This window comes from Burkholderia sp. SIMBA_062, from assembly GCF_046534765.1.
GTDB lineage: Bacteria > Pseudomonadota > Gammaproteobacteria > Burkholderiales > Burkholderiaceae > Burkholderia > Burkholderia ambifaria.
The window spans coordinates 112,255-169,925 of the sequence record NZ_JAWRYD010000004.1; the positions used below are offsets into that span (position 1 = coordinate 112,255).

The 57,671-nt window shown below is 69.8% G+C and carries 38 protein-coding genes and 2 riboswitches (1 of these 40 running past the window's edge); of the genes, 9 read left to right on the top strand and 29 right to left on the bottom strand.

The window, feature by feature from the left end; all coding sequences use genetic code 11:
* The 8 genes from SB786_RS05505 to SB786_RS05540 form a co-directional block, all read right to left on the bottom strand.
* Positions 1–166 carry the 5' end (the start) of an RNA-guided endonuclease InsQ/TnpB family protein gene (locus SB786_RS05505; protein WP_410726603.1) on the bottom strand. 887 nt of this gene lie to the left of the window's left edge, so 166 of the gene's 1,053 nt are visible here — the first part of the coding sequence; it begins with the start codon at positions 164–166; its stop codon lies off the left edge, out of view.
* Between the two features lie 148 nt (positions 167–314).
* On the bottom strand, positions 315–887 hold the full coding sequence (locus tag SB786_RS05510; RefSeq protein ID WP_410726606.1) for a DUF1993 family protein: 573 nt from the start codon (positions 885–887) through the stop codon (positions 315–317).
* Between the two features lie 134 nt (positions 888–1,021).
* Positions 1,022–1,474 carry a YaiI/YqxD family protein gene (locus tag SB786_RS05515; RefSeq protein ID WP_410726607.1) on the bottom strand — a complete coding sequence of 151 codons (453 nt, stop codon included), beginning with the start codon at positions 1,472–1,474 and terminating at the stop codon, positions 1,022–1,024.
* An 83-nt stretch (positions 1,475–1,557) separates the two neighbouring features.
* Positions 1,558–2,166 (bottom strand): vWA domain-containing protein, encoded by a 609-nt coding sequence (locus tag SB786_RS05520; RefSeq protein WP_410726609.1) that lies wholly within the window; start codon positions 2,164–2,166, stop codon positions 1,558–1,560.
* A 68-nt stretch (positions 2,167–2,234) separates the two neighbouring features.
* A complete protein-coding gene (locus SB786_RS05525) occupies positions 2,235–3,332 on the bottom strand; it encodes an ATP-binding protein (RefSeq protein ID WP_410726611.1) in 1,098 nt (365 codons plus the stop codon).
* The gene (gene cobN, locus SB786_RS05530) at positions 3,329–7,138 is read right to left on the bottom strand and encodes a cobaltochelatase subunit CobN (protein WP_410726613.1); all 3,810 of its coding nucleotides are present in this window, start codon (positions 7,136–7,138) and stop codon (positions 3,329–3,331) included. The genes SB786_RS05525 and cobN overlap by 4 nt, the downstream gene beginning before the upstream one ends.
* Positions 7,139–7,144: 6 nt before the next feature.
* A complete protein-coding gene (gene cobW, locus SB786_RS05535) occupies positions 7,145–8,233 on the bottom strand; it encodes a cobalamin biosynthesis protein CobW (RefSeq protein ID WP_410726614.1) in 1,089 nt (362 codons plus the stop codon).
* 26 nt (positions 8,234–8,259) lie between these two features.
* Positions 8,260–9,318 carry a HoxN/HupN/NixA family nickel/cobalt transporter gene (locus SB786_RS05540; RefSeq protein WP_410726616.1) on the bottom strand — a complete coding sequence of 353 codons (1,059 nt, stop codon included), beginning with the start codon at positions 9,316–9,318 and terminating at the stop codon, positions 8,260–8,262.
* A gap of 186 nt (positions 9,319–9,504) precedes the next feature.
* Positions 9,505–9,766, bottom strand: a riboswitch (cobalamin riboswitch).
* A gap of 184 nt (positions 9,767–9,950) precedes the next feature.
* Between SB786_RS05540 and SB786_RS05545 the strand changes: the two genes are divergently transcribed.
* The 5 genes from SB786_RS05545 to SB786_RS05565 all read left to right on the top strand — a co-directional run bounded on the left by SB786_RS05545 (position 9,951) and on the right by SB786_RS05565 (position 15,763).
* Positions 9,951–12,089 carry a TonB-dependent receptor gene (locus SB786_RS05545; protein WP_410726617.1) on the top strand — a complete coding sequence of 713 codons (2,139 nt, stop codon included), beginning with the start codon at positions 9,951–9,953 and terminating at the stop codon, positions 12,087–12,089.
* A 227-nt stretch (positions 12,090–12,316) separates the two neighbouring features.
* Positions 12,317–12,482, top strand: a riboswitch (cobalamin riboswitch).
* 191 nt (positions 12,483–12,673) lie between these two features.
* Entirely contained in the window at positions 12,674–13,423 is a 750-nt protein-coding gene (gene cobA / locus SB786_RS05550) for a uroporphyrinogen-III C-methyltransferase (RefSeq protein WP_410726619.1), read from the top strand.
* Entirely contained in the window at positions 13,420–13,797 is a 378-nt protein-coding gene (locus SB786_RS05555; protein ID WP_410726620.1) for a cobalamin biosynthesis protein, read from the top strand. Before cobA ends, SB786_RS05555 begins: the two co-directional genes overlap by 4 nt.
* 34 nt (positions 13,798–13,831) lie before the next feature.
* Positions 13,832–14,434, top strand: a complete 603-nt coding sequence (cobO, locus tag SB786_RS05560) for a cob(I)yrinic acid a,c-diamide adenosyltransferase (protein ID WP_006755057.1) — start codon at positions 13,832–13,834, stop codon at positions 14,432–14,434.
* A gap of 3 nt (positions 14,435–14,437) precedes the next feature.
* Positions 14,438–15,763 carry a cobyrinate a,c-diamide synthase gene (locus tag SB786_RS05565; protein WP_410726622.1) on the top strand — a complete coding sequence of 442 codons (1,326 nt, stop codon included), beginning with the start codon at positions 14,438–14,440 and terminating at the stop codon, positions 15,761–15,763.
* Positions 15,764–15,793: 30 nt separating this feature from the next.
* Here SB786_RS05565 and SB786_RS05570 read toward each other — a convergent pair whose 3' ends face one another.
* A complete protein-coding gene (locus SB786_RS05570) occupies positions 15,794–16,957 on the bottom strand; it encodes a M20 aminoacylase family protein (RefSeq protein WP_410726624.1) in 1,164 nt (387 codons plus the stop codon).
* Between the two features lie 357 nt (positions 16,958–17,314).
* Between SB786_RS05570 and SB786_RS05575 the strand changes: the two genes are divergently transcribed.
* Complete coding sequence (locus SB786_RS05575; protein ID WP_410726800.1) at positions 17,315–18,385, top strand: type IV toxin-antitoxin system AbiEi family antitoxin; 1,071 nt, start codon at positions 17,315–17,317, stop codon at positions 18,383–18,385.
* Positions 18,354–19,259, top strand: coding sequence for a nucleotidyl transferase AbiEii/AbiGii toxin family protein (locus tag SB786_RS05580; protein ID WP_410726626.1), 906 nt, complete (start codon positions 18,354–18,356; stop codon positions 19,257–19,259). Before SB786_RS05575 ends, SB786_RS05580 begins: the two co-directional genes overlap by 32 nt.
* A 41-nt stretch (positions 19,260–19,300) precedes the next feature.
* Here SB786_RS05580 and SB786_RS05585 read toward each other — a convergent pair whose 3' ends face one another.
* The 9 genes from SB786_RS05585 to SB786_RS05625 all read right to left on the bottom strand — a co-directional run bounded on the left by SB786_RS05585 (position 19,301) and on the right by SB786_RS05625 (position 41,641).
* Positions 19,301–19,723, bottom strand: a complete 423-nt coding sequence (locus SB786_RS05585) for a PIN domain-containing protein (RefSeq protein ID WP_228907579.1) — start codon at positions 19,721–19,723, stop codon at positions 19,301–19,303.
* Positions 19,720–19,974, bottom strand: a complete 255-nt coding sequence (vapB, locus tag SB786_RS05590) for a type II toxin-antitoxin system VapB family antitoxin (protein WP_410726627.1) — start codon at positions 19,972–19,974, stop codon at positions 19,720–19,722. The genes SB786_RS05585 and vapB overlap by 4 nt, the downstream gene beginning before the upstream one ends.
* A 276-nt stretch (positions 19,975–20,250) precedes the next feature.
* Positions 20,251–21,267, bottom strand: coding sequence for a GNAT family N-acetyltransferase (locus SB786_RS05595; RefSeq protein WP_410726629.1), 1,017 nt, complete (start codon positions 21,265–21,267; stop codon positions 20,251–20,253).
* Positions 21,267–22,106, bottom strand: coding sequence for a formyltransferase family protein (locus tag SB786_RS05600; RefSeq protein ID WP_410726631.1), 840 nt, complete (start codon positions 22,104–22,106; stop codon positions 21,267–21,269). The genes SB786_RS05595 and SB786_RS05600 overlap by 1 nt, the downstream gene beginning before the upstream one ends.
* An 86-nt stretch (positions 22,107–22,192) precedes the next feature.
* Positions 22,193–24,481: a TonB-dependent siderophore receptor gene (locus SB786_RS05605; protein WP_410726633.1), complete on the bottom strand. Its 2,289-nt coding sequence runs from the start codon at positions 24,479–24,481 to the stop codon at positions 22,193–22,195.
* Between the two features lie 46 nt (positions 24,482–24,527).
* Positions 24,528–25,904, bottom strand: a complete 1,377-nt coding sequence (locus tag SB786_RS05610; protein WP_410726635.1) for a lysine N(6)-hydroxylase/L-ornithine N(5)-oxygenase family protein — start codon at positions 25,902–25,904, stop codon at positions 24,528–24,530.
* 34 nt (positions 25,905–25,938) lie between these two features.
* Positions 25,939–26,964 carry a GNAT family N-acetyltransferase gene (locus SB786_RS05615; RefSeq protein WP_175665177.1) on the bottom strand — a complete coding sequence of 342 codons (1,026 nt, stop codon included), beginning with the start codon at positions 26,962–26,964 and terminating at the stop codon, positions 25,939–25,941.
* On the bottom strand, positions 26,954–31,954 hold the full coding sequence (locus SB786_RS05620; RefSeq protein WP_410726637.1) for an amino acid adenylation domain-containing protein: 5,001 nt from the start codon (positions 31,952–31,954) through the stop codon (positions 26,954–26,956). Before SB786_RS05620 ends, SB786_RS05615 begins: the two co-directional genes overlap by 11 nt.
* A gap of 9 nt (positions 31,955–31,963) precedes the next feature.
* The gene (locus tag SB786_RS05625) at positions 31,964–41,641 is read right to left on the bottom strand and encodes an amino acid adenylation domain-containing protein (protein WP_410726639.1); all 9,678 of its coding nucleotides are present in this window, start codon (positions 41,639–41,641) and stop codon (positions 31,964–31,966) included.
* 272 nt (positions 41,642–41,913) lie between these two features.
* Between SB786_RS05625 and SB786_RS05630 the strand changes: the two genes are divergently transcribed.
* Complete coding sequence (locus SB786_RS05630) at positions 41,914–43,659, top strand: cyclic peptide export ABC transporter (RefSeq protein ID WP_410726641.1); 1,746 nt, start codon at positions 41,914–41,916, stop codon at positions 43,657–43,659.
* 259 nt (positions 43,660–43,918) lie between these two features.
* Here the strand turns inward: SB786_RS05630 and SB786_RS05635 are convergent, their stop codons facing one another.
* The 7 genes from SB786_RS05635 to SB786_RS05665 form a co-directional block, all read right to left on the bottom strand.
* Positions 43,919–44,956, bottom strand: coding sequence for an ABC transporter substrate-binding protein (locus SB786_RS05635; RefSeq protein WP_410726643.1), 1,038 nt, complete (start codon positions 44,954–44,956; stop codon positions 43,919–43,921).
* Positions 44,953–45,753, bottom strand: a complete 801-nt coding sequence (gene fhuF, locus SB786_RS05640) for a siderophore-iron reductase FhuF (RefSeq protein WP_410726645.1) — start codon at positions 45,751–45,753, stop codon at positions 44,953–44,955. The genes SB786_RS05635 and fhuF overlap by 4 nt, the downstream gene beginning before the upstream one ends.
* Positions 45,750–47,843 carry a Fe(3+)-hydroxamate ABC transporter permease FhuB gene (fhuB, locus tag SB786_RS05645; RefSeq protein ID WP_410726646.1) on the bottom strand — a complete coding sequence of 698 codons (2,094 nt, stop codon included), beginning with the start codon at positions 47,841–47,843 and terminating at the stop codon, positions 45,750–45,752. The genes fhuF and fhuB overlap by 4 nt, the downstream gene beginning before the upstream one ends.
* Positions 47,840–48,691 carry an ABC transporter ATP-binding protein gene (locus SB786_RS05650; RefSeq protein ID WP_410726648.1) on the bottom strand — a complete coding sequence of 284 codons (852 nt, stop codon included), beginning with the start codon at positions 48,689–48,691 and terminating at the stop codon, positions 47,840–47,842. Before SB786_RS05650 ends, fhuB begins: the two co-directional genes overlap by 4 nt.
* Complete coding sequence (locus SB786_RS05655; RefSeq protein WP_410726650.1) at positions 48,681–49,700, bottom strand: TauD/TfdA family dioxygenase; 1,020 nt, start codon at positions 49,698–49,700, stop codon at positions 48,681–48,683. The genes SB786_RS05650 and SB786_RS05655 overlap by 11 nt, the downstream gene beginning before the upstream one ends.
* Positions 49,701–49,745: 45 nt before the next feature.
* Positions 49,746–49,988 (bottom strand): MbtH family protein, encoded by a 243-nt coding sequence (locus tag SB786_RS05660; RefSeq protein ID WP_006753776.1) that lies wholly within the window; start codon positions 49,986–49,988, stop codon positions 49,746–49,748.
* A gap of 95 nt (positions 49,989–50,083) precedes the next feature.
* Positions 50,084–50,752, bottom strand: a complete 669-nt coding sequence (locus SB786_RS05665) for an RNA polymerase factor sigma-70 (protein WP_006760384.1) — start codon at positions 50,750–50,752, stop codon at positions 50,084–50,086.
* A 687-nt stretch (positions 50,753–51,439) separates the two neighbouring features.
* Here SB786_RS05665 and SB786_RS05670 point away from each other — a divergent pair.
* A complete protein-coding gene (locus SB786_RS05670; RefSeq protein WP_410726653.1) occupies positions 51,440–52,195 on the top strand; it encodes a fimbrial protein in 756 nt (251 codons plus the stop codon).
* Between the two features lie 42 nt (positions 52,196–52,237).
* On the opposite strand, the gene SB786_RS05675 is transcribed toward SB786_RS05670, so the two are convergent.
* The 4 genes from SB786_RS05675 to SB786_RS05690 all read right to left on the bottom strand — a co-directional run bounded on the left by SB786_RS05675 (position 52,238) and on the right by SB786_RS05690 (position 57,107).
* Positions 52,238–53,260, bottom strand: coding sequence for a fimbrial protein (locus tag SB786_RS05675; RefSeq protein WP_410726655.1), 1,023 nt, complete (start codon positions 53,258–53,260; stop codon positions 52,238–52,240).
* Positions 53,257–54,003 (bottom strand): molecular chaperone, encoded by a 747-nt coding sequence (locus tag SB786_RS05680; protein WP_410726657.1) that lies wholly within the window; start codon positions 54,001–54,003, stop codon positions 53,257–53,259. The genes SB786_RS05675 and SB786_RS05680 overlap by 4 nt, the downstream gene beginning before the upstream one ends.
* A 15-nt stretch (positions 54,004–54,018) precedes the next feature.
* The gene (locus tag SB786_RS05685) at positions 54,019–56,472 is read right to left on the bottom strand and encodes a fimbria/pilus outer membrane usher protein (RefSeq protein WP_410726801.1); all 2,454 of its coding nucleotides are present in this window, start codon (positions 56,470–56,472) and stop codon (positions 54,019–54,021) included.
* A 122-nt stretch (positions 56,473–56,594) separates the two neighbouring features.
* Positions 56,595–57,107, bottom strand: coding sequence for a fimbrial protein (locus tag SB786_RS05690; protein WP_410726659.1), 513 nt, complete (start codon positions 57,105–57,107; stop codon positions 56,595–56,597).
* Positions 57,108–57,671 lie beyond the last annotated feature (564 nt).

The window sequence follows — 57,671 nt, forward strand, 5'->3', positions numbered from 1 at the left end:
CCGTCGTCAGCACGTTCAAATCGAATCCCGTCGGCCACTTCTTGCTCCACTTGAGCGCGTGCTTCTGCGTGTCATTGCAGAAGTTCCAGACGTAGTTGAGCGCACGGCTCTGCTTGTTAAGCAGTCCGTTGAGCGACTTCACGCGGTAGCGGTAGACAAGGATCATGCCGGTGATCCTAACCCGTGCAAGAAGCTGCCTGTCAACCGCACGCCTTTCCTTCCCGCCATCAATGGCGGGGTTTCTCGGAGCAAATTCTGATGAAGAGCGCCCGCGTCATGCCGGCGCGCCGCGGCCGGCGCGTCCGGTCATCCGTTCAACCCTGCGGAATCGTGTCGGGCCGCACGTACGCCAGCATGTGCGGCACGTAGTCGGCCTTGCCGAGCTCGACGCCGTAATGGCGCAGGATCGCGTACGCGGCGATCGCGTGAAAGTAGAACTGCGGCAGCGCCCAGTCGCGCACGTACTGCTCGCCCGTCATGTCGAACGCGGTGCCGTTCGGCAGCTCGAGGGCGATTGGCCGTGCGGCGCCGCCATCAAGCGCGTCGGGCGCGAGTTCGCCGAGGAATGCGATCGTGCCGGAGAGGATCCCTTGCGCGTCGCTCATCGTGCCCGGCTGCGCGTCGGCGTGCCAGCCGGCTTCCCGCAGCGCGAGGAGTGCGTCCGGCAGCGGTTCGCCGCGCAGCCGGTAGACGGGCTCCATCGCCTGGAAGCACGAGAACCGCACCTGGGCGGCGAGCGGATACATGTCGGGCGCGAGCTTCAGCGTCAGCACCACATCGGGTGCGTGGCCGGCGGCCTGCCGGTGCGCCACGGCCTTGTCGAGCCACGCGGCTTGCGCGCGCAGCATCTGGGTCAACGTCGGAACGAGAAGTTGGGTTGGTGACATCCATGCTCTCCGGTGGTTCGTTCGCGCAGCGATATCGAGGTCGGCGCGAATCCGTATTCTGCCGCAGCCGGCGATTCGACGCGAAAGCGGTGACGCATCGCACGCCGCACGACCGGCGCCCGCGGCCCGGTGCGTCAGGGCTTGCCGTGGCGTGCCAGGAACCGGTCGAGCTGCGATGCGAACGCCTTGCCGTCGCGTGCGCTGAACGGGGACGGGCCGCCCGTGTCGACGCCCGAGCTGCGCAGTTGATCCATCATGGCGCGCGTCGACAGGCGCTCTTCGATGTTCTCGCGGCTGAACCAGTTGCCGCGCGGGTCGAGCGCATGCGCACCCTTGTCGAGGACGGCCGCGGCCAGCGGGATGTCGGCGGTGATCACGAGATCGCCGGCTTGCACGAGCTCGACGATCCGCGCATCGGCCACGTCGAAGCCGGCCGGCACCTGCAGCGCCTTGATGAACGGCGACGGCGGCGTGCGCAGGAACTGGTTCGCGACCAGCGTCACGCAGATCTCGGCACGACGCGCGGCGCGAAACAGCATGTCCTTGATGACGGCGGGACACGCGTCGGCATCGACGAGTACTTGCATGGCAGACGTTCCGGTGAGCAGAAACCGCGATCATAGCGCAGCGCCGGCGGTCGTCCCGCGCGGCGGCTGACCCGAGCAGCCGATCAGCCGATCGGCCCGGGGCACAGCGACGCGGCCGTCGTCCATTGCGCGCCCCATGCGTCGGCGAGCCGCCTGCCCTGCCCGATCCGCACGGCCGCGTCATCGAAATCGACGAACACGACGTGATCGGCAGCCGCCGGTTTCGGTGGCGTTTCGCGCGTGCGTCCATCGGACAGCACCCACAGCCAGCGCTGCTCGTCCGGCGTACGCCGTGCCGCGCGCGCGAGCAATTGCGCGGCGGCCGCGATGCCGTCCGCGAGCGGCGTGCCGCCGCCGCCGTCCACCGGCTCGAGCCAGCGCGCGTTCCACCAGCGCGGCACGGCCGGGCCGAAACGCCGTGCGGCGCCGTTGCCGCCGAAGCAGATCAGCGCGGTTTCCACACGGTCGCGCGCGGCCTGGTCGAAGTACGCGACGATCAACCCTTTCGCGAGCGCGAGCCGTTCGTGCGACAGCATCGACGCCGAACAGTCGAGCACGAAGCAATGGAGCGCGCGCGGGGCGCCGGCCTGTTTGCGAAAACGCAGATGGCCGGCGTGCAGCGGGCCGCCGCGCTTCGCGGCGAGCGTCCCCGGCCACGCAACGGCCGTGCCGGCGCGTGCCGCCCCCGGCACGCGCGCGGCAGCGCCTGGCTGCCATCGAGGACCGCGAACGGCGTTCGCGGCGGCGTCGGCTCGATGGCTCAGCGTTTTTTTAGCGGCAGCGGCACCACGCTTTTCACGTCGCGCAAGCCAGCCGGTTTGGGCGGCAGGTAGCCCCACTCGCCTTGCGACGCGGTCGCATCGTTGCGTGCTGCGCCCGGTCGGTCGTCGAGCTGCTGGCGCGTGTCGGGTGGAGAGCGATCGTCGCGGTCGCGCTCGCCGTCGTCGCCGTCGCCGCGCGATGGCGACGCGCCCGACGACGGCGGCGTGCCCGCATGACGCCGATGCCGCAGCACCGCGTCGGCCACGCGTTCGACATGCGACACCGTCACCGCGTCGGCGTGCTCCAGCGCCGCGAGCGCGCGCGCGGCGCGCAGCATCACGAGGTCGGCGCGCAGGCCGTCGACGGCCGCGTCGATGCACAGCGCGCTCACGCGTGCGTGAACCGCATCGTCGAAATCCAGCGCCGACAGCCGGGCCCGCGCCGCGTGAATCCCGTCGCGGAGTTCGCGCTGTGCGCTTGCGTGGCGCGCACGAAACGCGTCCGGATCGAGATCGAACGCGAGGCGCGCCTTCACGATCCGTTCGCGCTGCGCGGCGTCGAAGCAGTTCTCGAGCTCGACCATCAGCCCGAAGCGGTCGAGCAGTTGCGGGCGCAGTTCGCCTTCCTCGGGATTCATCGTGCCGACCAGCACGAAGCGCGCATCGTGCGCGTGCGACACGCCATCGCGCTCGACCACGTTCACGCCGCTCGCGGCGACGTCGAGCAGCGTATCGACGAGGCCGTCGGCGAGCAGGTTCACTTCGTCGACATACAGCACGCCGCGATGCGCGCGGGCGAGCAGGCCCGGCCGGAAGCGCACGCCGTTGGCGGCGAGCGCATGGGCGAGATCGAGCGTGCCGGTGATCTGCTCGTCGCTCGCCGACAGCGGCAGCGTGACGAATTCGCCTTCGGGCAGCAATTCCGCCAGCGCGCGCGCGGCGGTCGATTTCGCGGTGCCGCGCGGCCCGCTGACGAGCACGCCGCCGAGCGACGGGTCGATCGCGGCGAGCAGCAGCGCCTGCTGCAACGGTTGCTGCGCGATCAGCGCCGCGAACGGGAACACCGCGCGGGCGCGGGGCATCGTCGGATCGGTCATCGCCGTCCTCCTTCCTGGAGTTGTTCGCTGTCGAGCCAGACCGCTTCGATCCGGTCGCGATAGTCGCCCGGCTGCTGCCACAGCCCGCGCTGCATCGCTTCGACGAAGCGTTCGCAGATGCCGTGCAGCGCCTTCGGGTTGTGTCGTTCGAGGAACGCGCGCGTGTCGTCGTCGAACAGGTACGCGTCGGCGACGAGCGCGTACTGGTGGTCCGACAGCACGCGGGCGGTCGCGTCATAGCCGTACAGGTAGTCGACGGTCGCGGCCATTTCCGCCGCGCCCTTGTAGCCGTGACGCTTCACGCCGTCGAGCCATTTCGGGTTGACGACGCGCGAGCGGATCACGCGCGCGATCTCCTCGCGCAGCGTGCGCATCTTCGGCGCGACCGGGTTCGCATGGTCGCCGTGGTAGATGCTCGGCTGCTGCCCGGACAGGTGGCGCACGGCCGCCGTCATCCCGCCCTGGAACTGGTAGTAGTCGTTCGAGTCGAGGATGTCGTGTTCGCGGCTGTCCTGGTTCTGCACGACGACGTCGATCGTCGCGAGTCGCTCGCCGAACACGTCGGCGGCCGCGTCGCCCGCGCTGTTCTGCGCGTACGCATGGCCGCCCCACTGGCGGTACGCGTCGGCGAGGTCGGCGTCGGTCTGCCAGCGGCGCTGGTCGATCATGTCCTGCAGGCCCGCGCCGTAGCTGCCCGGCCGCGCGCCGAACACGCGCCAGCCGGCGCGGCGTCGCGCTTCGTCGGGCGCCACGCCCTGCTCGATCCATTTGGCGCGTTCGCGCTCGATGCGCGCGCGGATCGGGTTCAGGGCCTCGGGCTCGTCGAGCGCGGCAACCGCCTGCACGGCCGCGTCGAACAGGTGCATCAGGTTCGGGAACGCGTCGCGGAAGAAGCCCGACACGCGCAGCGTCACGTCGATGCGCGGCCGGTCGAAGATCTCGATCGGCAGAATCTCGAAGTCGGTCACGCGATGACTGCCGTGCGCCCATTTCGGCCGCACGCCGATGAGCGCGAACGCCTGCGCGATATCGTCGCCGCCGGTGCGCATCGTGGCCGTGCCCCAGACCGACAGCCCAATCGCGCGCGGATAGTCGCCGTGATCCTGCAGATGGCGTTCGATCAGCTGCTGCGCGGATTTCAGCCCGAGCGACCACGCGGCCTGCGTCGGCACCGCGCGCGTATCGACCGAATAGAAGTTGCGGCCCGTCGGCAGCACGTCGGGGCGGCCGCGCGACGGCGAGCCGCTCGGCCCCGGCGGCACGAAGCGGCCGTCGAGCCCGCGCAGCAGGTGGCGCAGTTCCTCGCCGCCGCACGCGTCGAGCGCGGGCAGCAGCGTCGCGCGCACGCGCTCGATCACGGCGAGCGTATGTGGCCATTCGCCGGGTGGCGGCATGCCGATGCCGGGATCATCCGAAATGGCCCCGCACAATCCGTCGAGCCAATGTTGCGCAAGCCGTTCGAGCCGCTCGCGCGTATCGCCCGCATGGCGCCACGGCGACGCGTCGAGCGCCTGCAGCACGGCCGGCCGCGGGCCCGTCCACGGTGCGGCCCAGTCGGCCGCGAGCGGATCGAAATCGTCGCCGAGCGCGAGATCGCGCGCGAGCGCGGCGATCAGCCCCGCGCGTTCGCCCTTGCCGTCGCCGACCGGAAAACGTGCGAGCGCGAGCAGTGTATCGCGCCGCTGACGGTCGACGGGCGACGCGCCGAACACGTGCAGCCCGTCGCGAATCTGCGCTTCCTTCAATTCGCACAGCCATGCGTCGACGCGCGTGAGCAGCGCGTCCTCGTCGCCGGCGTCGCGCGGCGGCGACACGCTCAGCTCGTCATGCAGCCGGTGTTCGGCGATCGTCGCGAGGATCGTCTTGCGCAGCAGCTTCGCGCGCCGCGCATCGACCATCAGCGCTTCGTAGTATTCGTCGACCTGCCGTTCGAGATCCTGCACCGGGCCGTAGTTTTCCGCGCGCGTGAGCGGCGGCATCAGGTGATCGATGATCACGGCCTGCGCGCGGCGCTTCGCCTGGCTGCCCTCGCCCGGATCGTTGACGATGAACGGATACAGGTGCGGCAGCGGCCCGAGCGTCAGGTCCGGCCAGCACGCGTCGGACAGCGCGACGCTCTTGCCCGGCAGCCATTCGAGGTTGCCGTGCTTGCCGAGGTGGATGACCGCGTCGATGCCGAACGCATCGCGCAGCCAGAAATAGAACGCGAGGTACGCGTGCGGCGGCACGAGGTCCGCGTCGTGGTAGCTCGCATAGTCGTTTTCGCCGCGCGAACGCGACGGCTGGATGCCGACGAACACGTTGCCCGCGCGCCAGCCGGCGATCGGGAAGCGCCCCTGGCGCAGCGTCGGATCCGCGTCGGGCGGCCCCCAGCGCGCGTTCAGCGCCTCGCGCACGGCGGCCGGCAGCCGCGCGAAATGCGCGACGTAGTCGGCCAGCGCGAAACTCTGGAACGCGGGGCGCAGTGCGCGCACGGCCGGGTCGTTGGTCACGCCTTCGGTGAGCCGCGCGATCAGCGCGTCGCCGTCGGCCGGCAGCTCGGCCACCGCATAGCCCGCGCCGCGCAGCGCCGCGAGCACGCGCAGCGCGGACGCCGGCGTATCGAGCCCGACGCCGTTGCCGATCCGCCCTTCGCTTTGCGGATAGTTCGCGAGAATCAGCGCGATGCGCTTGTCGGCGTTGTCGAGCGTGCGCAGCCGGCACCAGCCGCGCGCGAGCGCCGCGACGAACGCGATGCGTTCGGCGTCCGGCTGGTAGCGCACGACGTCGACTTCGGTGTGCGGACACCGATACGCGAGCCCCTTGAAGCTCACCGCGCGCGTGACGATGCGCCCGTCGACTTCAGGCAATGCGATGTGCATCGCGATGTCGCGCGCGTGCAGCCCCTGGTTGTCGGCCACCCAGGCGTCGCGGTTGCCGCCGGACAGGATCACCTGCAGCACCGGCGCGTCGCCGGCGAGTACGTCGGGCTCGGGGCTGTCGATCGCGCCGGCCGCGAAGGCCGTGGTGTTCAGCACGAGCGCGACGCCGTGCGTGTCGCAGAGCTGCGTGATGACTTCGCGGCTCACCGCGTCCTTCAGCGACGTGACCGCGATCGGCAGCGGATTGAGCCCTTCGCGCACGAGCGCATCGGCCAGCGCGTCGAACACGGCCGTGTTCGCGGCCTGCCAGTGCGCGCGATAGAACAGGATCGCAACCACGCTCGCGCCGGGCGTCCAGCGCGCGCGCCAGTCGTCGACGCTCGCCGGGTCGCGCGCCGGGTGATACAGCGCGGCGGCCGGCAGCGGGCGCGGCGGCTCGGGTTCGTCGCCGAAGCCGAGCGTATGGAAGGCGATGCTGCGCAACAGCGCTTCGGCGTTGTGCATCCCGCCGTCGCGCAGGTAGCGCCACCACAGCCGGCACAGCGCCGGCGCGACCGTGCTCTTTGCGACGAGGTTCGGGTCTTCCTGCAGGTCGCCCGAGAACATCGCGAGCTGCTGCCGGCGCTTCGACGCGAGCGACACGGCCTGTTCGATCCCGTACGGCCAGTACGCTTCGCCGCCGAGATGATCGATCACGACCGTCTTCGCATGACGCAGCACGTCGTCGACATAGAAATCGACCGACGCCGGCTGCCGCAGGAACGTGACGTTCGCGAGCCGCACGCTCGGAAAGCCGGCCGGCAGCTTCGGCACGACGCTGGCCAGCAGCGACAAGGTCGTATCGGCCGAACTCAGGATCACGATGTCGGCCGGCTGCTGGTCGATCCGGACGACGCCCTGTGTATCGTCGACGAAGCCGCCCGGCGTGGTGCGCAGCAGATGCATCGCGCGTTACGCCTGCTGCGTCTGTGCCGCGCACGCGGCATCGAACGCGCGCTGCAGCGCGGCTGCGTCGAGATCCTCGCCGATCAGCACGAAGCGGCTCGCGCGCGTTTCGCCGTCCTGCCAGCGACGGTCGAAATAGCTGTCGAAGCGGCGGCCGACACCCTGGATCACGAGCCGCATCGGCGCATCGGGCAGCGCCGCGAAGCCTTTCGCGCGGTAGATCGTGTGCGTCTCGACGACGCGCTGCAGCGCGGCGATCGTCGCTTCGCGCGAGCCCGCATCGCCCGACACCACCACCGAATCGAAATCGTCGTGATGGTGGTCGTGATCGCCGTCGTCGGCCGAGCCGTGATGGTCGTGCCGCAGGTGGATCGTTTCCTCCGACGCCGATTCGAGCCCGAGCAGCATCGCGAGATCCAGTTCGCCGCGCGTCGCGCGCACGATCTTCACCTGCGGCGGGATCTCCTCGCGGATCGCGGCTTCGACTTCGGCGAACTGCGCGTCGGCGACGAGGTCGGCCTTGTTCACGATCACGAGATCGGCGGACGACAACTGGTCGGCGAACAGTTCGTGCAGCGGCGATTCGTGGTCGAGGTTCGGATCGGCGCGGCGCTGCGCGTCGACGGCCTGCGGGTTCTCCGCGAACTGGCCGCTCGCGGCGGCCGGCCCGTCGACGACGGTCACGACCGCGTCGACCGTGAAGCTGTTGCGGATCGTCGGCCAGTTGAAGGCCTGCACGAGCGGCTTCGGCAGCGCGAGGCCCGACGTCTCGATCAGCACGTGGTCGATGTCGGCGCGGCGCTCGACGAGCGCTTCCATCACCGGATAGAACTCTTCCTGCACGGTGCAGCACAGGCAGCCGTTCGCGAGTTCGTACAGCTGGCCCGACGCTTCGCCCTGCGCGCCCTGCGCATCGTCGCAGCCGATCCCGCAGCCCTTGAGGATTTCGCCGTCGATGCCGAGTTCGCCGAATTCGTTGACGATCACCGCGATGCGGCGGCCTTCCGCGTGCTGCAGGATGTGGCGCATCAGCGTGGTCTTGCCGCTGCCGAGAAAGCCCGTGACGATCGTGACGGGAAGCTTGCGTAGGGTCATGGTAGGTCCTGTGGCGAATGAGGGAGTCAGGCCGAGAGCGTCACATCGATCTCGTCGTAGCGTTTGATGCGATAGATCGCGGCCGACACTATCCAGCACGCGAGGAACAGGCCGATCACGACGTAGCCGAGCATCCCGAAATGCGATGCGACCATCGTCGAGAAATTCCATACGGGGCCCTGCAGCGAGAGTTTGTCCGCGAGCAGCGCGAGCACCTCGATGCCGCCGATCAGCGCGGCGACCAGCACCGACACGAACGTGATCGTCATGTTGTAGTAGATCTTGCGAATCGGCCGCACGTACGCCCACCGGTACGCGCCCATCATCAGGATGCCGTCGGTCGTGTCGACGAGCGTCATGCCCGCGGTGAACAGCACCGGCAGCGCCATCACCGACCAGAACGACATGCCGCCCTGCACTTGCGTGGCCGAAATGCCGAACAGCGCGATCTCGGTCGCCGTATCGAAGCCGAAGCCGAACAGGAACCCGACCGGATACATGTGCCAGCTGCGCGACACGAGGCGGAACAACGGCCGGAACAACCGGGCCAGCACGCCGCGCTGGTTCATCAGCATGTCGAGATCGGCGTCGACGATCGGCTCGCCGCGGCGCGCCGCGCGAAACGTCCGGTACACGGAAATCAGGATCAGCAGGTTTGCGGCCGCGAGTACCAGCAGGAAGAACGCGGACACGCTGGTGCTGATCACGCCGCCCCAGGCCTTCATGCTCTCGAAGCGCGCGAGCGACGCGGCGGTCAGCGCGACCGCGACCGACATCACGATTACGACCGTCGAATGGCCAAGCGAGAAGAACAGGCCGGCGCCGAGCGGGCTGCGGCCTTCCTGCATCAGCTTGCGCGTGACGTTGTCGATCGCGGCGATATGATCGGCGTCGACCGCGTGGCGCAGCCCGAACACGTAGGCGAGCAGCGCGGTGCCCAGCAGCACGGGCTGGTCGCGAAACGCGACGAAGGCCCAGATCCACGCGCCGACGTTGAACGCGACGAGCAATGCGTAGATCGCGACGATTTTGCCGCGCAGCCCTGACGGACTGTCGTTGAAGAGACGGAAGAACGAGTCGAGCATGATGCTCCTGTGCGAACGGTCGACATGTGAATGCCAACACGGCCGCCGCCGGCCCTGCCCGCGCCGCCTGCCGCTCGCCGCCCCGGTCCGTGCGCGTGCATGCGACGGATGGTTGGCGCGGAAAGGGGGAAACGCTCGGGCGTCGGGCGTGCTGCGGCCGTGGACGATGCGCCGCCTCCCCGCGGCGCTGAACCCCAACGTTTCGGCCGGTATCCGGGCTGACGAACACGCCGCTTCGCCTTCCCGGATGCGCGGCATCCAGTGGCGGTCGTCCGCATGCGGCTGGCATGCGGCGAAGTGGCGCTGCGTCGCGCTGGGCGCGACGCGTTCGCTTACCGTTGCGGGGGCAGCACAGGTTGGCTCGACTGCGGCGCAGGCAGGCTCCCTGTTTCCCGTTTAACTGCGCACGCCGGAAGCGCGCGCGAGCACCGAAACGCGTGCGAGTGTAGGCGGCGGTGCGAGGAGCGTCAAGGCGACGAACGGCAACGGCGCGCGAATCGGTTCGGCGGCGGCGAATCGGTGTCGATGAGAATGATTGTCGTTTTCAATCAATCAGGATAAAATTCGCCCAAATCATTCGAAAGACGCGCAATGGCAATACGAGGCAGTCATTCAGTCGTCCTTAAATTCTCATGTTCAAACGCCATACGTCCGGCCAGCGGTTCCCCGCATGGGCCCTGTCCTTTTGTTCGCTCCTTTCCGCCGCCCCGGGCGCGGCTTGCGCCGCCGGTCCCGAACAGGAACTGCCTGCCGTCGAAATTCGCAGCCGCCGCCACCCGCATGACCCGCGTCCCGAGCACGTCAGCACGGCAACCCGCGCCGACGCCGATCCGCGCGACGTGCCGCAGACCATCGACACCGTGTCGGTGGAAGAGACGCTCTCCTATGGAGGCCGCACGCTCGCCGATGCGCTGGCCGGCGTGCCGGGCATCTCGAATGCATCGGATACCCGCTTCGACGCGTTCCGGATTCGCGGCTTTTCCGGTTCGGGCGACCTGTTGCTCGACGGCATGCGCGACGACGCGCAGTACGTGCGCAGTCTCGGCAACATCGAGCGCATCGAGGTGCTGAAAGGGCCGGCGGCCGTCCTGTACGGACGCGGCAGCGGCGGCGGCGTCATCAACCGGATCACCAAACAGCCGCTGGCCGAAGATTTCGGACACCTGTCGGCGGCGACCGGCAGCTACGGCCGCCTCGGCGCGGCGGTCGACGTCAACCGTGCGCTGTCGCGTGAATGGAGCGTGCGTCTCAATGCGGGCCGCGAGCACGACGGCAGTTTTCGCAATGCGGTCGACGGCACGCGCCAGTACGTCGCCCCGTCGATCAAATGGCAGGATGTTCGGCGAAGCTGGCTGATGCAGTTCGAATACGACAGCTACGAGCGCGTGCCCGATCGCGGGATGCCGGCGTCGGTCGCCGCGCTCGACAAGGCCGGCAAGCCGCTCGCGTTCTCGCTGCCGCCCGCGTCGCGGGAGAAATTCTTCGGCGCGGCAGGCCGCGATTCGATCCGCGACGCGAACCTGAACTGGCGCTCGGTGTTCAAGCAGCAGCTCGGCGACGCCTGGCAGGTGCAGCATACGCTGAGCGTGCTGGATCTGCGCAGTTCGTTCGACAACACGTACGTCACGCAGAGCTATCTCACGAAGCCGCGTGACTACCGGCGCGTGCAACGCACGCGCTATCTGCAGGACATGCGGCACCTCAACGTGCAGACGGATCTCGAACTGACCGGCGAGTTCGCGACCGGCCCCCTCGCCCATCACCTGCTGTTCGGGATCGAATACGGCTGGCAAAGACGCGCGCCGAAGCTGTGGCAGGCCGACGCGGCGCCCGTCTCGATCGTCGATCCGGACAGCAACGCCCTCGCCGGCTCGCCACCGCGGCCGTTTGCGATGAACCGCCATCGCGTCGACGATTACGCGGTCTATGTGCAGGACCGGATCGACTTCGGGCGGTCCTGGAAACTGCTGGGCGGCCTGCGCGGGGATCGCTTCGACGTCGACTCGACGAACCTGCTGGCCGGCCTGCGCGCGCGGCGCACGACGAACGCGTGGAGCCCGCGGGTCGGCGTCGTCTGGGCGCCGGTCGACGCGCATCACGTCTATGCGTCGTACAGCAAGAACTTCGCGCCGGTCGGCGGCGACCTGATCGGCATCACGCCCGGCGCGCGCGGCAATGCCAACGATCTTGGCCCGCAATACAGCAATCAATACGAGATCGGGGTGAAGAGCGACTGGATGGGCGGCACGCTGAGCACGACGCTGGCCGTGTTCCAGCTCGATCTTTTCAACCGTCGGGTCGCCGATCCGGTCCGGCCGGGATTCTTTGATCTCACCGGCCTCGAGCGCAACCGCGGCCTCGAACTGAGCGTCGCCGGCCGGCTCGCGGGAGACTGGCTCGTGCGCGGCGGCATCGGCTGGCAGAACGCGCGGGTGGTCGAGGCCGAACCGAAGTTCGCGGGCAAGCGGTCGGCCGGCGTGTCGTCGACCAGCGGCAATCTGTTCGTCGGCTATGCGCCACTTTTCGGCTTCTTCGCCGAACTCGGCGTGATCCACGAAGGCGCGCGTTACGCGGATCGCGACAACCTGCTCCGGCTGCCTGCGTATGTGCGCTGGGACGGCAAGGCCGGATACCGAACGCGCGACCTGGAACTGACGCTGGCGGTCGTCAACCTCACCGATCGCGATTATTACGCGAGCGCGACGAGCCTGTCTCAAATCATGCCCGGCGCGCCGCGGACGTTCACGCTGACAGCGGCATACAAGTTCTGAAGCGGCGGTCAGGCGGAGCAGACCGTCGCCGCTCATGCAACCGTCGACGCGCACGCGAAGCACGGGAAAAGCGTCGCGGCCGATTGCTGCGGAGCCGGGCCGGCGGCGTCGCATCGGGTTGCGGCGACAGTCGGCGCAGCCGTTCCGCCGGCCGTTCGTCCGGTACACGCCTGTGCTATCGTATGCGCCGCGTTCGGTGCTCGCGCGCGCTCCTCCGGCGCGCGCAGTTAAACGGGAAACAGGAGGCGGAAGTCCGCCCCGCCTGTGCTGTCCCCGCAACGGTACGCCGCCCGCGCGTCGCGGTTCCCCGCACGCGCCCAGGCCGCCCGCGATGCCACTGCCCTTCAGCGGGCGGGAAGGCTGCGGCCTGGCAAGCGGCCAGCCCGGATACCGGCCGACGCAAGGGGCGAGCCCGCCGCTCGCCGAACGCCCGGTCCGCGGGGGACGGATGGGGTGCGCTTTTTCGCCCGCGCTCGCGCGGGCTTCGCTCGATCCGTCATGCATTGCCTGTCCGCCGGCCGCCGATGTGCCGCTCGCTGTCCCCTTTCCACTGCCACGACACGGTGCGCGCCGTGCCGCGCCCGATGAGCCGCGCATGGCTCGTCGGCGCCGGCCCCGGCGACGCCGATCTGCTGACGCTGAAGGCCGTGCGCGCGATCGCCACGGCCGACGTGCTGCTCGTCGACGATCTCGTGAACCCCGACGTGCTGCGCCACGCGCGCGCCGACGCATTGATCGAGCACGTCGGCAAGCGCGGCGGCCATGCGTCGACGCCGCAGGAAACGATCGTCGCCGTGATGCTCGCGCATCTGCGCGCGGGCCGCAGCGTCGCGCGGCTCAAGGGCGGCGATCCGTTCGTGTTCGGCCGCGGCGGCGAAGAATTGCTGGCGCTCGGCGCGGCCGGGTTCCCGGTCGAGGTCGTGAACGGCATCACGGCCGGTATCGCGGCCCCGGCCGCGCTCGGCATTCCAGTTACGCATCGCGGCGACGCGCAGGGCGTGATCTTCGTCACGGGCCACGGCGCGGGCGCGGACGAACCCGACTGGCGCGCGCTGGCCGCGACCCGGATGACGATCGTGATCTACATGGGCATTCGCCGGCTCGACGCGATCGCGGCCGCGCTGCGTGATGGCGGCGTGGCGGGCGACACGCCGTGCGCGGCGATCGAGAACGCGACGCGTGACGGGCAGCGGCACGTGCTCGCGACGCTCGACACGATCGTCGAACGCGTGGGCGCGACCGGTATCGGCTCGCCCGCGATCGTCGTGATCGGCCGCGTCGCGGCGCTCGCCGACGATCCCGCGGTGCGCGCGGCGCTTGGCGGCCGCGCATGATGCGCGTCGCGCTCGGCGTCGGTTTCCGTGCGGGCGTGACGGCCGCGCAACTCGATGCCGCGATTCGCGCGGCGCTGGCCAGTCACCCGGGCGCCGAGCCGGCCGTCGTCGCGACGCTCGCCGACAAGGCGCGTGCCCGGCCGCTGCGCACGCTGTGCGCGCGGCGCGGCTGGCCGCTCGTCGCGTTCGACGCGGCGCAGCTCGCGCAGTGCCCCCAACCGGCATTGAGCGGCCCGTCGGCGGCCGCGCTGGCGCGTTTCGGCGTCGCGGGCGTGGCCGAGCCGTGCGCGCAACTCGCCGCGCCGCATGGCCGGCTGCTCGGCCCCAAATCCAGCCGGGACGGCGTGACGGTCGCGCTCGCCGGCCCGCTCTGAACCCTTTGTTTTGCTTTCGACAGGACGATTCCCGATGAAGACCGATGCCGAATCCCATCAGCGGATGGCCGAACGCCGCCGCGCCGGCCATGAAAAGAAGCAGGCTGCCGCCACCCAGGAAAAGGGCCTGCTGATCGTCAACACCGGCAACGGCAAGGGCAAGAGCACGGCCGCCTTCGGCATGGCCGTGCGCGTGCTCGGCCATGGCATGCGGCTCGGCGTCGTGCAGTTCATCAAGGGCGCGCTGCACACGTCCGAGCGCGACTTCCTCGGTGCGGTCGCGCAATGCGACTTCGTGACGATGGGCGACGGCTACACGTGGAATACGCAGAACCGCGACGCCGATGTCGCCACCGCGCGCAAGGGCTGGGACGAGGCGCGCCGGATGATCGAAAGCGGCGAGTACCGGATGGTGATCCTCGACGAGCTGAACACCGTGCTCAAGTACGAATACCTGCCGCTCGACGAAGTGCTCGCGACGCTCGTCGCGCGGCCGGATTCGGTGCACGTCGTCGTCACCGGGCGCCATGCGCCCGATGCACTGATCGAGGCGGCCGACCTCGTCACGGAAATGCGGCTCGTCAAGCATCCGTACAAGGAGCAAGGCGTGAAGGCGCAGCCCGGCGTGGAGTTCTGAGCGATGCCGGCCTGCCCCGCGCTGTTCGTCAGCGCGCCTGCGTCCGGCCAGGGCAAGACGTCGGTGACGGCCGGCCTTGCGCGGCTGCACCGCCGGCTCGGCCGGCGCGTGCGCGTGTTCAAGACCGGGCCGGATTTTCTCGATCCGATGCTGCTCGAACGGGCGAGCGGCGCGCCCGTGCACGCGCTCGACCTCGGGATGGTCGGTGAAGCCGGCTGCCGCGCGCTGCTCGCCGATGCCGCGCGCGACGCGGACCTGATCCTGATCGAAGGCGTGATGGGGCTGTTCGACGGCACGCCGAGCAGCGCCGATCTGGCGGCCGCGTTCGGCGTGCCGGTCGTCGCGGTGATTTCCGCGAAGGCGATGGCGCAGACGTTCGCGGCGATCGCGTTCGGGCTTGCGCGGTTCCGGCCGGAGGTGCCGTTTCACGGCGTGCTCGCGAACCGCGTCGGGTCGCCGCGACACGCGGAACTGTTGCAGCAGTCGCTGCCGGACGACTTGCGCTGGCTCGGGCACGTGCCGGCCGATGCGGGCATCGCGCTGCCGGAGCGGCATCTCGGCCTGCACCAGCCGGCCGACATCGGCGATCTCGACGCGCGGCTCGATCGTGCCGCCGACGTGCTCGCGCAGACGGCGCTCGCCGACTTGCCGCCCGCCGTCTCGTTCGCGGAACCGGCGGCCCGGGCCCCGCTGCCGCGCGCGCTCGCCGGCAAGCGAATCGCGATCGCGCGCGACGCGGCGTTCTCGTTCATTTATCCGGCCAATCTCGCGCTGCTCGACGCGCTCGGTGCGCAGTTGCGGTTCTTTTCGCCGCTTGCCGACGAGCCCGTGCCCGACGCGTGCGACGCGCTGTTCCTGCCGGGCGGCTATCCGGAACTGCATGCGGCGACGCTCGCGGCGAATGCCGTGGCCGCGCGGACGATTCGCGCGCACGCGGCGGCCGGCCGGCCGATCGTCGCGGAATGCGGGGGAATGGTCTATCTGTGCGAGTCGCTGACCGACGTGGAAGGCGCGACGACATCGATGCTCGGGCTGCTGTCAGGCCATGCGACGATGCAGCGCCGGTTCGCGGCGCTCGGCATGCAGCAGCTGGACACGCGCAGCGGGCCGATGCGCGGCCATACGTTTCATTATTCGCGGCTCGACACGCCGCTGGCGCCGGTGGCGAGCGCCGCCCGGCCCGACGGGGAACCCGGCAGCGGCGAAGCCGTGTATCGCACGGGTTCGATCGTCGCGACGTACATGCACATGTACTGGCCGTCGAATCCGGCTGCGGCGGCGGCGTTGTTCAGCGGGGATGGGTTGTCGTTCGGCACGTGCCGCAATTGAATCGAGACGGCCCCGCCCCCGCATTCATCGTCACACCAGAAACGTCTCGGCCAGCTTGACCCAGTACGACGCGCCGGTCGGCAGTACCGCGTCGTTGAAGTCGTAGCCGGGGTTGTGCACCATGCAGCCGCCCTCGCCGTCGCCATTGCCGATGATCAGGTAGCAGCCCGGCCGCTTCTCGAGCAGGAACGCGAAATCCTCGCTGCCGGTGAGCGGCACCATCTCGTCGATCAGGTTCGCTTCGCCCACCCACTCGCGCGCGACGCCGCGTGCGAACGTGGTCATCTGCGCGTCGTTGACGAGCACCGGGTAGCGGCGCTGGTAGTCGATCGTCGCGCTCGCGCCGAACACGGCCGCCTGCGCATGAACGACTTCCTTGATGCGCGCTTCGAGCAGGTCGCGCACCTCGGGCTTCAGCGCGCGCACGGACAGGCGCATCTGGGCGCGATCGGGAATCACGTTCGGCGCATCGCCCGCGTGGATCGCACCGACCGTGACGATCGCCATGTCGAGCGGCGACACGTTGCGCGACACGATCGTCTGCAGCGCGATGACGATCTGCGCGCACACGACGACCGAATCGATCGCCTTGTGCGGCACCGCGCCGTGGCCGCCGCGCCCCTGCACGTCGACGATCACGGTGTCCGACGATGCCATGAACGGCCCCGGCAGGAAGCCGAACTTGCCCGTCGGGAAGCCCGGCATGTTGTGCATCGCGAAGATCGCATCGCACGGGAACTGCTCGAACAGCCCGTCGTCGAGCATTTTCTTCGCGCCGCCGAGCCCTTCCTCGGCCGGCTGGAAAATCAGGTTCAGCGTGCCGGAAAAGCGCCGCTCGCGCGCCAGGTGCTTCGCGGCCGCGAGCAGCATCGCCGTGTGGCCGTCGTGGCCGCACGCGTGCATCTTGCCGGGTGTCGTGCTCTGGTACGGCAGGCCGGTCGACTCGTGGATCGGCAGTGCGTCCATGTCGGCGCGCAGGCCGAGGCGTTGCGTGCCGTTACCGACCTTCAACTGCGCGACCACGCCCGTGCCGCCGAGCCCGCGGTGCACCGTGTAGCCCCATGCGTGCAACTGCTCAGCCACAAGGTCGCTCGTCGCGAATTCCTCGAAGCCCAGTTCGGGGTGGGCATGAATGCGGTGCCGGATCTCGATCATTTCGTCAGCGAGGCCTGCGGGAATCACGCTGTGCGTCACGGTGTCGTCTCCTGGGGTCGGTGGGGAATGTGCTGGCAAGGATAGTCCGTCGAGCAGCAACCGGACAGACAGAAAGTCGTCGTGGAGGCAACCTGGAGTTGCTGGCCGATCATGGCGGCGGATGAGAAACCGCCCCTGCCGGTGGAAACCGGCCATTCGGGCGACTGCCGCGCATGAGCCGGATTCGCGACACTGCGTGTTCGGTCTCGATTTCTCAAGTGGGAGGGTGGGTTGATTGCCGTTGGCCATTCCGGAATAATTCCGTCGTATCAAAGGGTTGAGCGCTCCTGTTCATTTTTTGACGGATGTACATTTTTTGTGTACGCTGACAAAAAAGTGAACAAGCGATCCCTCCCGATGCCCGAGAACGCCACCCTGTCGATCGCGGAACAGCACGTGCTCGACGAAGCCTGCGCCGCGTTCGAACGCGCAACCCGACGCTTCAACGCACGGCCGGTGCGCGTGCCGGCCGCATCCCGCGCGCATGCCGACGCGATGATCCGCTTCCGCATTGGCGGGCAGACCTTCGAGATGCCGGCCGCGGTGACCGTCGGTGTCGAATCGGTGCAGGACGCCCGCGCGGCGCTGCATCGGCGCGGCGGCGCCCCGCTGCCCGGCGAGCGGCCACTGATGCTGGTCGCGCCGTACGTGTCGGCCGAGCTGGCCGCCCGCCTGACCGATCACGGCATCCCGTTTCTCGATACCGCCGGCAACACGAGCCTGATCCTGCCGGAGGCGACCGTGCTGATCTCCGGCCGGCCGAAACCTCCCCGCACGCCACGCCGGCAGGCGTCGCGCGCGACCACGCCCAAGGGGCTCGCGGTGATGTTCGCGCTCGCGACGCAGCCGGGCCTCGTCGCGCAACCGTACCGGGCGATCGCCGTCGCGTCGGGCGTCGCGCTCGGCACGGTCAATCTCGCGATGGACGACCTGCTTGCGCGCGGCCTCGTCGCGCAGCGGCGCAATGGCGAGCGCCTGATGCCCGACTGGCCGCGCTTCGTGCAGGAATGGGTTGCGCTGTATCCGAGCCGGCTGCGCGCGAAACTGCCGGCCCGGCGGTTTGCCGCCGTCGCGCCCGACTGGTGGCGCAACTTCGATTTCGCGGCATTCGATGCGCGGCTCGGCGGCGAACCGGCGGCCGGCCTGCTGACGCACGACCTCAAGCCAGCCGCGGTCACCGTCTATACGCACGGCGCCGTGTCGAACCGCCTGCTGCTCCAGGCGCGCCTGCGCCCGGACGAGCGCGGCGACGTCGAACTGCTCGAAGCGTTCTGGCCGCCGTCGCCGGCGCTCGACTGGCGCGAGCAGGACATGCCGCTCGTGCCGCCGCTGCTGATCTACGCGGATCTCGTCTCGTCCGGAGACAGCCGCAATCTTGCCGCCGCCGAACACATCCATGACCGATACCTCGCCCACCCGCCCGCTTGAAGTCGATGCGCGCCGGCCGCTCGAGCCGGCGGCGGCCGCGCTGCTGCGGGCGGTCGGCACGACCTGCGTGCAACTCGACACGGCATTCGTCGTCGCCGGCGCAACCGCGCGCGACATCCTGATGTGGCATGTCCACGGCATCCGGCCGGTGCGTGCGACGCGGGACATCGACGTCGCGGTATGCGCTGTGAGCTGGCCGTTTCACGAGCGGCTCGTCGATGCGCTCGTCGCGACCGGGCAATTCGCGCGTGCGCCGAAGCATCGGCAGAAACTGCTGTTCGACAGCGGGACGCGGGGATTTCGCACGGAGCTCGATCTCGTGCCGTTCGGGCCGCTCGAAGCACCGCCCGGCGAAATCGCGTGGCCGCCGCGCGGCGATTTCGTGCTGAACGTGCTGGGCTTTCAGGAGGCGGTCGATACGGCGCTGGCCGTGTCGATCGGCGCCGACATCGCGGTGCCGGTGGCGAGCCTGCCGGCGCTCGCGCTGCTGAAATTGCTCGCGTGGAAGGATCGGCGCGCGCGCCAGAACAGCGACGCGTACGACCTGTTGTTCCTGCTCACGCATTTTCACGACGCGGGCAATCGCGAGCGCATCTGGGACGTCGCGCCCGATCTGCTCGAACGGCACGGTTTCCAGCCGGAGCTGGCGGCGGCCGGGTTGCTCGCGCGCGATGCGAAGCGGATTGCTTCGCCGCAAACGCACGATGCGATCCGCACGCTGTTATTCGACGAAGCGGTTTACGCGACCCTCGCGCAGGACCTGCAGGCCCGCGCGTTCGCGCTGCTGCCGGGTGAATTCAACGATGACGCCGACCGGTATCTCGACGCGTTCCGCGGTGCTTTCCTCTCGGAGCCGCCCTTTCCTCGCGCGTGACGTGCTGGCGCGGACAGCACCGCCATCGCGCATTCGCCACCCTAGGCCGAGGCCGCCCAGTCTTCGAGAGACAACCCCGCGACACGGCTGAATTCGCGACTGTTGTTCGTTACAAGAACGGCACCGGCCGCGATCGCGTGACCGGCGATCGACGCGTCGTTCGCGCCGATCGGCGTGCCACGTGCGGCTAGATCGACGCGAATCGCGGCCGTTGCATCGACCGCCGCGGTATCCCACGACAGCACGCCGTCCAGCCGCGTGACAAAGGCCGTCACGAGTTCCGCATGCTTCGGCGAAGCCTTTCTGCCGACTGCGCCGAACCGCATTTCGGCATAGGTGATCGCCGACACGACGATCCGGTGCTGCGCATTGACGCACGACTGCAACCGGGACAACACCGCGGATGGCCGCTCGCGCATGATGAACGAACAGATGTTCGTATCGAGCATGTAGAGCGTAGTCACCGGTCCGACCCCGTCGGTGCATCGTCCAGGTCGAAACGACCGGGTTCGACGACCGCCGGGCGCTCGGCGAGGAAGTCGGCATCGGCCCGTGGTTCACTCGCGAACGACAGCCACGTCGGCCGCACCGGACGCAGCAGCAACGTGTCGCCCTCGCGGCGGATCTCGAGTTCCGTCACACCCTCGAACTCCATGTCCTTCGGGATGCGGATTGCCTGGTTACGGGCGTTCTTGAAAATGGAAACGGTGCGCATGAGCCACTCCACAGGAGTACGATGCGCCCATTCTAAGCATATGCTGGCATATGTCAATGTCAGGGAACGTGGATCGGGGATCGCGCCCGATGCCATCGTGGGTGTGCTTTCCATGTCGGCGGACCTGCTGTGATGAGGATACAAGCCATTCTTCCTCATGCCGACCGCCCGATCCATATCCCGAACGGTCGATGCCCGCGGCCCTTCAAGCCGCGCGAAACGTCGTCGCTCGCGAATCGACGCATCGACGCATCGACCCTTCGCGCCCCCGTCCCGTCACGGCAGCCGGAAAGTGTCGAAGAATGTCTCGCGCTCCATCACGGTGAGCGCCGCCCGCTTGTGCGGGAAGTCGAACTCCTTCAGCGTGTAGAACCCGAGCCGATGCATGTACGCGATATGCCGCACGTGATCGACGCGTGGCTCGCCGACGAGCCGCTGCGTGCGCGGTTCGTCGACGAACATGTAGTGCAGCACCCCGCTCCACCATGCATGCAGCTTGCCCGCGCTCTGGAAGCGCGAGTCGCCGATCAGCAGATGCAGCCCGCGATCGTAGTCGTGCGCGTCGTAGAACGGCGCGAGGCGGTCCTCCTTCGCCCAGTAGAACTCGAAATAGCCGAACGGCGTTTCGTCGAAATAGCCGATCATCGGATGCATGTGCGGATCGGCGAGCCTCTCCGCGAGATACGCGGCGTGCTCGTCGCGCGTGCCGCGCTGATCCCAGAAATGCGCGACGCGATCGAGGTTCATCCAGTCGCTGAACAACTGCGCATGTTCGTCGATGTCGACGGTACGCAGGCTGAACGTCATCCCGACCTGCGGCATGGTGCGCGCATAGATTTCGCCGGCCGGCGACGGCGGCCGCACCGGATGCCGGTGGCCGTTCGTGATCGCATAGCGCAGCGGCATCCCGCCCGACGCAGGCGCCTTCAGCCACGGCCGCGGGTTCTGCCAGAACGTCGCGCGCGATGCGCTCAGGCGCAACCGGTCGCCCGCGACCTGCGCGCCGTCAATCACGCCCTCGCGCACCGCGCGCGCGACGTACGACGCGACGGCCGCCGGCCCGGCGCCGCCGAGCGGCACCGACACCGTCGCCGCGTCGTGCCGCGTGTCCGTGTTGAACAGGGCGACGAATTCCGCGAGCAGCGCGGCCGGCGGATCGTCGGGCCGCCACGCGTCGAGCGTGCATTCGGCGGCGGCCGCCGCATGGCCGGGCGCGGCGCCGTCGAGCGCCGCGGCCACCTCGCCTTCGACGGCGTCCGCCGTGCCGGCCGGTTTCGTGAGCGTGTCTTCCATCACAGTGCTCCCGCGTCATGGCGATCGGCGAGGACGTGCAGCCCCCGCTCGAGCGCCGGAAACAGGCTGCGCTGGAAGTTGTTCCAGCGCAGTTCGAGAATCGTGTCGTCCGGCGCGATCGGCGTGTCGAGCACGTCGCAGATCACCTCGCCGGAATCGATGCCGTTGTCGACGTAGTGGAACGATGCGCCCGTCATCGTCACCGGATCGACGCGCGACGTCGTGCCGCTCGCCCAGTCGACCCGTTCGCCGCGCGCGCCGTGCAGCGCATCGAGCGTCGCCCACGCGCCGCGCCGCTGGTACGGCGAATCGTCGGCCGTGATGCCGGGATGGATGTTCGCGATGCGGCGGTGAAAGCGCGCGCCGGGACGCACCAGTTCGTCGAGGATCACGAGCAGCCCGTCGAGCACGACCACGTCGGCGTCGAGTTCGAGCAGGCGTTCGAGCAGGCGGCGCTCGAACGCCTGCTTGCCCGTCACGCGCTCGCGCGCGTCGCGCGGCAGCCGGCGGTACGTCGACGCGATCGTGCAGAACAGTTCGTCGACCGGCCGGCCCTGCACGGTCAGCCCGTCGGGCAGGATCCACGGGCGGCCCGGCGTGCGCGCGAACCCGTAGTCGGCGACCTTCGCGCGATCGGCGGGCGAGCCTTCGTCGTCGTCGACGATCACGCCCTTGAGCGTGTAGCGCTCGCCGAGCGGCGAGTCGTTCAGGCGCTCGACGAGGAATTCGAGCGGCGCCTTCATGTAGCGCGTGCCGCCCTGGTAAGCAACCGGCTGGCCGGCGCGATCGGCCGCGCCGTTGCGCAGCGACTGGATGTAGACGAGATTTTTCTTCGGCATGGAGGCGTCGTGGAAAAAGCGGACGACGGCACCGCGGCCCGCCCGCACCGGCCCGAAGGCCGGCCGGCGCGCCGCGGCGCGCGGCGTCACCAGTTGTATTTCGCGGTGGCGATCACCGTACGGTCGGTACCGAAAATGCACACGCTCGTCGACTGGCAACCGCTGATGTAGTGCCGGTTGAACAGGTTCGTCCCGTTCACGGCAAAGCGCCAGTTACGCGTGTCGTAGTGCACGCCCGCATCGAACAGCGTGTAGCTCGATACCGTCAGCGAGTTGTCCGCCGCACCGGCCGCCGCGCTCTGGTAGCGCACGCCGCCGCCGAGGCCGAAGCCCGTGAGCGGCCCCGTGTGCCACGTCCAGTCGGCCCACAGCGACGCGATCTGGCGCGGCCGCGGAATGTCGACCGGCCAGTTGTTCAGCAATGCGTCGTTGGCCTGCACGTTCTTCACGTCCTGATAGACATACGACGCGATCACCGACAGGTTCCGCGTGAGCCTGCCGGTCGCGCTCAGCTCGATCCCGCGCGAACGCACCTCGCCCGTCTGCACCGACTTCGTGTTGGTATTGTCCTGGCTCGGCAGCGCCGGCGTGAGCACGTTGGTCTGGTTGATCTGATAGATCGCCGCGTTCAGCATCAGGTTCTTGCCGGGCGGCTGCCAGCGCAGGCCGGCTTCGATCTGCTTGCCGCGCGTCGGCTGCGGCAGCCCGCCGCCGAGCAGGTTCACGCCGATCAGCGGGTTGAACGACGTCGCATAGCTGATGTACGGCGACAGCCCGTAGTCGCCCTGGTACGTGAGGCCGACGCGGCCGGTGAAGGCCGTCACGTCCGCCTTCGTCGACGTGCCGCCCTCGCGGTCGTCCATCCGCATGTTGACCCAGTCCTCGCGACCGCCGAGCGTCAGCGTCCAGCGGTTCCACTTGACCTGGTCCTGCACGTACAGCCCGAACGTGTTCATCGTCGTGTACGTGTTGGTGCGGTACGTGGTGTTCGGCGGCGAGAACACGGACAGCGTGACCGGCGTGTAGACCGGGTTGTAGATGTTCAGCGTCGGCGCGGCGGCCAGCCATTCGCTGTCGGTCGCGGTCTGCCGGTTGTACTGGAAGCCGAGCAGCAGCGTGTGCTCGAGCGGCCCGGTGCCGAAGCGGCCCTGCAGGTTGTTGTCGATGTCGAAGCGGCTGTAGTTCGTCTGGAACACGCCGGCCCAGCGGTTGATGTCGGTCGTGCTGCCGTCCGCGAGGCCGTTGCCGAACACCGAGCCGTTGTCGAGCGACAGGTGCATCCAGCGCACGTTCTGCCGGAACGTCCACATCGAGTTCAGGTTGCGCTCGAACTGATAGCCGAGCGACCACTGCTTCTTGCGGTAGTAGTTGAAATTCGGGTCGCCGCCGTAGACGTCCTTGTCGAGCTGCCCGTTCGGGTTCGGCAGCACCGTGCCTTGGGCCGGCAGGAAGTTCGACGAGATGTCGCCCCAGTCCTGCAGGTACGTGGCTGACAGCGTCAGCGACGTATCGGCGTCGGGGCGCCAGCGGAACGTCGGTGCGAGCGCGACGCGCTGGTCGTTGTTCGGGCCCGTCAGCGCGTTGCCGTCGCGCGCGACGCCGACGAACCGGTATGCATACTTGCCGTCCGCGTCGAGCTTGTCGCCGACGTCGATCATGAACTGCTTGCGCGCATAGTTGCCGAACTGCACGCCGGCTTCGCGCACGCGCTCGCCGTCGGCCGTCTTGGTCTGCACGTCGATGATCGCGCCCGGGTCGCCCGCGCCGTACAGCACCGACGTCGGCCCGCGCAGCACGGTGATGCTGTCGATCATGTACGGATCGACGCGCCAGCTCGACAGGTTCAGCGTGTTCGGCACCTGCAGGCCGTTCACGTATGCGGTCGGCGTGAAGCCGCGCAGCGCCGCGTACCAGTCTGAACGGTTGTCCGAGCCGTACGACGAGAAGCCCGGCACGTAGCGCAGCGCAGCGTTCACGTCGGTCGCGCCGGTCATCTCGATCTGCTGCGCGGTGACGACGTTGATCGTCTGCGGAATTTCATTGATCGACGTATCGGTCTTGGTGCCGGTTCGGCTGCGCTTCGCGACGAGACCGACCGTGCCGTCGCCTTCCGAGCCCGCGTTGACGTTGATCGCCGGCAGCGTGCCGTTCGCCGGGCCATTCGGCGTGCCGTTCGGCGCGCGGGTCGACGAACCGGTCGGCGCATTGGCCCCCGCACTCGCCGCCGCACCGTTGCGCGCACTGTCGGCCGACGCCGCCGCGCCTGCGTTCACGGCCGGTGCCGTCTGCGCGAATGCGTGCCCTGCCGCCATCCCGAACGTCACGCTCGCCGCGGCCGCGATCGCACGCAAACGCGTGCCTGTTGCCCACTCCATCTTTCTCTGCTCCACTTTTTTGATGCGGTCTCCGACCGCGCCTTTGTCAAAGAGCGAAAGCCATGCGGCCCGCGCTCGCCCCGTCTTGATGTCGTTGTTCATGCAATGCCCGGGCCGCGCCATCATCGTGGGCGGGCGCGATCCCTTCTTCGAGCGACGCGCAGATCTCGTCCGCGCGGCGTGCCAGCACCGACAGCAGCGTGTCGGACAGGCCGTGGCTGTCTTCGCAGCAGCCTTGCAGATAGATGCGCGGCGTGAAGTGCTCGGGCGTCGCGAGCAGGTAGTCGCGCGTGACGTCGCCGCGCGTGAGCGCATCGCCGAGGTGCGGCGCCAGCCCTTCGAGCAGCGCCGAATGCGTGTCGCGCCGATAGCCGGTCGCGAGCACGAGCGCGTCGAAGCACTCGACGCGCGTCGCGCCGTTCATCCGGTCGCGCAGCGTCAGCTCGATGCGGCCGTCGGCGGTGCGCACCGCGGCTTCGATCGCGCTGTTCGCGAGCAGCGCATGACGCGGCGTGCCGTCGATGCGCTGCAGGTACAGCATTTCGTAGATCTGCTCGATCAGCGGCCGGTCGACCACCGCGTAGTTGGTGTCGCGGTAGCGCTCGAGCAGCGCGCGGCGTGCATCGTGCGGCTGCGCGTAGACGACGTCGGTGAACTCGGGGCTGAAGATCTCGTTGACGAACGGACTGTCGTCGGCCGGCTTCAACGCGCCCGCGCGCATCACGAGGTTCGCGTCGACATGCGGGAAGCGGCGCGCGAGGTCGATGAACACTTCAGCCGCGCTCTGGCCCGCGCCGATCACCGCGACGCGGCGGCGTTCGCCGTCCGGCGCCGCGACCAGCCGGTCGATGTCGGTCAGGTACGACGACGAATGGATCACGCGGTCGCGGCCGAGCGCGGCGAACGCGTCCGGCACCGCCGGCGTGCCGCCGACGCCGACCGACAGCGCACGCGTCACGCGCTGGCGCTCGCGGCCGGCCGCGTCGCGCGACAGCACGCGCAGCGCATCGATGCGCGCGCCGTCGCCGCGCACGGGCTCGATCGCCATGACGGTCTCGCTGTAATGGACGTGCTCGTCGAACGCGTCGGCGACCCAGCTCAGGTAGTCGTGGAATTCGACGCGGGTCGGATAGAAGTTCTTCAGATTGACGAATTCGTTCAGCCGGCCGCGCTCGAACAGGTAGTTGATGAACGTGTAGCGGCTCTTCGGATCGCGCATCGTGACGAGATCCTTCAGAAACGAGATCTGCATCCGGCAGTCGTCGAGCAGCATGCCGCGGTGCCAGCCGAATTCCGGCTGCCGCTCGATGAAGCAATGGGCGAGCGGGCGCGCCGCGCGCCGCTCCTCCAGACGGATGGCCAGCGCCAGATTCGACGGCCCGAAGCCGACGCCGATCAGGTCGAATACGGTTTCTCTCTGCATGTCTCTCAGCTCCCTTGTCGGTGAAACCGGCCCGTCAGACGTGACGGCCGGAGAAGAAGGTCTCGCGCAGCGTGCGCATCCACAGCGGCTGTGCGTCGGCGAGCGCCAGGCGGCGCTGCCGCGCGAAGCCATGCCGCGCGAGGGTGTCGACGACCCGCGCGCGGCCGGCCGGGACCGCGCAGCCGACCGCTTCGGTGCGCGGGTCGTCGAGAAACAGGTAATGCACGACGGACGGCAGCCAACCGGCCACGCAGTGCGGGCCGCGCCAGCGCGACTCGCCGACCAGCATCCGCAGCCCGCGGTCGTAGTCGCGCGCGCCGACGTGCGGCGCGAGCGGGTCTTCCTTCAGCCAGAACGCCTCGACATACGCGAACGGTTCGCCGTCGAAGCAGCCGACGAGCGGCGTGACGTGCGGATCGGCGTCGGGCGCGGTGCCGTGGGCGCCCGGCTGCGTGCCCGGCCAGCCGTCGCGCACGCGCGGCTCGTCGAACCAGCGCGCGACGCGTGCGGCGTCCTCGCCCGGTTGCCAGCCGCGCAACGTGAAGCGCACGCCGAGCGCCGGCAGGTCGCGCGCATACACGTCGCCGCGCGGCGCAGGCGGCCGGCGCGGATGACGCCGGCCGTCGGTCAGCATCGGCAGCGTCGCGCACGGCAGCGGCGTGCCGACGCGCCACAGATCGGCCTGCTGCGCCCAGCCTTCGCGCATGCACAGGCCGCCGTCGGCGAGCACGCCGCTCGCGCGCAGCGCATCGAGCGCGACCGCCGGCCACGCGGCCGGGTCGAGCCGGATCGCCGCGCGGCGCACGTCGTCGGAAAACGCGGCGGCGAGCGCGGCCAGCAGCGCGCGGCGCTGGTCGGCCGGCGCCGCGCGATGGTTGTACGCGACGAGGCGCAGCGTGCCGTCGTCCGCGAGTTGCGCGCGCAGCAGCTGCGCGCCGATGCCGTCGCCCTGCGCGACGCGGATCTCCGCGTCGTCGCGCGCGGCGAACAGGCCGTCCGCGAACGCGAGACGGCAGGTGTCGGGCATCGTGAAGCCGTCCGGACGCACTTCAGCCAGCATCGCGCACCTCCTGCTCCGTTTCGGTCGCGGCCTCGATTCGCGCGGCGAGCGCCGCGAGCGTCGGCGACGCGAACACGTCGGCCACCGTCAGCGCATGACCGGCGCGGCCGGCCGCGTCGACGAAGCGCACGACGTCGAACGACGTCGCACCGGCCTCGAACAGGTCGGCGTCGGGTGCGGGCGCGGCCGTCGCGAACGTGTCCGACCACAGCGCGGCGAGCGCGGCGGCTGCGTTCGGCGCGACGTCGCTCGCCGCCGTGACGCGAGGGGTGTCGCCGGCCGGCGTGGCCGCCGTGTGCGCGGCGAACAGCGCATCGGGCGCGCCGAGCGCCGCTTCCGGCGCACCGGCAAAACGCGCGACTTCGTCGTGATAGAGATCGACGAGCGCGTCGACGAAGCGGCCGTCGAGCAGTTCGTCCGCATAGGAGAACGCGGCACTCACGCGGCCGTCCGGATGCTCGACGACGTCCAGCTCCAGCGTGAACACCACGCGATGGCGCACGTCGTCGAATTCGGCGAGCGCCAGGCCGGCCCAGTCGCGCGCGGCGGCGCCGGTCGGGCGCAGGTAGTTGAACATCACCTGGAACAGCGGATTGGTATGCGCGGCACGCGGCGCGCGCAGCGCCGCGACGACGTCGGCGAACGGCACGTCGGCATGCGCATACGCGGCGAGCGCCGTATCGCGCACCTGCGCGAGCACGTCCGTGCGGCTGGCCGCCGCATCGAGCCGCGTGCGCACGACCACGGCATTGATGAACAGACCGAGCGCATCGCGCGCCGCATCGCCCGTCAGCTCACGCCTCGACGCGAGCACGCCGACCGGCTGGTCGGCCGCGCCGGTCACGCGGAACAGCGCGGTGTTGAGCGCCGCGTGCAGCAGCATCGGCAACGTCGCGTGCGCGGCCGACGCGGCGTCGCGCGCGGCACCGATCAGCGCCCCGTCGAACTCGAACGCGATGCGCGCCGCACGCCATTGCGGGACGGCCGGCGCGTTTGCGCGCCGCGGCAGCACCGAGGAAGGCAGATCGGCCAGCGCGTCGCGCCAGTATGCGGCGCGGGCGGGATGGCATGGTGCGGGCAGCACGAGCGACGTGTTTTCCGTCGTCGACGCTGCCGCTGCCGACGATACCGAAGCGTCGCCCCGCACGTGCGCGACATAGCGTGCACGCACGGCGTCGAGCCACAGCTCGATCGATTCGCCGTCCGACACGATGTGATGGATCGTCACCGACAGCACATGATCGTCCGCGCCGAGCCGCAGCACGCGTGCGCGCCACAAGGGCGCATCGGCCGCGAGATCGAACGGCGCAAGCGCATCGGCGTCGGTCAGCGCCGCCGCGCGGGCGAGCGCGTCGGGCTGTGCGGACAGGTCGACGAGCGGCAGCGCGACGGGCGCCGCGGCGTCAATGCGCTGGCCCGGCAGCATGCCGTCGCGCACGACGAGCCGTGCGCGCAGCGCCGGATGCGCGGCCGCCGCCGCCGAAAACGCGGCGCGCAGCGCATCGACGTCGAGCGGGCCGCGCACGCGCAATGCGACCGGGATGTTGTAAGCGGCGCTGTCCGGCTGCGCGCGCCACAGGAACCACAGGCCAAGCTGCGCGGGCGACAGCGGCCACACGCCATGCGCATCGGGTTTGACCACCGCGACGCCCGGCGCCGCGGCGCCGGCATGCGCGGCGCGCGGCGCGTCGCCCACCTGGCGCGCGTATTGCGCGAGCACCGGCGCTTCGAACAGCGCCCGCACCGGCACGTCGCGGCCGAGCCGCTCGGCGACGCGCGTCGCGACGCGCACGGCCGCCAGCGAATGGCCGCCGAGTTCGAAGAAGTGATCGCCGCGGCCGACGCGTTCGACGTTCAGCACGTCGCGCCAGATCGCCGCGAGCGCGGCTTCGTCGCCGTCGTGCGGCGCTTCGTATGCGCGTTCGACGCGCACCGGGGCCGGCAGCCGTGCACGGTCGACCTTGCTGTTCGCGTTGCGCGGCAGCGCATCGAGCACGATCAGTTGCGCGGGCACCATATAGTCGGGCAGCGTGCGGCGCAAGTGTGCGTCGAGCGTCGCGGCCTCGACCGGCTCGGCGGCCGCCTGCGCATCGGCGCTCAGTTCGACGTACGCGACGAGCTGCGCGTGCGCGCCCTGCCCGTGCACGACCGCGCATGCTTCGCGCACCGCGTCATGCGCGGCCAGTTGGGCCTCGATCTCGCCCAGTTCGATGCGCAGCCCGCGCAGCTTCACCTGGTGATCGACGCGGCCGATGAAGTCGAACACGCCGTCCGCGCGGCGTCGCACGAGATCGCCCGTGCGGTACAGGCGCGCACCCGGCGCGCCGTACGGATCCGGCACGAAGCGCTCGGCCGTCAGCGCGGGACGATCGAGGTAGCCGCGCGCGACGCCGATCCCCTCGCCGCCCAGGTACAGTTCGCCGATCACGCCGACCGGCAGCGGATGCAGCCGCTCATCGAGCACGTGCGCGGTGCGCGCGCCGACCAGCGTGCCGATCGGCAGATAGGCCGCGTCACCCAGCTTCGCGAGATCGTCGCCGGGACGGAACATCCACAGCGTCGGCGTGATCACGGTTTCGGTCGGGCCGTAGCCATTGACCACGCGCACGTTCGGCATCGCGCGGCGCAGCATCGCGAACGCTTCGCGCGACGTCGCTTCGCCGCCGACGGTCAGCGAGCGCAGCGTCGGCGGCGCCCCATGCGCGAGCGCCCATTCGGCGAGCTGAGCCGCGCAGCCGGGCGGCACGTAGGTCATCGTCACGCCATCGCGGATCATCATCGCGCAGGTCTGCGCGGGCGGCCACAGCACGTCGGCCGTCACCGACACCGCGGCACCCGACAGGTATTGAGAAAACCAGCCTTCGTGCGCGCCGTCGAAGTTGACCGACTGGAACAGCAGGAACACGTCGTTCTCGCCCGCGCCGTAGCGCTCGGCAATCGCCACGCAATGTCGTGCGAACGCCGCGTGATCGACAATCACGCCCTTTGGCTTGCCGGTCGAGCCCGACGTGTAGATCGCATACGCCGCATGGCCGGGCAGCACGTGCGGCAGCGCGACGTCCGCCGCGTCGTCGAGCGCGTCGACTTCGTCCGCGCGCCAGATCCGCAGTGCCGGCAGCTCGGGCAGCGACGCGGCGCTCGCGCCGTCGGTCAGCACGTGCGCGATGCCCGCATCGCCGACGATCTGCGCGAGCCGCTCGCGCGGATGAGCCGGATCGAGCGGCACGAACGCGGCGCCCGACTTCAGCACCGCGATCAGCGCGACCAGCAGGTCGACCGAACGCTGCAGCGCGACGCCGACGCGCATCTCGGGCCGCACGCCGGCCGCGACTAGATTGCGCGCGATGCATGCCGCGCGCGCGTCGACCTCGCCGCGCGTCAGCGCGCGATCGATGTCGGCGACTCCGCGTGCGTCGGGCCGCGCGTTCGCATGCGCGGCAATGCGCGCGTGCACCGGCACGAACGGCTCGGCTTCGGCCGCGCCCGCTGGCGCGTTCCACGCGAAGAGTTGCGCGCGTTCATCGGCCGGCAGCCAGTCGAGATCGCCGATCGGCAAATCGGGGCGATCGAGCGCGTCGCCGAGCAGCGTGACGAAGCGTGCGGCGAGCCGCTCGATCGAATCCGAGTCGAACAGATCGAGCGCGTAGATGAACGCCGCGTCGAACGTGCCGTCGGGCGTCGCCTCGACGGCAAGCGTCAGGTCGAATTTCGCGGACGGCGTGCCGGACGGCAGCCATGCGGCCGACGCCGCGCCGAGCGCCGGCAGCGCACGGCGCTCGCCATACGCGGCCATCACCTGGAACAGCGGATGGTGGCTGGCGCTGCGCGGCACGCCAAGCGCGTCGACGACCTGCTCGAACGGCACGTCCTGGTGCATCTGCGCATCGACGAGCGCGCGCTGCGTGCGCGCGACCAGTGACGAGAAATCGCCGTGTGCCGGCACGTCGACGTCGATCGCGAGCGTGTTGACGAAGAAGCCGATCAGGCCGGCCGTTTCCGCGCGCTCGCGGTTCGCGGCCGGCACGCCGACGCAAATCCGCGCGTCGCCGGTCGCACGCGCGAGCAGCGCATCGAGCGCCGCGAGCAGCACCGCGAACGGCGTCGCGCCCGATGCGGCCGCGAACGCGCGCAGCCGTGCGCCGATACGGGCGTCGAGTGAAAACACATGGCGTGCGCCGCGCGCGCTGCGGCGTGCGGGCCGCGCGGCCGCACCGGGCAGCGTGAGCACGCCGCGCTGCGGATCGAGCCGTTCGCGCCAGAACGCGAGCTGGCGATCGCGTTCGCCGGCATCGAGCCAGCGGCGCTGCCACAACGCATAGTCCGCGTACTGGATCGGCAGCGGCGCGAGCGGCACCGGCTTCCCCGACGCATACGCGCGATAGAACGCCGCGAGCTCGTCCAGCATCACGCCCGACGACCAGCCGTCCGACACGATGTGGTGCACGGTCAGCGCGAGCCAGTGATGCGTCGCGTCGAAGCGAATCAGGTGGGCGCGCACGAGCGGCGCCGCGCCGAGATCGAATGCATCGGCTTCGTCGGCCGCGGCGACGCTTTCGGCGCGCGCGACGCGCTGCGCGTCGGGCAGCATTTCGAGATCGGTCTCGCGCCACGGGCAGCGCAGCGGCGGATGAATCGTCTGCGCGACGCCGTCCTCCGCTTCGTCGAAGGTCGTACGCAGCGCTTCATGGCGCGCGATCAGCGCATCGCACGCGAGCCGCAGCGCGTGCGCGTCGAGCGGGCCCGTCAGCGCGAGCCGCTCGGTGATGTGATACGCGTCCGGCGCGTCGATCAGCCGCGCGTGCAGCCATAGCCGCGTCTGCGCGAACGACGCCGGCACGCGATCGCTGCGCGGCGTGCGCGGCGGGATCGGCAGCACGCGGAAATCGATGCCGGCCGCGCCGAGCTTGTCGATGAACACCGCGCGCTGCGCGTCGGGCAGTTGCGCGAAACGCGTCGCGAGCGCGAGCCAGTCGGGTTGAACCTTCGTCATCCGTCGTCCTTATTGGGTTTCCAGTTCGCCGAGCAGCGCGTCGATCGCGCTCGCCGCGTCGGTCCCGCCCTGTGCCGCGCAGGCCGCGTCGATCGCATCCGCGCAGCGTGCGAGCGTGCGGGTGTCGAACAGCGTGCGCAGCGGCAGCGCGAGACCCCAGTGCAGGTTCGCCTGCGCATGGGCCTGCGTCGCGAGCAGCGAATGACCGCCGAGCAGGAAGAAATCGTCGTCGCGGCCGATCGCGTCCACATGCAGCACGCGCTGCCAGATCGCGGCGAGCGCGCGCTCCGTGTCGGTCGCGAGTTCGACGGCCGCGGCCGCCTCGCGCACCGGCGCCGGCAACGCATGGCGGTCGCACTTGCCGTTCGGCGTGACCGGCAGCGCGTCGAGCTCGATCAGCTGCGACGGCACCATGTACGCTGGCAGCTGCGCGCGCAGCGAATCCAGCAGTGCCGCGCGGTCGAGCGAAGCCGCGTCGCCCCGTGCGACATAGCCGATCAGCTGCTCGTCGCGCACGATCACGACCGCGTCGTGAACGCCCGGCGCCAGGCGCAGCAGCGCCTCGATTTCACCGGGCTCGATGCGCTGGCCGCGCAGCTTCACCTGCGTGTCGACGCGGCCGAGGTAGTCGAGTGCGCCATCGGCGCGGCGCCGCGCGAGGTCGCCGGTGCGATACATGCGTGCGCCCGGCACGAACGGATCGGGCACGAAGCGCTCGGCGGTCAGCCCCGGGCGGCCGAGATAGCCGCGTGCGAGGCCCGCGCCCGCCAGATACAGTTCGCCGGTCGCGCCGACCGGCACCGGCTGCCATGCCGCGTCGAGCACGTGCAATTGCAGGTTCGCGATCGGATGGCCGATCGGCACCGCGACGGCGCGCGCGTCGTCGGGGCCGCAGGTCCAGTGCGACACGTCGATCGCGGCTTCCGTCGGCCCGTACAGGTTCACGAGCGTCGCGTTCGGCATGAGCCGTGCGACCTTCGCGACGAGTTCGGGCGCGAGCGCTTCGCCGCTCGCGACGATCAGGCGCACGCTGTCGCATTGCGCGGCGGCCGAGAAATCGTCGAGATACGCGGCGAACGCGGCCAGCATCGACGGCACGAAGTGCAGCACCGTCACGCCGTGCGCATGGATCGCGGCCGCGAGACGGGCCGGATCGCGGTGGTCGCCGGGCGCGGCGATCGCAAGCTTCGCGCCGATCGCGAGCGGCCACACGAATTCCCATACCGACACGTCGAAGCCGAACGGCGTCTTGTGCAGCACGACGTCGTCGCGTGTCAGCCGGTACGCGTGCTGCATCCACGCGATCCGGTTCGCGAGCGCGCCGTGCGAGTTGCCGGCGCCCTTCGGCTTGCCGGTCGAGCCGGACGTATAGATCAGGTACGCGAGCCGGGCGTCGTCGATGTCGGTGTCGGCCGCGGCTTCGTTCGCTGCGCTTGGTTCGCCTGCTTCGTCCGCGAGCAGATCGGCCACCGTCAGCAGCTGCGTCGTCGCGTCGTCGCCGAGCGCGGCCTCCACCTGCTCGCGCAAATGGGCCTGCGTGATCGCGACCGCTGGCCGCGCGTCGCGCAGCAGGTACGCGATGCGCTCGGCCGGATAGTCGGGATCGACCGGCAAGTACGCCGCGCCGGCCTTCAGCACGCCGACGAGCGCCGTCACCATGTCGAACGAGCGCTCGACGCACAACGCCACGGGCGTATCGGGCCGCACGCCGCGCCGGCGCAATGCGGCGGCGACGCGCGTCGTGGTCAGATCGAGTTCGCGATAGGTCGCGCGTTGCACGGTGCCGTCGGCATCCGCGTATTCGAGCGCGATCGCATCGGGCGTCGCCTGTGCGGCGGCCGCGAATTGCAGATGCAGCGGCTGCCGCTGCGCGTGCGGCCACGTCCGCGCGGTGTCCTGCGCGCGCGCCAGCGCGGCGCGCGCCGCGTCGTCGGCAATCGACAGCGTGCCGAGCAGCGCATCCGGCGTGCGGGCCAGCGCGTCGAGCGCGCATGCGAACGCGCGGTGCCAGGTCTCGACCTGGTGCGCATCGACACGCGCGGTGTCGTAGCCGTAGTCGATCGTCAGCTCGGCGCCGCTCTCGATCACGAGTGTCAGCGCGAAATCGGTCGCTTCGATGCTGCGCACGTCGCTCAGCGCGAGCGCGCGCGGATCGGCGTCGCGCACCGTCTCGTCGACCGGATAGTTCTCGAATACGACCAGCGTGTCGAACAGTGCGCCGCCGGCGCCGCGCGCCCAGCGCTGGATATCGGCGAGCGGCGTGTGCGCATGCTCGGCGGCGGCCGCGTTCTCGCGTTGCAGCGCCTGCAGCCAGTCGGCCGCGCGCTGCTGCGGCTTCGGCGCCGTGATCACCGGCAGCGTGTTGATGAAGAGGCCGAGCACCGAGTCGACGTCCGCGAGTGCATCGGGACGGCCCGCGACGGTCGCGCCGAACGCGACGGCCGGCTGGTGCGTCATGCGCTGCAGCGCGAGCGCCCACGCGCCCTGCACCAGCGTGTTGACGGTCAGCTTCAGCGCACGCGCCGTGTGTGCGATGCGCGTCATCCCATCCGCGTCGATCGTCGCGCGCCACGTGACCATCTCGGCGTCGGCACGATCGGCCACGCGTTCGGCGATCAGCGTCGGCGCGTCGAGCCGCGCGAGCCGGTCGGTCCAGAAGCGTTCGTCCGCGGCGCGATCGCGGGTGCCGAGCCACGCGATGAAGTCGCGATAGCGCAGCGCCGGGCGGCTCGCGAACGGCGACACCGCATCGGGGTCGCGATAGTCGCGCAGCACGTCCGCGAGCAGCCGCGCGGTGCTCCAGCCGTCGAGCAGCACGTGGTGACGCGTCCAGACGACGCGCCACGCGTCGTCCGTCACGCGGATCAGCGTGAGCCGCATCAGCGGCGGCTCGCGCCAGTCGAAGCCGCGGGCGCGATCGGCCGCGAGCCACGCGTCGAAATCGGCGTCGAGCGTGTCGCCGCGCGTGCGCCAGTCGAGCTGCTCGACCGGCATCTGCGCATGGCGATGCACGCATTGCAGCGGCGCGGCCTCGTCGGGCATCACGCTGGTGCGCAGGATGTCGTGGCGCGCGACGGATGCGCCGAACGCGGCCGCGAGCCGGTCGGCGTCGAGCGCCGTCGCGGTCGCGACGAGCTGATTCACGTAGCTGGCGTGACCGGGCGCGAACAGCGCATGGAACAGGATCCCCTGCTGCATCGGCGACAGCGGATACACGTCGTCGATCGTGCGCCAGTCGAGCGGCGCGCGTTCGATCGCGGCCTGCGTGAGGCCGGCAGCCTGCGCGAGCGGGAAATCGCCCGGCGTCGCGCCGCCGCCGCGATGCGCGACCCGCGACGCGCAGGCATCGGCGAGCTCGCGCAGTGCGGCGGCAAAGCGCTCCGCGAATGCGTCGATCGTCGCGCGCTCGAACTGCGGCGCGCCGTATACCCAGTGAACCTTCAGCGTGCGTGCGCCGTCGCGATCGGTATCGAGGTACGCATGGATCGCGAGCGTGTTGCCGAGCGGGCCCTGGCGATCGCGCTCGATACCGGTGCCGCCGAAGCGCGGCACGAGCGTCGCATCGCGCGGCGCGTCGAACTGGCCAAGATAGTTGAACGTGACACGCGGACGCGGCACGGCGGCCAGCGCCGCACGCGTCGCCGCATCGCCGTAGTGCGCGAGCACGCCGAAGCCGAGCCCCTTGTACGGCACCGCGCGCAGCGCATCCTTGACCGCGCACAGCGTGTCGCGCGCGGTCGCTTCGACCGGCAGCGTCACCGGATAGTGGCTCGTCAGCCAGCCGATCGTGCGGCTCGCGTCCGCGTCGTCGAACAGCGCCTCGCGGCCATGGCCTTCGAGTTCGACGCGGCACGACGCGGCGCCGCCGGCGCCGGCCAGCGCCAGCGCGAGCGCCGCCCCCAGCAGTTCGATCGTCTGCGTGCGATATGCGGCGTGTGCGTCGGTCAGCGCGGCGCGGGTCAATGCCGCGTCGATCGTCTGCACGACGACGGCCGCATCGGCGTTCGTCGCCGGTGCGTCGGGATGATCGGGCACGAGGTCGTCGCCCTGGGCCATGCCGGCCCAGTATACGGTTTCAGCGGCAAACGGCGAGACGGGCTGCGTCGCGGCACGCGCCAGGCGGGCGGCCCATGCATCCGCGCGCAGGCCCGGCTGCGACAGGCGCGCCGGCGCGCCGTCGCATGCGGCGCGGTACGCGGCGTCCAGGTCGTCGAGCAGGATGCGCCACGACACGCCGTCGACGATCGCATGGTGGATCGCCAGATACAGCTGCGTCGAACCGTCCGGCAGCCGCGCCGCGCACGCGCAGGCGAGCGGCCCGCGGCCGAGGTCGAGGCGGCACTGCAATGCGTCGAAGCGCGCCAGCGCGTCGGCTTCGTCGCGGGCGGCGACTTCGACGAACGGCAGCGCGTCGTACGGCTTCGCCGCGTCGCTCGCGTGCCACTTGCCGTCCGCGCCGCGCGCGAAGCGCTGACGGAATGCGTCGTGATGGGTCAGCAGCGCATCGAACGCACGCGCGAACGCATCGGCGTCGAACGGGCCGCGCACGTCGAACGCGACCGACTGGTTCCAGTGGCCCGGATGCGGCACGTCGAGCGCGAAGAAGCGCTGCTGCGCGGGCGTCAGGATCGCCTCGGCAGCCGGTGCGGACTGCGCCGGCGCCGGCGTTGTCGTCATTGCAGCGGCGGCGTCCCCGGTCTTCGCGATACGCGCGAGTTCAGCGACCGTCGGGCCGTCGAACAGTTGCTTCGGCGTGAAGCGCACGCCGCGCTTGCGGGCGCGCGCGATCACTTGCAGCACGAGGATCGAGTCGCCGCCGAGTTCGAAGAAGTTGTCGTCGCGGCCGACGTGCGGCGCCTTCAGCACCGCTTGCCAGACTTCGGCGAGCGCCGTCTCGACCGGGCCGCGCGGCGCGGCGCCGGCAGCCGTCGCCACCGGCGCAGCTGCCCGTTCGCGCAACGCCGCGCGATCGATCTTGCCGTTCGCGGTCACCGGCAGGCCGGCGAGCGCGACGAACTGCGCGGGCACCATGTAGTCGGGCAGCGTCGCGCCGAGCGCCGCGCGCACAGCGGCCTCGTCGAATGCCGCACCGTCGCGCATCACGACGAACGTCGCGAGCCGCAGGCGGCCGTCGTGCTCGATCGCGAGCGTCTCGGCCTGCGCGATCGGGCCGGCCGCGCGCACCGCCGCGCTCACCTCGCCCGGCTCGACGCGATAGCCGCGAATCTTCACCTGATCGTCGATGCGGCCGAGGAACGCGAGACGGCCGTCCGTGCGCAGGCGCACGCGGTCGCCGGTGCGATACAGGCGCGCACCGGGCGTGAACGGATCGGGCACGAAGCGCTCGGCGGTCTGCGCCGGCCGGTTCAGGTAGCCGCGCGCCACGCCCGGCCCGCCCAGATACAGCTCGCCCGTCGCCCCGGCCGGCACGCACGCGCCGAACGCGTCCAGCACCAGCGCGCGCGCATTCGGCAGCGGCACGCCGAGCGGCACGCCGCTCGCCGGATCGCGCGCATCGGCCGCGATCGACGCGGTGTCGCAGGCAATCGCGCCGACGGTCGCTTCGGTCGGCCCGTAATGGTTGATCACGCGGCAGGCCGGCGTGAGCGCGGCCACGCGCGCAACGAGCGCCCACGTCAGCGTTTCGCCGCCGGTCACGAGCGCGTGGCGCGGCAGCACGTCGGCCGGCACGCGCGCATCGAGCAGCGCCTGCAGATGGCTGGGCACGATCTTCAGCACGCCGACGTCGCGGCCGCGCATTTCCTGCGCGAACAGGTCCGGATCGAACGCGCACGCGGCCGGCAGCAGATGCAGCGTTCGGCCCGCGCAGAGTGCGCCGAACAGCGTCGTGTGGCCGAGGTCCGCGGCGACGGTCGACACCATCGCGAACGACGCGTCCGGCGCGAACGCGAGCTCGTCGAGCATCCCCTGCACGTAATCGGCCAGTGCGCCGTGCGACACGACGACGCCCTTCGGCGTGCCGGTCGAGCCGGACGTATAGATCAGATAGGCGCCCTGTTCCGGATGCGGTGCGACGCGCACGCCGGCCGCATGGGCGAGCGTCGCGTCCTGCGCGAGCGTGTCGACGTCGAGCGGCTGGGCGTCGATGCCGGCCGGCCACGCGGCCACATCCGCGACGAGCGCCCGGCGTGCGCCGCAATCGGCGGCCGCGGCCGCGAGGCGCGCGGCCGGCTGTGCCGGGTCGAGCAGCACGGCCAGCGCGCCGGCCTTCAGCGCGCCGAGCAGGCCGGCGACGAAGCGGGCCGACCGCTCGATGCAGACGATGACGGGCGCTTCGGCCGTCACGCCCTGCAGCTTCAGTGCATGCGCGATGCGGTTCGACGCGTCGTCGAGTTCGGCGAACGTCAGCGACGTCGACGCATCGGCCAGCGCGACGCGATGCGGATAGGCGGCCGCCTGCCGCGCGAATGCGGCGACGATGTCTGCGTATTCGATGCTCAGCGCACGGCCGTCGCGCGGCTGGCGCGTCGCCGGCGACGCATCGCACGGCAGCGCGGCCGTCGCGCATTGCGGTTCATGTGCGGCGCACGCGAGCAGCGCCGCATAGCTGTCGAGCCATGCGCGCGCGGTATCGGCGTCGATGCAGTCGGTCGCGTACGCGGCGACGAGTTCGATCCCGTTCGCGTCGTCGGTGAAGTCCAGCGCGAAGTCGAAGCGCGCGGCGAGATCGGGGCCCGGCGTCGCAACCGCGGTCGCGCCCGGCAGCACGCTGTCGTGGCGCGCATCGAACTGCTGCGCGAATTTCACGCGCAGCCATTCGTCGCCGCGCTTGACGGGCGGCTTCACCGCATCGACGACGCGCTCGAACGGCACGTCCTGGTGCGCGACCGCGTCGAGCGCCGCCGTGCGTGCCGCGTCGACCAGCGCGCGGAACGGCAGCGTCGGCGCCACGCACACGCGCAGCGCGACCGTATTCAGGAACAGGCCGAGCAGCGCGCGCGTTTCCGGGCGCTGGCGATGCGCGACCGGCACCGCGACGACCACGTCCGTCTCGCCGGTCAGGCGCGACAGCCATGCGTCGAGCGCGGCCAGCAGCACCGTGAAGACGGTGGCCTGCGCGTCACGCGCAAGACTCCGCACGTCGGCCGCCACTGCGTCGGGCAGGCGGACCGACACGCGTGCGCCCTGCAGCGTGCGCGTCGTGCCCGGCTGGCGGTCGACCGGCAGCGCGAGCGGGCCCGGCACGTCGCGCAATGCGCCGCGCCAGTATTCGAGCTGACGCTCGCCTTCGCCGCCGGCGAGCATGTCGCGCTGCCAGTCCGCGTAGTCGGCGTACTGGATCGGCAGCGCGGGCAGCGACGGCTCGCGGCCTTGCGCGTACGCGCGGTACGCGGCCGACAGCTCGTCGAATGCGCAGCGCGAGCTCCAGCCATCGGTGATCGCGTGATGCGCGGTCAGCAGCAGCCGGTGGCGATCGTCGGCGAGCACGACGAGCGTCGCGCGCAGCAGCGGCCCGCGCGACAGATCGAACGGCGCGCCCGCGTCGCATTCGGCAATGCGGGCCGCTTCCGCGTCGCGTGCCGCCGGCGGTTGCTCGCGCAGGTCGAGCGTCGTGATCGCCACCGGCAGGTGTGCATGGATGCGCTGCATCACGATGCCGTCGTCGTTGTCGACGAGCGTCGTGCGCCACGCGTCGTGCCGGCCGATCACGTGATCGAGCGCGCGCTGCAACGCAGCGCGGTCGAGCGCGCCGTCGATCGTCCAGTGCGCGGCGATGTGATAGGCGGCGCTTGCGTCGCGCGTCTGCGCGAGTACCCAGAAGCGTTGCTGGGCGAGCGATGCCGCGCGATCGACGTGCGGCACATCCAGATCGGCCGGCGCACGGCGCGCGGCGATCGCAGCCAGCGGTTCACCCGTTTCGCGCTCCGCGCGATCGACGTGCGCGGCGAGCTCGGCCAGCGACGGATCGGCGAACAGCGTGTCGAGCCGCAGGTTCACGCGCAACGCGGCGCGAATCGCGGCCTGCAGTTGCATCGCGGCGAGCGAATCGGCGCCCAGTGCGAAGAAGCGGTCGTCGCGCGACGGCGTCGTGTCGAGCCCGAGCAGCGTCTGCCAGAAGCCGGCGATCTGCGCTTCGGTCGGCGTGCGCGGTGCGTCGCCCGCCGGTGATTCGGCGTCGCGCGCGGCGGCGATGCGCTCGCGCAGCGCGGCACGGTCGATCTTGCCGTTCAGCGTATATGGCAGCGCATCGCAGCGCACGAACCGGTGCGGCTGCCACGCGGCGGGCAACTGCGCGCCGACGTGCGCCTTCAGCGCCGCATCGTCGGCGGCCGCGCGCAGCGCGACGCACGCGATCAGCCGCGTCGGCCCGTTGCCGGTTTCGGCGATCACGGCCGCGTCGGCCACCGCCGAATGCGTGCGCAGGCACGCGGCAACCTCCGCGGGCTCCACGCGCACGCCGCGCACCTGCACCTGATCGTCGAGACGGCCGAGATAATCGAATGCCCCGTCGGCGCGCAGGCGCGCGAGGTCGCCGGTGCGGTACACGCGCGCACCGGGCTCGCCGTGCGCGTCGGGAATGAAACGTTCGGCCGTCAGCGCGGGGCGGCCGTGATAGCCGCGCGCGACGCACACGCCGCCGAGGAGCAGTTCGCCGCCCTCGCCCGACTCGCCGGCCGCGTCGCCATCGATGCGCGCGACACGCGGGCCGATCACGCGCCCGATCGGCAACGACGCATACGCATCGTGCGCGGCCAGCTCGGGCGTGTCGCCCGGCTCGACCGGCCACAGCATCGGCGAGATCACGGCCTCGGTCGGCCCGTAACCGTTGATCAGGCGCACCGACGGGAAGGTGCGGCGCACGAATTCGAATGCCTGCTGCGGCAGCGCTTCGCCGCCGAACGCGAGCACGCGCAAGGCCGGCGGCACGCCGTCGCGCGCGGCGAACGCCGCGAATTCGCGCAGGTAGGCCGGCGGAAACGCGGCGACGCTCACCGATTCGCGCACCATCAGCGCATGCGCGGCGTCCGGCGCGAACGGCTGCGGCGGCGCAATCGTCACGCTCGCGCCGACCGCGAGCGGCGCGAGCCAGCATTCGTGCGCGGCGTCGAAATTGACCGACGCGAAATGCAGCAGGCGGTCGCCGCCCTCGATCGGCAGCGCGGCCGCAAGCGCGTCGCAATGCGCGGCGAGCGGCCCGTGCTCGACGACCACCGCCTTCGGCGTGCCGGTCGAGCCCGACGTGTAGATCATGTAGGCGGCTGCGCGCGGATGCACCGGCACGTCCTCGTCGCCGGCGAACGCGGCGGCATCCGCGCCGTCACCGGTGGCCGACATCGCGTCGAACGCGTGTTCGAACGGCGCGCCGAGCGCCGCGCGGCCCGCCGCATCGACGATCCCGTGACGCAGCTGCGCATCGCGCACGATCCAGTCGAGGCGCGCGGCCGGATGACGCGGATCGAGCGGCACGAACACGCCGCCCGCCTTCAGCACGGCCAGCAGCGCGACGAACAGCTCGCACGAGCGTTCGACGCAGACGCCCACTCGCACTTCCGCGCCGACCCCGGCCGCGCGCAGTTGACGGGCCAGGTGCGACGCACGCGCGTCGAGCGCACCGCGCGACAGGCGCAGGTCGTTCTGGAAAGGCGCGGCGAGCGCGGGCGCGTCGGGCGCACGGCGCGCCAGTTCGCGAATTCGGTGGTGCAACGCAGTCGGGAAACTCGTCATGTGCGTGAAGTCCTTCGGTCCGGCCGCTTCGGCCAAGTCTCGGGGCCGCAAGGGGCGGCTTCACTGGTGTGACGAACGGCGCGGCCGGTTTTTTACCGTTTTGCGTGCAAAGTCCGAACGAATGCACTTTTTTGCGATGCGGCTAAATATTTGCGCGGCCCGTTCGTCTATCAGGAAGGAAAGCCGCAACCGGGCCCGGCCCGCGCGCTGCTTTCGCGTCAGTCTTGCCGTTTCCGCATGGTTTGCTTGCCCTTCATTTACCGACGTTGCCGATGACAGCCGCCCACGAGCCCTCTTCCCCGCCGTCCCTCGACGCCACCCCCAGCCGCCCCGCGGCCCGCCTGATCCTCGCGCTGCTGCGCGAAAGCCGCGCGTCGCTCGCGCTGGCGCTCGTCGCCTGCGTGCTCAACGGCGTCGCGAGCGTGCTGCTCGTCGCGACGCTGAACCGCGCACTCGCGCAGCCCGGCGCGGCCGATGCGTCGCTCGCGTGGCGCTTCGCGCTGTGCGCGGTGATCGCGCTCGTCACGCGGATCGTGTCGGGCACGCTGTTCGCCCGGCTGTCGCAGGACACGATGGCGCGACTGCGCGTGCATCTCGCGCGGCGCGTCGGCGCGGCCGAGCTGCGCGACATCGAGCGGATCGGCGCGGCGCCCGTGCAGTCGGTGCTGACCGACGACGCGACCAACGTGTCGATGCTGTTCTTCGCGCTGCCGAACCTGGTGATGCACGGCTCGATCGTGTTCGGCTGCCTCGGCTATCTCGCGTGGCTGTCGTGGCCCGTGTGCGTGGTCGCGCTGACCGCGATCATCGCGGGCTCGCTCGGCTATCACACCGGCGATCGCCGCGCGATCGCGTCGCTCGAAGCGGCCGGCCACGCGCAGGACCGCCTGTTCGGCTATCTCGGCGCATTGTTCTCCGGCGCGAAGGAGCTCAAGCTGCACGACGCGCGCGCACGCCAGTTCGTCGACGGCCAGCTCGGCGCTGCGATCGGCGAGGTGCGCGACCACCGCCGCCGCGCGTTCAGCGCGTATGCGGTCGGCGTCGGCTGGATCATCTTCCTGTTCTACGTGTTCCTCGGCGCGGCCGCGTTCTGGCCGCAGCTGGGCGTGCATGCCGATGCCGGTACGGCGGCCGGCTACGTCGTCGTGTTCCTGTTCATGCTGGTGCCGCTCGACGGGCTGCTGAACAACCTGCCGACCGTCAACGCGGCACGCGTGTCGCTCGGGCGCATCGAAGGCGTGATGGCCCAGTTCGGCGCGCTGCGCACGGTGCCGCCCGCCAGCGACGCGCCCGACGTGCCGCCGGCCGGCGCCGTCACGCTGCGCGGCGTCACGCATGCGTACTTCCACGAGCGCGACGAGCGGATGTTCCGCATCGGGCCGATCGACCTGACGATCCGGCCGGGCGAGCTCGTGTTCATCGTCGGCGGCAACGGCAGCGGTAAGACGACCCTCGCGAAGGTGCTGACCGGGCTCTACGAGCCGGAGGAAGGCGCGATCGAGGTCGACGGCCGCACGATCGGCTGGCGCGAGCGCGCCGCGTACCGGCAGCGCTTCAGCGCGGTGTTCAACGACTTCCACCTGTTCGATGCGCTGCTCGGCATCGTCGATCCGGACGATCCGGCGCGTACCCAGGCCGATGCGCGCGCGAACGCGCTGGTCGCGAAGCTCGCGCTCGATCACAAGGTGAAGGTCGTCGACGGCGCGTTCTCGAACCGGGCGCTGTCGACCGGGCAGCGCAAGCGGCTCGCGCTCGTCGTCGCGTATCTGGAAGACCGCCCGTTCTACCTGTTCGACGAATGGGCGGCCGACCAGGATCCGTCGTTCAAGGCCGTGTTCTACGAGCAGTTGTTGCCGGAGCTGCGCGCACGCGGCAAGGCCGTGATCGTGATCACGCACGACGACCGCTATTTCGATCTCGCCGATCGCCTGCTGAAGCTCGACAACGGTCAGATCGTCAGCGACACGACGCCCGCGCGTTCACGCGCACAAGCGGGTGTCGATGCGCTGAACGCGTAAGCATGTCGTGAACACCGGCCGCCTGCGCGCGGCGATTGCGGCGCGCGGGCGGTGTCAGGTTCGAAGGATCGGGAAGATTCGGGAAGATTCGGGAAGATTCGGGAAGATTGGGATGACTCGAAAGAGCCGGATGAAATGTGGTGCGGTGTGCCTGGGGTACGCGTGACGCAACGGGGAGGTTGCAGCCCGTTCGGGCGGCATGCGCACCGCAACGCGGTCCGCGACCACACCGCCCCGCCCGCTCATGGCGCGCTGCCGTTCAACGCACGACGGCCGGCAGCTTCAGCATCGTATCGGTCATCACGTCGGCCAGCTTGAGCGCCGACATCGGCCCGCCGAAGCCCCAGATATTGCGCTCGACGAGCGCGATCCGGTGGTCGCGCAGCGCGGGCACGAAACGCCACACCGGCGAATCGAGTTTCGACGACAGCGGCACGTCCATCCCCGTTGCGGTGACGAACAGCACGGCGAGATCGCGCTGCCGGAGCAGATCGGCGGACGTCACGTAGAGCGTGCCTTCCCGCGTCGGCTTCCTCGGCCACGGCTCGAGCCCGAGCGCGCGCGCCAGCCCCGCCGACGTGCTGTTGCCCGTATAGGCCCAGTAGCGGTCGGGCAGACCGAGATCCTGCAGCAGTGCGATGCGTTCGCCGCTGCGCGCGGCCGCCCTGAGCCGCGCCGCATTGCGGGCGATTCCCGCGTCGAGTTGCGCTTCCACCGCTTTCGCGCGCGCGTCGCGCCCGGTGACGGCACCGATCGTCCGGAAGATCTCCCGCATCCAGTCGAGCTGCGTGACGGGCACGCCGTCTTCCGACACGTTCGGGCTGAACTGGAACAGGATCGTCGGCGCGATCCGGTCAAGCGCGGCGAAGATCGGCGCATGCCGAAAGCCGACGCCGATGATGAGATCGGGCTTCACCGCGGCGATCGCCTCGAGCCCCGGCTCCTGGCGCGAGCCGATGTCGGTCACGTGCGCGAGCCGGTCGCTCCCGTAGCCGAGCCAGCCCGGATAGAACGCCGTATCGGCCATGCCGACCGGCACGAGGTCGAGCGCGATCACGCTTTCCGCGAACATGAAGTCGAGCGCGACCACGCGTTGCGGCCGCACGGGCATCGTCGCGCTCGCCTGCGATACGACGGGGTTGCCGGCGAGCGAGCGGCGCGGTGGCGAGGCCGTGCTGCCCGGCCCGCCGTGCGCGTCGTCAGCGAGTGCGACGGCCGGTGCAACCAGCGCGCCGCAGCACGCGGCGCCGAGCGCGGCCAGTGCGCCGAGCGCATGGCGGCGGCCGGCACGCGTCACCGGATCGCGTCCTGCCCGGCCAGCGCCGCGTCGTCCATCGTCAATAGCAGGGGGCAGCTTCCACACAGTTGCGTTTCTCCAGGAATTTCATAGCGCAGGCAGCACACGCGGCGCGCACGAAACGGTGTCGGCAGCAGCGGCGAGCGCGGCACGGCATCGCGCACCGGCAAGCGCAGCGGATTCGGCTCGCCACGCACGCAGGACGCGCCGAACAGCCAGTCCGCATCGCGAACGGGATCCGCCGCGCACGGCAGCGACCGGTACGTGTCGAGCAGATAGTCGAGCAGGTTGCCCGCGTTGCTCCACAGCACGCGCGGCGTGACGCGGCCCATGGCCGCGAGCAGGTCGATCACCGCGCCGAGATGCGCGACGAGGCCCGCATAGCGCGGCGCGGGATCGCTGCACGGCGCGCCGAGCGCGTCCGGCGCGAAATACAGCGCGGCCGGCATCCCGTCGTCGAGCGCGACGAACGTGCGTTCCGGCGCCATGTCGAGCGGCCGGCCGAGCGTCAGCGCGGCGACCACGCCGGCGGGCGCCGCGCGGCCGAAGTAGTACTTGCTCCATTGCGACATCAGCGCGCGCGCATGCTGCGCCGGATCGCCGCCGTAGTGGCGCACCATCGCGTCGAGCACCGCGTCGCGATGATCGCGCAGCGCGCTCACGGGCACGACGATCCGGCCCGGCGCGTGCGTGTCGTCGGGCATCCCGAGCCACACGACGTCGAGATGCCCGGCGAACGGCTCCGGCGCGAACGCGGAAAAGCGCGTGGCGCATGCGCCGTCGAGCGCCGGCGTCATCGCCCCGTGCGCCGGGCGCGGCGCCCCTCGACGATCAGCAGCCCCAGCAGGTAAGGCGCGCCGATCAGCGCGGTCAGCACGCCGGCCGGCACTTCACGCGGCGCGACGACCGTGCGGGCCGCCAGATCGGCCAGCCCCAGGATCAGCGCGCCGCAGGCGGCCGCGAGCCACAGCCGCGTGCGATGCCGGCGTGCGCCGAGCATCGTCGCGACGTGCGGCGCCATCAACCCGATGAAGCCGACCGGCCCGACGGCCGCGACGGCCGCGCAGGCCGCGAGCGTCGCGATCGTCAGCGCGAGCGGCCGCAACGCGGCGACCGGCAGGCCGAGCGCGGCCGCCTGGTCGTCGCCGAGCGCGAGCATGTCGAGCGGCCGCGCGAGCCACGCGAATACGGGGATCGCGAGCACGCACCACGGCAGCAGCATCGACACCTCGCCCCAACTGCGGCCGTAGGTGCCGCCGACGAGCCAGACGACGAAGCGCGCGGGCTGCACGCTCTCCTGCGTGATCAGCCATTGCGCGAGCGTGGTCCACAGCGCGCCGATCGCGATGCCGGTCAGCGCGACCGCGAGCGGTGCGTAACGATGCCGATGATTCAGCGCGAGCGTGATCGCGAGCGACAGCGCACCGCCGGTCAACGCGGCTGCGGCAAGCGTCACGTGGCCCATCAGCGGCCACGTCGACAACGCGAACAGCGTGACGAGCCCCGCGCCCTGCGTGACGCCGAGCACTTCGGGGCCGGCGAGCGGGTTGCGCACGACGCTCTGCATCGCGACGCCGCTCGCGGCCAGCAGCGCGCCCGCGAGGAGCGCGCACAGCAGCCGCGGCATGCGCAGGTCGATCAGCATCCGCGCGAGCGCATCGTGGCCCGACAGCGCGGCCAACCAGCGCGCGGGCGACAGCCATTCGGGGCCGGCCGATACGCCGACGAACACCGCGAGCACGCCGGCCGCGACGAACAGCACGGTGCGCAGCGGCCAGCCAAGCCCTTCGAGCCAGCCGACCACGCGCGTCGAGCCGCTGCCGGCCGCGCGGTCGGCCGGCGCATGCAGCACGCCCGACCACGCGGCGCCGCGCCGGATCATCGCGAGCATCAGCGGCGTGCCGACGAGCGCGATCGCGACACCCGTCGACAGCGTCGCGTCGAGGCCCGACGCGAGCACCGCGCTGTCGGTGGCCAGCACGAGCGCACCGCCCGCGAGCGCCGACAACGGCACCAGCACGCCGAGCCGCGCCGCGCGGGCGCCGCGCACCTGGCGCAGCAGGTTCGGCGCGACGAGCCCGACATACGACAGCGGGCCCGCGATGCTGACCGCGACGCTCGTGAACGCGACCGCGACGATCGTCGCGGCGAGCCGCGTCGCATCGACACGCACGCCGGCCGCGGCCGCCGCCTCGTCGCCGAGCGCGAGCGGATTCAGCGGCCGGATCACGAACGGCAGCGCGACCAGCGGCACGACGAGCCAGCGCGCGGCGAGCGCGAGCCCGGTCGCGCCCGGTTGATAGAGACTGCCGTTGGTCCACAGCGCGGCGCCTGCGATGTTCTGCTCGAAGAACGCGAGCACGAGCGTCGACAGCGCCGCGAACAGCAGCATGCACACGCTGCCCGCGAGCACGAGCCGCAACGGCGTCGCGCGCCAGCCGCCGGCCGCGACGATCGCGCACGCGGCGGCGATCAGCCCGCAGACGAACAGCAGCGGCACCGATGCGACCCCGGCGAGCGCGGGCACCAGCATCGCCGCGAGCAGGCCGAGCTGCGCGCCGCCCGTCACGCCGAGCAGGTCGGGCGACGCGAGCGGATTGCGCGTGAGCGACTGGAACAGCGCGCCGGCGATGCCGAGACAGCCGCCCGCGACGAGCGCGGCCGCGACCCGCGGCAGGTTGAGATCGAACAGGAACACGCCCGCGAGCGCGGCGGCGTCGCTGCCCGGCACGGCGTTCCACCACACGCGCAGGTCCGGCGCGACGCGCAGCACCGCCAGCACGGCAATCAGCACGACGAGGCCGAGCGCGATCGCACCGGCTCGGCGGCCCGATGCCGTGCGCTGCCCGCTCGCCGCGAGCCGCTGGCGCACCGCGACCGTCGTCATACGGCGATATCCCGGTCGACCGCGTGCTCGAACGCGTGCGGCGTGCCGGACGCCGGCGGCCCGTAGGCCGGCACGCACATCGGCGCGCCCGTCCGGGGATGCGCGAGCTTCAGCATGTCGACGCCGAACGCGGCGCGCAGTTGCGCCGGCTCCAGCATCGCGTCCGGCGAACCCTGTGCGACGAGGCGGCCGGCCCGCATCAGCACGATTTCATCGCTGTACGCGGCCGCCTGGTTCAGGTCGTGCAAGACCCACACGATCGTCAGCCCGCGCGCGCGGTTCAGCGCGCGCAGCGCGTCGAGGATGTCGAGCTGGTGATGGATGTCGAGATAGGTGGTTGGCTCGTCGAGCAGCACGATCGGCGCCTGCTGCGCGAGCGCCATCGCGATCCACGCACGCTGGCGCTCGCCGCCCGACAGCGCGCCGACGTCACGCTCGGCGTCGCCGGCGAGGCCGCTCGTGTCGAGCGCCTCGTCGATCGCCGCATGGTCGGCACGCGACAGCCCGCGCAGGAAGCCGCCATACGCGTAGCGTCCGTACGCGACGAGCTCGCGCACGGTCAGCCCCGACGGGATCTGGTTGAACTGCGCGAGCATCGTGAGCTCGCGCGCGAGCGCGCGACGGCGAAACGACGCGAGCGGCGTGCCGTTCACGTCGACGTGGCCCGCACGCGCGGGCTGCAGGCCCGCGAGCGTACGCAGCAGCGTGCTCTTGCCGCAGCCGTTCGGGCCGCACAGCGCCGTGACGCGGCCGGCCGCGATCGACAGGTCCAGCCCGTCGATCACGACATGGTCGCGATAACCCACCGTCAATCCGCGCGCGGCAAGCGCGGCGGGACTACGCGTCATCGGTCCTCCGTTCGGCCGCGCGCGGGACCGTGTAGCTCTGCGCCATCGCAACGACCACCTTGCGCGGCCCTTCGAACGGGTCGCGCGCATGCGCGGTCAGCATGTTGTCGAGCATCAGCACGTCGCCCGTGCGCCACGGGAACACGATGCGCTGGCGCTCGAGCACGCCGCGGATTTCCGCGAGCGCGTCGGCTTCCAGCGGCGCGCCGTCGCCGTAGTACACGTTGCGCGGAACGTTCTCGAGCCCGACCGCATCGATGAGCGCTTCCTGCATGTCGTCGTCGAGCGCGGACAGGTGAAACAGGTTCGCCTGGTTGAACCACACGCGGTCGCCGGTGCGCGGATGGCGCGCGACGGCCTGGCAGCGTTCGCGCGTGCGCAGCAGCAGTTCGCCGTCGTCGTCGGTGCGCCATGTGCATTCGATCCCGCGCGCCGCGCACATCCGCTCGACCTCGGCCGGCTCGTCGGTGCCGAACGACTGCTGCCACGGCAGGTCGAGCCCCTGGCCGAAATTGCGCACGTACAGCAGCTCGCGCTGCTCGAAGCGCGCGACGAGCGCCGGATCGAGCGCGCGATAGACGGCGCGGCTGTCCGCGATCGGCGTCGCCCCGCCCTTCGGCGCCGCGAGCGCGCAATGGAACCAGATCCGCAGCGGCCACTCGCGCGTGTACGACTGCTCGTTGTGCAGCGGAATCGCGCGGTGCGGCGGGTATTCGGTCGACGTATAGACCGCGCCTTCGACCTGGCTGCGCGGCGTCGACGCGTATTCATAGCCGATCAGCGGATCGCCGAACGATGCCGCGAACCGCTGGAACGCATCGATCGACGGCACGTGAAAGCCCGTGAACAGCACACCGCCCGCCCGTTCGAGCGTGTCGGCCGCGATGGCGCGCGCCAGCGGCGCGACCTCGTCGATCGACATGCCGTCGGCGCCGCGCGGCGACACGACGGTGGGCAGCCCCGGCTCGATACGCAGGTCGTCGAGCGTCGGCAACGAAAGCAGGGTCATGCAACGTCCTCTTCAGGTGGCGCGCCGCCAGCGCGGCGCAACGGGTCACGACGCGCGCGTCGCGCGCTCGCCGTCCATCGCGCGGCGCAGGCTCGCGGGGCGCATGTCGGTCCAGACAGTCTCGATGTGCGCGAGGCAGTCGGCCTTCGGGCCGCGCACGCCAACCTCGCGCCAGCCGGCCGGCACGGGCCGGAACGTCGGCCAGATCGAATACTGTTCTTCGTCGTTGATGACGACCGTATAGACCAGGTCGTCGGTGTCGGCGGAAGGCGTCGTGGCTTGCGTCATGATCGGAAAAAAGCGGGAGACGGTTGAAGGAAGCGAAGCGGCGAACTGTCGAATCGGCCGCTCCTGTCTTGAAGACGATTGGCCGGCGCGATTTTTTACCGGCGCCGCGCGCGACCGCCGAGAAACACCGGACACGCGACGCCGCGATGGCACGCGTCGAGACATTCCGCGCAGTGCCGCTCCGCGTCGCGCACCATGAAATGCACCAGCGTCTGCGACACGTTCAATGCGCGCGCCGCGGTCTGCAGCGTCTCCTCGCGCAGCCGCACCATCTCGAACGCCGCGCGGCTGCGCGCCGGCAGGTCGTCGAGCGCGGCCCACACGCGGCGCAGCGTGTCGCGCGTCATCAGCGCGGCCTCGGGCGTCGGTTCCGGCGACGGCACGTCGAAGCCGTCGTCCTCTTCCGTGTGATAGACGTTCTCGAGGCTTTGCCGGCGGCACGCGTCGATCGATGCGTTGCGCACCATCCGCGTCACGTACGCGATCGGCTGGCGCACCGCGTCCTGGTTCGGGAATTCGACGAGCTTCACGAATACGTCGTGGACGACGTCCTCGGCGCGGCTCGCGCAGCCGACGAAGCCGCGCGCAACGTTGACGAGCATCGCGCGATGGGCAATCAGCACGTCGAGCAGCGCGCCCTGGGCGCGCGGCTCGGCGGCACGACGCGCACGCGGCGCGGGGCGCGACGGCAGGTCCGGATAACTGCCGAGGAACGGGTTCGCCGTTGCCGCTGCCGGGCGTTCGAGCACTTCCGCCATTGCCATCGATCTGCTCCGTCGAATTCCGAGATAGCGCAATTTAACGTAAACGCAAATCATTCTCAATCTGATTACCGAATACCCCTTTCGGTTGTCCGGATTTGTCTGATCAATCGAGGGAAGCGGCGTTTTGGCGGACGGGATCCGCATCGTCGATCGCGGTGTGAGGCGAGCTTTCGGGCCGACAGGGCCGAACGATCCGAGACATGATCCGCCGGCGGCGACGTGAACGATGCCAGGCGCGGCACGCGCAGATCGTTATTGCTCCCCAGATCCGAATCCGGTCGGGGCACCCGCTGGAAAAGCAGGCTACAGGCCGTTCGCGGCCACAAGTTCATGTGCCGCCGAGCAGCGCCTTCCGGGCAAATTCATCGTTTTTAGTACTTGTCCGATTCACCCGCGGTGCGCATTAGGAAATAATCGACAACTCTAGTCACACCCATCAACACGAAGAAGTTCGATCAGGCATGAACTACCCTGCGCTCACTCGACTATTTCTCTCGCTTCTGGCGCTGGGTTGCTCCGGAAAGCTGTATGCCGTCTGCGAATTCAAGCAGTCCGGCAGTACGGTCGCGACCCCCTGGTACACGAACGTGGCGATCAGCGAACGGTCTCTTCCGAGAGACAAACTCGTCGGCACCTCCGAAAGCCTGTATGCGCACCCATGGAACACCATCAAGTTGGACTGCCCCCGTGGCGACGCTTACAACTGCCGAAATTTCCGGCGGAAAACTCGTGCCGGGCTACACCAATACATACGAAACAGGTATTCCGGGAATCGGCATTCAATTTCGGGCCGCAATTCCCGGCATAGCCAATACCCAGATTGCCCCATTCAGAGAGTCGACCACTGGCACCAGCGAGACATTCAATGCCGGCGTCACGCTCGTCGTGACGGGTCCGGTGGGATCGGGGAGCGTCGCCGGCAGCACGCTCCCTACCATGACGTGGCGGGCCGCTCAAGGGACGGACAGAATCAGCTACGTCCTGAGAGTCAGCGGAACGCTCACCGTGACCGGCACGACCTGCGCGGTCAGGAATGCGTCGCTCAAGGTTTCGATGCCGCAGATCAAGGGGTCCGCGTTGAGTCAGGTCGGCTCGACCGGCGGTGACCAAAGCTTCTCGATCGATCTGGATCGCTGCGCGCAAGGACTCAAGGTCTATCTGACGATGACCGACGTGACGGACCCGTCGAACAGATCGAATACCCTCCGGCTGGACAGCGAGTCGACAGCACGGGGCATCGGCTATCAGATAACCCACGATTCATTGCCCCTCGGTTTCGGTCCCGATTCCGCCATCGCGGGCAACACGAACCAATGGTATGCGGGCCAGCCATCCGGCAACACCCTCAGCATTCCCCTGACTGCTCGCTACGTGCGTACGTCAGAGCAGATAACTTCAGGGCCTGCAAACGCGCGCGCCTCGTTTACCATGTCGTATCAATAATTTCACTCGTCGACGTGGTGCGGCCGCCCCCCCGGACGCCGCTCAGTAAATGAACAACCTGATCGTTGCGGTCGCATCGAATCGCCCGATCTTCGGCGGACCGAACGATTTCAGCACCGCGTCCATCAACACGCTCTGATTCATCACGTTGGACGCGAACTGCGCCAGCGTGAACTGCTGATTGAACGGAATGGCCTTGCCCTGGCTGTCCTCGATGCCGATACCGAAATTGCTGTCCTTCGCCGGCACCAGCAAGCCGTTCTGCACCGGAAAGCTCGTTTCGAAATACCCGTCGACCCGCACCGCGACGTTGCATTTCTTGGTCAATGACAACGAAAACCGCTTGCGCGGCACCGCCGGCAGGAAGCCGTTACCCACCGCCTGCACCTGCCCGAAGTTGACGACGCCCGGTTCGGGCGTGACGAGCACGTCGACGAAACACGGCGTCGGCTTGAGGTTGCGCAGGCCGCTCAACCGGTATTGGAAACTCGGGTTGTACGCATTCAGCCCGAACTCGCCGTCGAACTGGAATACCGTGTAGATATCGCTCGGCGGCTGGACCCAGTTGCCCTTCTTGCGCACGACGACCTGATAGTCGATGCTGATTCGGGTCTGCTGGCACCGCCCGCGATCGAAATCGTACCGGCTGCACGGCGGCACCGAATAGCCGGTAAACACGCCGCCGCCCCGATTGCTCGTCTTGTCGAAATAGTCGATGCCCCGGTAGCGGATGCCGATCTCGAGCCCCCACGCGGCCGGGTCCGTGCGATTCGGATTCGCGTAGAAATAGATGTTGTCGACGACTCTCAGGCTGCCGGCGTCACCGAGGTCCTTGTAGCAATACCCCGACGTCGTGCGCACCGGCGAGACCCAGATCACGTACCCGTCCGGCGCGTCGGTCGGATACGACGCCACGCCGCCGATCGGCTCGGTCTGAGAGGTCGCGCCGCTGTTGGTCAGGCACCGCAATGCCCACGCGGGCTGCGCCGCCACAACGAACAATGCGAGCACGATCCAGCGCAACCATGCCGCCGGCATGTGCCGTTCACGCGCTGCGCCGCTCATCGCTTCACGCTCTTGCAAGCGCCCGCGTCACACGCATATTCGACCGCCACCTGGCCGCCGTAATCGTCGATATGCGTGATGAACAGCGTCGATGGCGTCGCGCCCTTGAACGGCACGTCGGCCGTGCTCATCGGGTCCACCATCACGGGCTCGATCGGCACGCGCGTCTTCTGCGCGCCCGCCGTCACGTCGACCACCGTCACGTGGTACGGCGTCGGGTTGTCGAACACGAGCCGGTGCGCGGCCGCGTCGACGCGCAGCGTCATCGGCAGCGTCCAGTCCTCGTCGCGCGCCGGCTGCACGCCCTTCGGCCGGTAGAACAGCTTCATCTGCGTATGCAGTGCGATCTGCAGCGTGTTCGGCGTATCGGTCTTTGGCGGCACTTCGCGGATGTTCAGATAGAACACCGATTCGCGATCGGCCGGCAGCGCGGCCCCGGGCAGCTTCGCGATGCGCAGCACGTTGCGCTCGTTCGCCTCGACGCGCTGCAGCGGCGGCACGACCATCAATGGCGACGTGATCTTGTTGCCGCGCGTGTCCTCGAGCCACGATTGCACGAGATACGGATACGTCGCGCTCTTGTTGGTGATCGTGACGATCGCGGCCGGTTCGCCTTCGTTGAAGATCACGCGCGTGCGGTCCGGCACGATCGCCGCGTGCGCGACGCCGGCGAGCAGCGCGCTGGCCGCGGCCAGCATGCACGCCGCGCGGCGCGGGAAGGAAAGGGAGAAAACAGGGTTCATGCGGGATCCGTGAAATCATCGGTCGGCCCGTGCGGCCGCTGCATGCGACTCGCCGGGCGGCTGGCACGTCACCGGAATCGGCGTGCCTTCGAGTTGAAGCTGGTTCGGCAGTGCGTTCACCGCGCACAGCGTGCGTTCGCCTGCACGCACCACCAGCGCGGATTTCGGCTGCACCTGGGTCAGGAACGCGGCGCCGGCTTCGCCGACGATGCCGAGCTCCTTGCCGTTCGCCGCGTCCTGCACCGATGCGCCGAACGGCAGCGGCTTGCCGGCCGCATCGGTCAGCGTCAGATACAGGTTGCTGCCGCGCGCGGCGGAGAACTTCGCGAAGCCGATCGCGCCGTCGGTCAGCACCATGCGCTGGATCGGGTTCGACACCTGCACCTCGAGCGGCAGCTTCTCAACGTTGACGGTCGCGTCGTACACGTTGTACGGCGAGATCCCGTCGAGCACCGCATAGCCGCGCGAGTCGGTATGCGTGAGCGTGCCGGACAGCGGCACGTCGGGCACGCCGTCGGTCGAGACCAGCAGCCGCGTATCGCCCGCGTTGCCGTTCGCATGCGCGGACACGCCGTACTGCGTCGCGACGAGCGAGCCGTCGACTTCGAGCGACGCGGCCGCATACGCGTTGGCGAGCGTCGACGCCTGCGCGTTCAGCTGGTAAGTCGACGTGCGCTGGCGGAAGCTCGCGTTCGCCGACGCGCGGCCGTCGGTCGCGCCCGCGTTGATCTGGTAGGTGCGCCCGGCCGGATCGTCGTAGATGTAGCCCGCGTTCGCGCTCGTGCTGCCGCTGCCCGTCGTCAGGTTCGACGTGACGGTGTGGCGGCCGCCGATCGGCAGCGTCGCGGTCACCGAGAACTGGTTGCCGCTCGCGCCCGCGCTTTGCGTGCGGAACGCCGACACGCTGACGTTCAGCTTGCGCAATGCGCCGATCGAGAACGCGCGCGTCAGCGTGAGGCCGACGCGCTGCTCCGACGTGCGGGCCCAGTAGGTCGTCTGGTCGTACGAAAGATAGGTCGACGTGTCGCCGAAGCGCTTGGACATCGTCGCCGAGTAGCGTTGCTTGCTGTTGGCAAGGCCGTAGGCGGTCGGGTCGCCCGAGAACTGCGCGAAGTTCGTGTAGTCGCGTTCGGAGAAGCGATAGCCGAAGAAGCGCACGTCTGCGTCGAGCCCGTCGAAGTGCTTCGAATAATTGATGCGATACGAGTTGCCGTTGCGCGTCGCGCCGTTCCACCACAGGTGCGCACGCGCATGCGTGACATCGGCCGATACCGCGCCGAACGTGCCGAAATCGCGGCCGACGCCCAGTGCGATCGACGTATAGCCCGACGCAGCGATGAAGCCGCCGTACAGCGTGATGTCGAACGGCAACCCGTACGCGGCCTCGCCGAATCCGAAGAACGGCGTGATGCCGGCGCCGCCGAACTGCCGCGGTTTGCCGATGGCGGCCTTGTAGCGCAGCTGTCCGGTACGTGCGAGGAACGGCACGGCGGCCGTCGTCACCTGGAAGCGCTGCACGCTGCCGTCTTCCTCGTCGACCGTGACGTCGAGCGTGCCCTGCACGCTCGTGTTGATGTTCTGCAGCGCGAACGCGCCCGGCGACACGCGCGTCACGTACAGCACGCGGCCCGCCTGCGACACGGTCACGGTCGCGTTGGTGCGCGCGACGCCCGAGATCAGCGGCGCATAGCCGCGCAACGAAGGCGGCAGCATGCGATCGTCGCTGCGGATCGACGCGCCCATCAGCGCGAACGTATCGAAAATGTCCGAGCTCAGGTAGTCGTCGCCGAACGTCACCGTCGACTGGATCGACGGCAGCGCGCGAAACGCGTAAAGCCGGCTGAAGCGGAACGTGCGATCCGCGTATGCCGTGTTGCCCACGTTCGACTGCGCCTGGTAGTCGCCGCGAAAGCGCCATGCATCCCAGTTCGCGCCGATCGTGCCGTAGGCCTGGATCGAATTCGTCTGTCCGCCGCCCGAACCGAAGTTGCGGTTCGTGTTCGCGATCACGCGATAGTCGAGCATCGCGCCCGGAATTCCGTCGGACCAGCTCGACGGCGGCAGGTAGGTCGAATCGGTGAATTCGAGCGCGGCCTGCGGAATCGTGATCTTCAACCGTCCGTCGCTCTTCAGGTAACGCACGGTCGCGCCCTCGATCGCGCCGAGATCGACGCAACGTCCGCCCTGCAAGCGCGGCAGGTCCTTCGCGAGCGACGGCTTCAGCCCGAACCGCGCGACGAGTTCCGGCGGCAGGCACGGCTTGCCCGCGCCGGATGCGTCGAGCGCGATGAACTGGATCGCCTGCAGCCCGTAGAACAGGTCGTTGACCTGCACGTCGAGCATGTACTCGCCGGGCAGCGTGAAGTCGGGCTGCGAGAACTGCGACAGGTCGACGTTGCGTGTGCCGTCGATGTCGAGAAACGACGAATTGAATTCCGTCGCATGGCTCTGGCTGCCGACGACCAGCACGGAGACGCAAAGGAAGGAATGTCTGATTCGCACGCGGCGCTACCGGAAATCCGGGGAAGTAGAGACGTGAAGGCAAGGAGGACGGAGAAAGGGTGTGCACACCCCTTCTCCGATACGGACGCTTACTGGTAGCGGACCGTGAAGTTGGCGACGCCGTCGGCCGTACCCGGCGTCACGCCGGCGGCCGTGGCTTCGTACATCGCCGCGAAGCGCGCGATGTTCGTGCCGTTTTGCAGCAGGGTCGGCGCTTTCTGTTCGGCGCCGTTGTCGAGGTATTCGCCCGACGCGGCCTGCAGGCGGATGCCGACGTTGGTTGCCGAACCGATCGTCGCGAGCAGCTTCGGCTGGCCCGCGCTCGACGTGCCCGTGAACGTGAAGTACGCGTTCTGCGCGATGCTGGTGTCGCAGTCGGTCAGCTTGATGTCGAACGACACCGCGTCCGACTTGTCGCCGGCTTGCTTGAACTTGTTGGTCGGCACCTTGCCGAGCTGCACGGTCTGGTTGACGGAGTTCGAATCGATGCCGCATGCGCCCGCGACGATCTCGCCCGTGAAGTTGATCGTGCCGGTGCCCGCTGCGAAGGCCGAGCTGGACAGGGCTGCGAGTGCGACCGCGCTCAGGAGGGATTTTTTCATGACGTTTTCCGTGAGAATTTCAAAGGGAATGGACGACGTGGCGGATACAAAAGGCAGCGTGTGGTTGGCTCCCGTCCGTCACGAGGCCGCATTATCGAGATAGGAGTGAAGGAATTCTGTAAATCATTGTCAAATCTCAATGACAATCTTCGTTTTACGCACCTTAAAATCCGCGCCTTCCCGCCGATTCTCAATCCCGACATTTTCGTCCGCAGTCCTTTTTTATTTTCCGGAACCGACTGAAAATTAAAGACAATTTTAAATCTCCCCGATTCTCCTTGCTGGATATGGACTTGCCAGACACCCGATGAAATGACGAAATATGGGCCGATCCGACCACCGTTGCCCGATCGCAACGAAAACATTTGACGATTTTCAACTGACGGGAAATTAACGGATGATATTCAACGCCGCGAAACTTTCACGCAAACGATTGCGAAATCTGCACAAACGTTTTACCGCGACACTTTGTCACCCTTATTGTTCACAATACGTGAATTAATCGAATCGTCAACCCGGGATTAAAGCGGCCGCATAAAGCCGTGCGCCAGGACGACATTCGCA

Coding starts and splice junctions, on each gene's coding strand:
- SB786_RS05510 (WP_410726606.1), bottom strand. CDS start 887: ATGTCACCAACCCAACTTCTCGTTCCGACGTTGACCCAGATGCTGCGC.
- SB786_RS05515 (WP_410726607.1), bottom strand. CDS start 1,474: ATGCAAGTACTCGTCGATGCCGACGCGTGTCCCGCCGTCATCAAGGAC.
- SB786_RS05525 (WP_410726611.1), bottom strand. CDS start 3,332: ATGACCGATCCGACGATGCCCCGCGCCCGCGCGGTGTTCCCGTTCGCG.
- cobN (WP_410726613.1), bottom strand. CDS start 7,138: ATGCATCTGCTGCGCACCACGCCGGGCGGCTTCGTCGACGATACACAG.
- cobW (WP_410726614.1), bottom strand. CDS start 8,233: ATGACCCTACGCAAGCTTCCCGTCACGATCGTCACGGGCTTTCTCGGC.
- SB786_RS05540 (WP_410726616.1), bottom strand. CDS start 9,318: ATGCTCGACTCGTTCTTCCGTCTCTTCAACGACAGTCCGTCAGGGCTG.
- SB786_RS05545 (WP_410726617.1), top strand. CDS start 9,951: ATGTTCAAACGCCATACGTCCGGCCAGCGGTTCCCCGCATGGGCCCTG.
- cobA (WP_410726619.1), top strand. CDS start 12,674: ATGAGCCGCGCATGGCTCGTCGGCGCCGGCCCCGGCGACGCCGATCTG.
- SB786_RS05555 (WP_410726620.1), top strand. CDS start 13,420: ATGATGCGCGTCGCGCTCGGCGTCGGTTTCCGTGCGGGCGTGACGGCC.
- cobO (WP_006755057.1), top strand. CDS start 13,832: ATGAAGACCGATGCCGAATCCCATCAGCGGATGGCCGAACGCCGCCGC.
- SB786_RS05565 (WP_410726622.1), top strand. CDS start 14,438: ATGCCGGCCTGCCCCGCGCTGTTCGTCAGCGCGCCTGCGTCCGGCCAG.
- SB786_RS05575 (WP_410726800.1), top strand. CDS start 17,315: ATGCCCGAGAACGCCACCCTGTCGATCGCGGAACAGCACGTGCTCGAC.
- SB786_RS05580 (WP_410726626.1), top strand. CDS start 18,354: ATGACCGATACCTCGCCCACCCGCCCGCTTGAAGTCGATGCGCGCCGG.
- vapB (WP_410726627.1), bottom strand. CDS start 19,974: ATGCGCACCGTTTCCATTTTCAAGAACGCCCGTAACCAGGCAATCCGC.
- SB786_RS05595 (WP_410726629.1), bottom strand. CDS start 21,267: ATGGAAGACACGCTCACGAAACCGGCCGGCACGGCGGACGCCGTCGAA.
- SB786_RS05600 (WP_410726631.1), bottom strand. CDS start 22,106: ATGCCGAAGAAAAATCTCGTCTACATCCAGTCGCTGCGCAACGGCGCG.
- SB786_RS05605 (WP_410726633.1), bottom strand. CDS start 24,481: ATGGAGTGGGCAACAGGCACGCGTTTGCGTGCGATCGCGGCCGCGGCG.
- SB786_RS05610 (WP_410726635.1), bottom strand. CDS start 25,904: ATGCAGAGAGAAACCGTATTCGACCTGATCGGCGTCGGCTTCGGGCCG.
- SB786_RS05615 (WP_175665177.1), bottom strand. CDS start 26,964: ATGCTGGCTGAAGTGCGTCCGGACGGCTTCACGATGCCCGACACCTGC.
- SB786_RS05620 (WP_410726637.1), bottom strand. CDS start 31,954: ATGACGAAGGTTCAACCCGACTGGCTCGCGCTCGCGACGCGTTTCGCG.
- SB786_RS05625 (WP_410726639.1), bottom strand. CDS start 41,641: ATGACGAGTTTCCCGACTGCGTTGCACCACCGAATTCGCGAACTGGCG.
- SB786_RS05630 (WP_410726641.1), top strand. CDS start 41,914: ATGACAGCCGCCCACGAGCCCTCTTCCCCGCCGTCCCTCGACGCCACC.
- fhuF (WP_410726645.1), bottom strand. CDS start 45,753: ATGACGCCGGCGCTCGACGGCGCATGCGCCACGCGCTTTTCCGCGTTC.
- fhuB (WP_410726646.1), bottom strand. CDS start 47,843: ATGACGACGGTCGCGGTGCGCCAGCGGCTCGCGGCGAGCGGGCAGCGC.
- SB786_RS05650 (WP_410726648.1), bottom strand. CDS start 48,691: ATGACGCGTAGTCCCGCCGCGCTTGCCGCGCGCGGATTGACGGTGGGT.
- SB786_RS05655 (WP_410726650.1), bottom strand. CDS start 49,700: ATGACCCTGCTTTCGTTGCCGACGCTCGACGACCTGCGTATCGAGCCG.
- SB786_RS05660 (WP_006753776.1), bottom strand. CDS start 49,988: ATGACGCAAGCCACGACGCCTTCCGCCGACACCGACGACCTGGTCTAT.
- SB786_RS05665 (WP_006760384.1), bottom strand. CDS start 50,752: ATGGCAATGGCGGAAGTGCTCGAACGCCCGGCAGCGGCAACGGCGAAC.
- SB786_RS05675 (WP_410726655.1), bottom strand. CDS start 53,260: ATGAGCGGCGCAGCGCGTGAACGGCACATGCCGGCGGCATGGTTGCGC.
- SB786_RS05680 (WP_410726657.1), bottom strand. CDS start 54,003: ATGAACCCTGTTTTCTCCCTTTCCTTCCCGCGCCGCGCGGCGTGCATG.
- SB786_RS05690 (WP_410726659.1), bottom strand. CDS start 57,107: ATGAAAAAATCCCTCCTGAGCGCGGTCGCACTCGCAGCCCTGTCCAGC.